Below are 41284 nucleotides of genomic sequence, written 5' to 3' on the forward strand. Positions count from 1 at the left end.
GCGCCGAACTCGCGCGCCGCCTGCACGATGTGCTTGACGATGACGGGTCGGCTGAGCGCCGAGACCAGCGGGTACTTGTCGTGGTAGAGCGCGTTCGCCTTGAGCGCCGGCATGCAGTACTCTTCCGCGAACTCGTCGCGAGCGTCGGCCACATACGCCTCCACGGCGCCGCAGTCGAGAGCGCGCTGGCGAATCACCTCGAGGTCCTCGCCTCCCTGGCCCACGTCCACCGCGACGGCCACCACCTCTGCGCCGGTCGCGTCTGCGATCCAGCCGATCGCGACGGAGGTGTCAAGGCCGCCTGAGTATGCCAGGACGATGCGTTCGGTCATGTGTGTTTCTCCTGAGGTTTAGTCGGGGGCCACGCCGGAAGCGCGGTCGAGGAACGTTCGGGCAAGGGTCGGGCCGCCGAGGGCGTCCCTGGAAATCACGAAGACGGTGTCGTCTCCCGCGACGGTTCCGACCACGTCTGGGTCGTCGTGACCGTCAATGCCTGAGGCGAGGTATTGCGCCGCGCCGGGAGGGGTGCGCAGGATCGCGATGTTCGCCGAGCCATCCGCGGAGAACAGCAGTTCGGCGCACAGCCGGTTGAGGCGACCGCCGGTGTCGCCCGAGGCCTCGAGCGAGGACTGCGTGGTGTAGACCATGTGGCCCGACGCTCCCCGCACCTTCAGCGCGCCGATGTCGAGCAGGTCGCGCGACAGGGTCGCCTGCGTGACCGAGATGCCCTGCACGGCGAGCCGCATCGCCAGGTCGCCTTGAGAGCGGATCTCTTCCGACTCGATCAGGCGCGCGATGAGCGCCTGACGGGCCGACTTGGTGCCGGGAATCGTGGGGCTCATGACGCGCCCTCACCCGCATGCGCGGCCAGCCAGGTCAGCAGGGCCTTCTGGGCGTGCAGACGGTATTCGGCCTCCAGCCAGACGATGCTCTGCGGGCCGTCGATGACGTCGGCCGTGATCTCCTTGCCGCGGTAAGCGGGCAGGCAGTGCAGGACCTGTGCGCCGGGAGCCGCGATCTCGAGGCTGCGGGCATTGACCTGGTACGCGTCGAAATGGCCGGTGCGCTCGCCCGATTCGGCCTCGTCGCCCATCGACACCCACGTGTCGGTGGCGATGACGTCCGCGCCGCGCACAGCGTCGTCGTGATCCGTCGTCACCGTCACGGAGCCACCCTGCTGCGCAGCAAGCCGCTTCGCGTCCAGCACGATCGCCTCGGAAGGCATGTAGTCCGCGGGAGCGCCAACTCGCACGTGCATTCCCGCGAGCGCGCCGCCCAGCAGGTAACTGTGCGCCATGTTGTTGGCGCCGTCGCCCACGTAGGCAAGCGTCAGACCCGCGAGCGCGTCCACTCCACCACGCGCGTCGGCGACGGCCGCGAGATCGGCAAGAATCTGGCACGGGTGGAAGTCGTCGGTGAGCGCGTTGACCACGGGCACGCCCGCGTACCGAGCCATCTCCTCGACGCGGTCCTGGCCGAAGGTGCGCCACACGATCGCGCTCACCTGGCGTCCCAGGACGCGCGCGGTGTCGGCCACGGACTCGCCGCGGCCCATCTGCGACGAGCTGGCGTCGAGCACCAGCGGGTATCCGCCCAGCTCTGCGATTCCGGCGGAGAACGACACCCGCGTGCGCGTGGACGGCTTGTCGAACAGCACGGCCACGGCCTGGGGCCCATCAAATGGCCGATGCAGGTAGCGGTGTGTGCGGAAGGCCAGGGCCAGTTCGAGGACCTCTCGCTGCTCGGAGGCCGTGAGGTCATCGTCCCGCAGGAAGTGGCGCACCATCAGGCCTCCTTGGCATCGGCCGTGTGGGAGACGAGGTAGTCCGCAAGCCACTGGACGAACGGCTCCGCCTCGGCCTGCGTGAGCGTGAGCGAGGGGGCCAGCCGGATCGTGTCGGGGCTGGGCGGGTTGACGATGAAGCCGTCCTCAATCGCGGCGGCGGCGACGGCAGCGGATATCTCCGCCTCGAGCCTGATGCCCAGCAACAGGCCTTCTCCGCGCACCTCGACGACGCCGGGCAGTGCACCGACCGTGGCCTTGATCCACTCCCCCATGACCTTGACGTGGGCGAGCAGACCACGCGATTCAATGGCGTCGATGGTGGCCAATGCGGCGGCCGAGGCGAGCGGGTTCCCGCCAAACGTGGTGCCGTGCTGTCCCGCGGTGAGCAAGGTGGCGGCCCTCGTGCCGAACGCGACCACCGCTGCGACAGGGAAGCCGCCGCCGAGGCCCTTGGCCAGGGTGACCACGTCGGGCGTGATGCCATGCGCCTGCATCGCGAGCCACGTTCCCGTGCGGCCGATGCCCGTCTGGACCTCATCCGCGACCAGCAGCGAGCCGTGCGTGTCACATAGGCGGCGCGCGGTCTCCAAATACTCGTGGCTGAGCGGCTTGACGCCCGCCTCGCCCTGGATGGGTTCGATGAAGATCGCCGCGACGTCGTCCCCCATGGCCTCTTCGAGCGCCGCGACGTCGTTCGCAGCGATGAAGTCGACGCCGGGCGCGAGCGGCGCAAAGGGCGCGCGGTACGCCTCCTTGTGCGTCAACGTGAGCGCGCCCGTCGACCTGCCGTGGAACGACTCGGTGAGCGCGAGGATTCGGGTGCGCCCGGTCCGGCGCGACATCTTGAACGCGGCCTCGTTGGCCTCCGTGCCGGAGTTGGCCAGGAATACGCGCGAGCCCTCGGGGGCCCCGCAGATGTCGAGTAGGCGCTCCGCCAAGGCGATCTGCGGCTCGGTCGCGAAGAAATTGGAGACGTGAGACAGCGTGGCGGCCTGGGCGGAGATCGCGGCGACCCATGCGGGGTCCGCGTGGCCCAAGGCGTTGACGGCAATGCCACCCAGGAGGTCGAGGTAGCGGTTGCCGTCGGCGTCCCACACGTAGGAGCCTTCGCCCTTGGTGAGGACTCGCAGCGGGCGCCCGAAGGTGCCCATCAACGCGGACTGGTAGCGGTCGAGACCCTGCTCGCTGAGTGCCCGAACACCGCGTGCCCCGGTCATCCCCACAGCTCCACGTCGTCGGGTCGCACCATCGTGCCCACACCGGACGAGGTGAAGATCTCGGTGAGGATCGAGTGCGGTTCACGGCCGTCAATGATGTGCGCCTGGCTCACGCCGCCACGCACGGCCCGCAGGCAAGCCTCCATCTTGGGAACCATGCCGGACATGAGGCTGGGAAGCAGCTTCTCCACGTCGGTGGCGTGGATGCGGCGTACCAGTGAGGAGCGGTCGGGCCAGTTGGCGTACAGGCCCTCCACGTCGGTCAGGACGATGAGTTTGCGTGCGCGTAGCGCCACGGCGATCGACGCTGCAGCGGTGTCCGCGTTGACGTTGAGCACCGTGGTGGGGTCGTCCATGTCGGGCGCCACCGTGCTGACCACGGGAATGCGTCCGGCGGCGATGATGTCCTGAATGGCTGCGGGGTTGACCTTGACCACGTCACCCACCTGGCCCACGTCGACCTTCTTGCCGTCGACCATGGCGTGCCGGCGCTTGGCCTGGAGCAGGCCCGCGTCCTCACCCGAGAGGCCCACGCCGAGCGGCCCGTGGTCGTTGATGAGCCCCACGAGTTCGCGCGACACCTGGCCGGTGAGCACCATGCGCACCACGTCCATCGCCTCGGGGGTGGTCACCCGCAGGCCGCCCTTGAACTCGGACTCGATGCCCAGCCGACCCAGCATGTCGGTGATCTGAGGCCCGCCGCCGTGCACCACCACGGGCTTGAGGCCTAACAGCCGCAAGTGCACGATATCCTGCGCGAAGGCGCGCTTCAGCACGTCGTCCACCATGGCGTTGCCGCCGTACTTGATGACGACGATGGCGCCCTTGAACTGCTCAATCCAGGGCATCGCGTCGATGAGGACGCTGACCTTCTGCTGAGGGTTGAGGTCGGGTGTATCGATGAGATCGCTCATGAGCTGTACGCACTGTTCTCGTGGACGTAGTCGTGGGTGAGGTCGTTCGTCCAGACGGTGGCAGTCGCGTCTCCGGCGTGGAGGTCGATGACCACGTCCACCGCCCGCGGGGCCAGGTCGACGAGATCGCGTGATTCGCCCACTCCCGCCGCCTTGCACACCTGCACGCCGTTGAAGTAGACATCCAGCAGGTTCGCATCGAACGGCGCGACGGCTTCCGGCACCGTGCCCGCGGCCGAGATAATGCGGCCCCAGTTGGGGTCACGGCCGAAGACCGCGGCCTTGAAAAGGTTGGACCGGGCCACAGCACGGGCGACGGCCTCGGCCGCGTCCTCCGTGGTGGCGTTGATGACCTTGATCGCGACGTCGTGCTCCGCGCCCTCTGCGTCCGTCAGCAACTGCTGGGCGAGATCATGACACACAGCGGTGAGCGCCTCCTGGAATGCGGCCGGTTCCGGGCTCACGCCCGACGCGCCGGAGGCCATCAGCACCACGGTGTCGTTGGTAGACATGCACCCGTCGGCGTCGAGGCGATTCAGGGTGGTCCGCACCGCTTCCTTGAGGGCGGCGTCGGCAAGCGCCGGGTCGATGTCGGCGTCGGTGGTGATGACGCACAGCATCGTGGCCATTCCGGGCGCGAGCATGCCCGCGCCCTTCGCCATCGAGCCGATCGACCAGCCATCGCGTTCCGCGACCGCGGTCTTGCGCACCGAGTCGGTGGTCATGATGGCGTGCGCGGCCGCGTCGCCGCCGTCGGCTGCCAGCTCTCCGACGGCCGCATCGACGCCGCCGAGCAACTTGTCCATCGGCAACCGCACGCCGATGAGTCCGGTCGAGCAGACGGCCACATCCCCCGCAGAGATGTCCCTACCGGTGGCCTGCAGCGCCGACGCCACACGCTCGGCGGTGGTGTGAGTGTCCGCGAAGCCCTCGGGGCCGGTGGCGGCGTTTGCCCCGCCGGAGTTGAGGATCACGGCGTCCACCCGACCGTCGGCCACCACCTGGCGGCACCACGCGATGGGCGCCGCGAACACGCGGTTGGAGGTGAAGACGCCCGCGGCGACGAACGACGGACCTTCGTTGACCACGAGCGCGACGTCGCTCTTGCCCGTGGACTTGAGCCCGGCCACTACTCCCGAGGCGAGAAACCCCTGAGGGTGTGTGACGGTCACGGGGCCACCCCAATCTGGTTGAGGCCGGTGGTTTCCGGCAGTCCAAGCGCGATATTCATCGACTGCAGCGCGGCGCCCGCGGTGCCCTTCACGAGATTGTCAATCGCGCACACGGCGACGACCTTGCGGGCCTTCGTGTCGACGGTGACCTGCAGGAGGGCCGTGTTGGCGCCGATCACCCCGGCGGTCGAGGGCCATTGGCCTTCGGGCAGCACGTGCATGAACGGCTCGTCCGCGTAGGCCCCGACCCAGGCGGCGCGCACTGCCTCGGGGCTCACTCCGGAAATAAGAGGTGCGGTGACGGTCGCGAGAATCCCGCGCGACATCGGAACCAACACGGGCGTGAAGCTGATCCGCACGTCGTCCGCACCCGCGCTCAGGAGGTTTTGAATGATCTCAGGGATGTGACGATGCGTTCCCCCCACGGCGTAGGGAACGGCGGCCCCGAGGCCCTCGGAAGCGAGCAAGTTGGTGGCCAACTTCTTTCCGGCGCCCGAATAGCCCACGGCGAGGGTCGCGACGATGTCGGTGGCGTCGACCACGCCCGCCGCGACGCCCGGCTGCATTGCCAGCGTGACGGCGGTGACGTTGCAGCCGGGAACCGCAACCCTGCGGCTGCCCTTCAGCGTCTCGCGCTGGTGACCGGTCGCGGTGATGAGTTCAGGCATCCCGTAGGGCCACGTGCCGGCGTGTGTGCCCCCGTAGTATTCGGACCACGCCTCGGCCGATGCCAGTCGGTAGTCCGCCCCGCAGTCGAGCACCAAGGTGTCGGCGGGCAATTGGGCGGCGATCTCCCCCGACGCCCCGTGTGGCAGGGCCAACACGACGACGTCATGTCCCGCGAGCGCCTCGATGGTGGTCGGCACGATGACGCGGTCGCCCAGCGGCACGAGGTGTGGGTGGTGGATGCGAAGGGTGTCCCCTGCGGAGGAGTGCGCGGTGAGCGCCCCGAACTCGACATCCGGGTGTCCGCTGAAGACGCGCAACACCTCCCCGCCGACGTATCCGGACGCGCCTGCGACTGCCACAGAGAGAACCATGTGCATAACTATACACTATGGTGCATGGAAAGCGGACCCGTTGGGGGCCCGGAGAGTCCCCAACCGTGACGTTGGGGACCCACAAAGGAAACAAGGTCCGGGCACAATGGCACTATGCAGAACCTTCGCATGCGGGTGATGAGGAGCAGTGACATCCCCGCCGTCACTGCGCTCAACAACACCGCCTACCCGGCCGTCACCATGCTCACGGAGGAGCAGATGACGCAACTGTTCGACCTGTGCGACATCCGGCTGGTGGCCACGAACCGGGACCGTGAGGTGACGGCGTTCCTGCTGAGCCTCGGCATGGGCAAGGACTACGACTCCGAGAACTACCGATGGTTCGAGGAGCGCGGCGTGCGTCACCAGTACATCGATCGCGTCGTCGTCGGATCCTCCGCCAAGGGAACCGGAATCGGCCGGGCGCTGTACGAGTCGGTCTTTGAGCAGGCGCGTCAAGTCGGCGCCAACGAGGTCACCGCGGAGATCAACGTCCGCCCGCCCAATCCTGGTTCCATGGCGTTCCATGAGCACCTTGGGTTCCGGCGCCTGGCTGAGCAAGAAACCAAGGGCGGCTCGATCCGCGTGGCGCTGCTGGCACGGTCCGTCTACTAGCGGCTACTCGCCCACCCGTCGATCGCCGTACGATCACACCATGCGCATCCTCATCGTCGGCGGTACCGGGCTCATCTCTTCGGCCTTTGCGCATGCGTGTGCCGCGCGCGGCGACGACCTCACCCTCATCACGCGCGGTCGACCGGGGAGCCACCCCGCGCCGGCCGATGCCAAGGCCATCCACGTCGACGCGACCGACGCGGTCGCTCTCCGTTCGGCCGTGCGGGGCCCACGATTGAGGGGCGAACGCTGGGACGCCGTGGTGCAGTTCGTGGCCTTCACCCCCGATCAGGTGCGAGATGACGTCGAGACCTTCGCGCCGCTCGCCGATCGCTACGTGCTGATTGCCACGGCCGCCGCCTACGCGACGTTCGACCACTTCCACCCGCTCACCGAGGACACCCGCCTGAGCAATCGCTTCTGGGACTACGCGCAGCAGAAGATCGCGTGCGAAGAGGCCCTCGTCGCCCTTGCGCCTGCCGCCGGGCTCGACTACACGATCGTGCGGCCCGCCCACACCTACGGAGACTCCAAGATCCCTGCCTACACCGGCAACTCGCGTCACCCGTGGACGGTCGTGGACCGCATGAGGCGCGGCGCGGACATCGTCATCCCTGGGGACGGCACCGCCGTGTGGACACTCACGCACGCATCCGACGTCGCTGCAGGCATCCGGGGACTCCTCGAGTCGCCGCTCGCGGTCGGGCGCGCCGTGCATGTCACCTCGGACGAGGCGCTCACCTGGACGGGCTTGTATGCGACAATCGCCCGAGCGGCGGGCCTGACCGCGGAACAGTTCGCCGCTCAGGCCGTCTACGTCCCGACCGATGCCCTCGTGGCTGCCGCTCCCAGCCAGTTGGGCTCGCTGCGGGGCGACAAGATGCATTGCGCCGTCTTTGACACCTCACTCATCAAGGAACTCGTGCCCGGTTGGCAGGCGACGGTACCTTTTTCGCAAGGCGTGGGCCAGGCGATTGAGGCCTTCGAGAGCAACCCCGCCTGGTGCGCGGTAGACGAGGACGCGAACGCGATGTTCGATCGCCTCGGATCGATCTACCGGGCGGCGCTGCACGCCGCAGCAGCCGGCTAGCGGCGCGGTTACCGGCCGCACCGTGCGCACGGTCGACATGCGAGCGAACGCGCCGCTGTGCCACGCTAGGTCCATGCGCCGCACCAGCACCGTTGTATTCGCAGTAGCCGCAGCCCTCGCGCTCGGCGCCTGCTCGTCCGGCACCCCCGACCTCACGGCGACGACTCACAGCCCCTCGCCCACTCCCACCGCGACCGCTTCGCCGACTCCGAGCCCTTCGCCGTCGCCGAGCCCCTCTCCCGCAGACGCCACGCCTTCCGCGTCGGAACCCGCCGCCGGCAACCCCTGCAACACGCCCGGCGTCACCGCGCAGGGACTTCCCGCGATTGACTTCAACCGGTACGCCAACATCTGCCTGGGTATGTCGTTCGCGCAGGCCTCCAACGCGATGCCGGGCCCGACCGTCGCGGGGCAGCCCGAGTGCCCGTGGTACGCGGAGGTGTTGTCCGTCGACGATCCGGGCCTCTACGTTGCCGCGGTGACGTACCCCGACAACCCCGGCGGCGAGATCTTCCTGTTCCGGATGATCTGGATGGGCGACCCGGCGGCCGCGGCCGCCTTCGACGCCCCCGCCACCCAAGAGGGAATCTCGGTCGGCTCCACGAGGGCGGCGGTCACGGCCGCATACCCCTCGGCCACCGCGGTCACAGTCGACGACCCCTCGCGCGGGCCCCGTGACCAGCTCGTCGCCGCCGGCCCCGCCGGAAACTCCCTCGTCTTCGACGTCACGAGCGGACGCGTCGACACCGTGTACTGGGGCAAGCGGATCGCCACCGGCGCCGCCGGTGAACTGTGCGCGCTGTGACCCACCCACCACGGGCCGCGATGGGCGTCGTCGCGATCGGCGGAACCGGGCTGGTCCCCTAACGAGCGGACATCGCCCTGCTCACGTGGTCCAGCAGCTCGTTCCACGACGCGACAAACTTGTCGACGCCTTCGTCCTCGAGCTCGGCCGTCACCTCGGCCATCGAGACACCTGCCCCCTCGATCGCCGCCAGCGCCGAGCGCGCCGTGTCGTACGTGCCACGCACAGCGTCCCAACTCGTGGGATCCGAGGGCGTCTGGCCGTGATCGTTCACCGCCTCCAGCGTCGACATCGGCATGGTGTTGACCACGCCCTGCGTCACCAATTCGTCGACGTACATCGTGTCCGGAAAGGCGTCGTCCTTGACGGACGTCGACGCCCACAGCGGCCGCTGAGGGTGGGCGCCCTTGGCCGCGAGCACCTTGAATCGATCGGAAGCGAGAGTCTGCTCGTGAAACTCCATCGCCAATCGGGCGTTCGCGATCGCCGCCGTCCCGCGCGCGGGGTGGCCCGGCCCCATCGCGTCGAGCAGACCATCAACCTTCGAATCCACGCGACTGACAAAGAACGACGCAACCGACATGATCTTCGAGACATCGTGACCGGCAGCATCGGCCTGCTCCAGGCCCGACAGGAAGGCGTCGACAACCTCGCGGTACCTCTCGAGGGAGAAGATCAGGGTCACGTTGACGCTGATGCCCTCCGACAACGCGGTCGTAATGGCGGGCAGACCCTCGCGCGTCGCCGGAATCTTGATCATGACGTTGGGGCGATCGACGAGCCACCACAGGTAGCGGGCCTCAGCAATCGTGGCCCGCGTGTCGCGCGCAAGACGCGGGTCCACCTCGATCGACACCCGGCCGTCGATGCCGTCGGTGGCGTCGTACACGGGTCGCATGACGTCGCAGGCCTCGCGCACGTCCGTGGCCGTGATGGTGCGCACCGCCTCACCCACGTCGACGCCACGCGACGCGAGGTCCGCGATGTGCGGGTCGTACAGGCTTGATCCCGACACTGCAGACGCAAAGATGGACGGGTTGGTGGTCACTCCGACGACGGAGCTCTCGCGGATGTCTCGGGCAAGCTGCCCGTCCCTGATCCGGTCGCGGCTCAATTCATCGAGCCACACTGAGACGCCAGCGGCGCTGAGCGCGGCAAGCGCGGGGGAAGTGGGTCCTTCGGTGGCCATGTGGAGCTCCTTCGAAATCGCGGGGCCCTCGCCATGATCGGCGGAGGCCGACATCGGGTGAACGCCTCGCCGAGTCCCCTTGCTTCCCCGACCGGCAATGCGGGTCGCACGGCCCCCCGGTTCTCGCCACCAGCGAAAGTGTGGGGACCGGCCGGGCAGTCGACATAGAGTCGAAGGAAAGGCGGTCGTTCACTGAGACCACCCTATCCCCGCGCTCACGACCGCAAGGAGCACCATGGATGCCGCACCCACATCCGAAGTTCTCGCACCCACGTGTCGCGAGGCGGCGTGATGACCGCCGGCGCGTCGAACGCGTTTGTCTTCTTTGGCGCGACCGGCGATCTCGCGCGCAAGCAGATCTTCCCGGCACTGCATGCGATGGTGGCGGCGGGAGAGTTGGATGTCCCGGTGGTGGGCGTCGCGCACTCGGGGTGGAGCGTTGACGACCTCCGCAGCCGGGCGAGGGAATCGGTGCTCGAGAACGGGGGCGAAGACGACCAACACCTGGAGTCGCTGCTGGGCCTGCTGAGGTATGTCGACGGAGACTACCGAGACGCCACGACGTTCGATGCCCTGAAGGAGGCGTTGGATGGAGCGACGCGCCCCGCTCACTACCTCGCGATCCCGCCCTCGCTGTTCGGCACCGTCGTGGATGGCCTGCAGAGCGCCAATCTTCACGACGACGCCAGGGTCATCGTCGAGAAGCCGTTTGGACGCGACCTCGCCTCCGCCATCGAGCTTGACGCCGTCGTCGCGCGCGCCTTCACCGAAGATGAGATTTTCCGCATCGACCACTACCTGGGCAAAGACGAAATCATGAACCTGCTGTACTTCAGGTTCGCCAACTCGTTCTTGGAGCCGGTGTGGAACCGACACCACGTCGACCACGTGGAAATCACGTTGGCGGAGGACTTTGGCATCGAGGGCCGCGGCGCCTTCTACGAGTCCGCCGGTGCGCTGCGCGACGTGATCGAGAATCACGTCTTCCAGATCGTCGCGCTGCTCGCCATGGACCCCCCGGCGTATCAGGGTTACGACGCGGTGCAGCGCGCCAAGGAGTCGGTGTTCCGATCCATGCGTCCGCTGACCCGGGATGATCTTGTGCGTGGCCAGTTTGTGGGCTACCGAGACGAGCCCGGCGTCGCGTCGGATTCGGACGTGGAGACCTTCGCAGCCGTGCGACTGTTTATCGACTCGTGGCGGTGGTCTGGAGTGCCGTGGCTACTGCGCACGGGAAAGAATCTCGCGGCCAAGGCCGGCGAGGTGCGCGTGTACTTCAAGCGTCCGCCGCAAGTGCTCTTTGACGATGCCGAAGCGGACAGCGAGTCCAACTACTTTCGCTTCCGCCTGTCTCCCGTGTCGGAGATTGCGCTCGCGGCGCGCGTCAAGACGCCGGGCGAGGAGTTCCAGGGCACCCAGCGCGAACTGCTCATCCACACGGAAAGCACTCACGAGCGGGCCCCGTACGAACGCCTCCTCGCCGGCGCCATGGCGGGCGACCGGGCGCTGTTCACCGCGGGTGGCTCTGTCGAGGCCGCGTGGCGTGTCGTCGACGACGTCCTGACGGACCACGAGCCGGCCATCCCTTACGAGATCGGAACGTGGGGCCCGCCGGAGGCCGACCGTCTCGCCGCCGATTTCGGCGGCTGGCACCCTCTCGACCCCGACGCGAAGTCGTCCCCTACCGCGAGCCCCAAGGAGAACTGACCATGACCACAGAAGACCCGATGCGGATCGGCATGGTCGGACTGGGGCGGATGGGAGCCGGATTGAGCCGTCGGCTGATGGCGGACGGCCACGAGGTCGCCGTCAACGACGTCAACGCCGACGCGGTGAACGGCCTGGCGAGTGAAGGCGCCATCCCGGTGCACCAGGTCGCCGACTTTTTCACGGCGTTGGAGAGCCCCCGCACGGTCTGGGTGATGGTGCCGGCCGGCGAAGTGACCGACACGGTGATCTCCGACCTCGCGGACGTGCTGGAACCAGGTGACACGATCATCGACGGCGGGAACACGTACTACCGCGACGACGTGCGCCACGCGAAGGACCTGGCGAAACGCGACCTCACCCTCATCGATGTCGGCACGTCGGGCGGCGTGTGGGGTGTCGAACGCGGATTCAGCCTCATGGTCGGCGGCGACGCCGATGCCGTGAAACGGCTCACGCCGATCTTCCGCACGATTGCTCCCGGCATCGGGGCCGTGGAACGCACCCACGGCAAGACGGGGGCCGCCCTGCCCGGAGAGGAGGGATGGCTGCACTGCGGGCCCGTGGGCGCGGGCCACTTTGTGAAGATGGTCCACAATGGCATCGAATACGGCCTCATGGCCGCATACGCGGAGGGCTTCAACGTCCTCAAGGCGGCCAACGCCGGAACCCCCGGCACGGCCGCGTTCGAGGCTCAAACCGCCCCCATGTCGCACCCCGAGTACTACCAGTACGACTTCAACGTGGACGAGGTGGCCGAGGTGTGGCGCCGCGGCTCCGTCATCGGCTCCTGGCTGCTGGACCTCACGGCCGACGCCCTGCACGCCTCCCCCGACCTCGATCAGTTCTCGGGCAACGTCGCGGATTCCGGTGAGGGCCGTTGGACGTCCATCGCGGCGATCGACGAGGGAGTCCCCACCCCGGTACTCACGACCGCGCTGTACTCCCGCTTCTCCTCACGCGATCTGGACGCATACTCCGAGAAGGTTCTGAGCGCGATGCGCAAGGGATTCGGCGGTCACGCGGAGTCCAAGCCGACGGGCGAGTAGCCGCTCCCAGCTCCCTTCGGTTCTCCTCGGCCACGCCGATGCGCGCTCCTGACGAGACCAACGTCCCCCCTCATCCCCCTCACTGAACGGCAAACTTCAGGTAAAGAAAGGGTGCGATCTGCCCGTCGTGCTCGTGTCCCGAGGGAGTTTCTGTGCACACCCGAACCGAGCACGCCATTCCATCGACGGTCGACCTGGCGCCCGCATTGCGCACCGCCCTCGAGGCGAGCCCGCGCGTCGTCGTTCCTGCCACGCGTGCCGAGCTCTACGCACTGGCCCTGGGGCCCGAAGGCGACCCGGTGTTCTCCGTCGACTACGAGGCACTCGGCGAGACCGTGACGGAGGCGACCGTCACACGGTGCCGCAACGGCATCGCCGTGAATTACCCCGACGACTACATGCGCAGGCGCGACCCCCAGTGCATGCACATCGCCGACGACCGCCCCACGGACAAGACCCGCTACGCCGACGCCTTTGGCGAAAGCTTCAACCGGGTCAAGCAGGAGACACTCGACTGGCTGGGAACGCAGGAACTGGTGGCGGTGCCATTCAAGGCGGGCGCACTCAGTTTCGGCTCGCCGTCCCTCGCCGTCATGCCCCTCAACGCTGCGTTCTTCGCGCTCACGCTCATGGACCTGCAGGGGTGGACCACCTTCGACCAGATCGGCCCGTACTCGCCGCGCTCGATCCTGTACGTCGCTCCGCCGTTCCGGCAGACGCATTTTGATGGCAAACAGGTGGTGGTCCACGACCGCAGCGAGACGCTGCACGAGATCTTCGCGTACAACCTGTACCCGGGCCCGAGCGCCAAGAAGGGCGTGTTCTCGGTGCTGCTCGATGTGGGCGAACAGGAGGGATGGATCACGGCCCACGCCTCGTCGGTTCGCGTGACGACGCCGTACGACAACGAGACCATCATCATGCACGAGGGAGCCTCCGGCGGAGGCAAGTCCGAGATGTGCCAGGACCTGCGCCGCCAAGACGACGGCCGCATCCTGTTGGGCACCGACGTCGTGAACGGCGAGCCGTACTACATCACCCTCAGCGAGTCCTGCGAACTCGACCCCGTCACCGACGACATGACGTTGTGTCACCCATCGGTCCAGACCGGCGACGGCCGCATGGTGGTCGCCGACGCGGAGGACGGCTGGTTTGTGCGCGTCGACAACCTCAGACAGTACGGCGAAGACCTCTACTTGGAGCGTGCGGTCATCCACCCGGAGGAGCCGCTCGTCTTCTTCAACATCGACGGCACCCCCGACGCGACGGCGCTGCCCTGGGAACACACGCTCGACTCGACCGGCGCGCCGTGCCCCAACCCGCGCATCGTGATCCCCAGGTCGAACATCCACCGCATCGTCAACGAGCCCGAGGCCGTCGACGTTCGCACCTTCGGCGTGCGCATGCCGCCATGTACCAGGGACATCCCGACTTACGGCATCATGGGCATGACGCACTTTGTGCCGCCCTCGATCGCGTGGCTGTGGCGCCTGATCGCCCCGCGCGGGGACAAGAACCCGTCGATCGGGGAGGCCGCCGACGCGGTCGATACCTTCGAGCACGGCGGCATGGTGGCGGAGGGCGTCGGGTCCTATTGGCCGTTCTCAACGGGGACCAAGGTGGCTGCGGCGAACCTGTTGCTCAAGCAGCTGCTGGAGTTCAACCATACCCGCTACGTGCTCACACCCAACCAGCACATCGGCGCCTACGACGTGGGCTTCTCGGCCGAGTGGCTGACCCGCGAATGGCTCGCGCGTAAGGGCGCGGGTCGCATGCGAGCGACCCAACTCGAACCTGCGCGTTGCCCCCTGTTCGGCTACGCGCCCAAGGAGATCACCCTCGACGGCCAGCCCGTGCGGCGCACGCTGCTGCGCCCGGAGACGCAGTCCGGGGTGGGGATCGAGGCGTACGACAAGGGCTGCGCCATCCTCACGGGCTTCTTCAAGGCGGAGCTCCGCCAGTTCCTCACAGAGGACCTAGACCCGTTGGGCCGCCGGATCATTGAGGTGTGCATGGAGGACGGCACGATCGAGGACTACGAGGCGCTCACGCCGATGTACCTCTAACTGGCGGCCGTCAAGCCCCCTGCGGGGCTCTGGTGCACCGCCACACGCGGTCACGCCACCGTGCGCGGCTCTCACGCACCCGCGGGCCGTGCCGTGATGATGCCTGCGAAGGGGCCCGCGAAGGCATCGGGCTCGCCGTCGCCTGACACCCACAGGCGGGAGATCTGGCCGTCAAGGTACAACGCATCCTGACAACCGAGTTCGTCCCGGAAGAGGGTGGCGAAGTCGTGAAAGTTGGTGAGCGTCCACGACAACGCCAGGTACACGGTACGACCGTCGGGGCTGACGCCCACGCCGGAGCGGTAGGCCAGGTTGGTGGAATTCTCGCGGAACTCCGGGTGCACCTGTCCGTCGAGCACGAGGGCGGGGCCCGACTGGGTAGCGAATCGCACCCCGTCGGCGCCGTAGTCGGCAGAATCCACGACCGCCGCGGTGCCGTCGTCCAGAATCTCAAACACCCCGTTGGGTTTGAGGTGGAAGTTTCCGCCGCCGTCGGCAAGGTTCAGGTCGCGCAGGGTCGCCCCATCGCGGACCAGCAATCCCCCGGGCGCGAACTGCGGCGTGAAGATTCCCGCGTTGGTGGCGACCTTGATGCTGGGGTCCGCGTCAAGAACATCGGCGAGCATCTGTCCGTCGGCTTGGGGGTTCCAGTCGACGCGCACGTCCCACTGGTCGAGCGGCAAGGTCACCACCTTGTAGCGGTTGCCGGCATGTTCGACGACGCGCACGTCGACCGGCACCGTCACACCGGCGGCCGGGGAGCCCTCGGCGGCCGATGCCGTCGGCGCGGTCGCTGGTGAGGCCGTCACGGTCACGATCGCGGATCCGGGGCTGGGGGCGGGGGCTGGACCAGTGCAGCCGACAACCGCGGCTCCCGCCGCTACTGCGATGAGCGCAGACCGGGCGATCAGTCCCCTGCCTCTGCCTCGGCCCACTGTGGCGATCTCGCGCATCCGGCAAGCGTAATGCGGCGCAGCCCACGTCCCGCGCGCCTAGAATCACGCCATGGCCGTGTCGGAACTGTCCACGTCGACCCAGGACTACGTCAAGTGCGTCTGGACCCTCCAGGAGTGGTCCGGGGGGGCCGTGTCCGTCACCGCGTTGGCCGAGCGCCTCGGGGTGCGCACCTCCACCGCATCGGACGGCGTCAAGAAGCTCGCCGAACAGGGGCTCGTGGCGCACGAAACCTACGGCGGCATCACCCTCACCGACGAGGGCACCGCTCACGCGCTGGCGATGGTGCGCCGACACCGGCTGCTCGAGTCGTACCTGGTGCAAGAGCTGGGCTACTCCTGGGATGAGGTGCACGACGAGGCGGAGATCCTCGAGCACGCGGTCTCCGATCGACTCATGGCCGCGATTGACGCCCGGCTCGGTCACCCGACCCGCGATCCTCACGGCGATCCGATTCCGTCTTCGGACGGTTCCGCCCACCTTCCCCATGCCGTTCCCCTGTCCCACGCGGAACCCGGCCCTGCGGTCATCGTGCGACTGTCCGATTCCGACCCGGAACGGCTGAGGCGATTCGCGGGCGCCGGTCTCAAGCCGGAAACGAAAGTCCACGTGGGTGACGACGGCACAGTGGAAGTCGCGGACTCCGTGGTGGCGCTCGACCCCGACGACTCCGCGTCGATCTGGGTGACGGGGTCCCGAGACTGAGCGCTCGTTCCGCTAGCTCCCCATGAACGTGACCACGAGCAGTGCGATGTTGAGCGCCACGATGAGCGCAACCACGAGCCACGACAACGCCTTCAACGACGCCACCATGACGTGTTCGCCCATCACCCGCCGCGAACTCGTGAGCCGCACCAGCGGAATCAGCGCGAAGGGGATTCCGAGGCTCAGCACCACCTGACTCATCACGAGCGCGTACGTGGGGTCGGATCCGACCCCCAACACGATGAGTGCGGGGATCAGGGTGAGGAGCCTGCGCAGGACCAAAGGCACGCGCTTCTTGATGAGCCCTCCCATCACGACGGCGCCCGCATACGCACCCACGGAGGTGGCGGCGAGTCCCGAGGCGAGCAGCCCGATCGCGAAGATCACGCCGATCGCGGGGCCGAGCGCGTTGACGATCGCCTGGTGTGCCCCCGCGATGGTGTCCGTTCCGCCCACGCCCCGCAACGACGCGGCCGCGAGCAGCAGCATCGCAATATTGACGGAGCCCGCGATCACAAGTGACCACAGGACGTCCACCTTGGTCGCCTTCAGCAATCGAGGCAGTCGCGCGTTGTGCTCGTCCACCTCGCCCGACGTGGCGTGCGCGAGCGCCGAGGGCTTGAGGCTGCCTTCGGGCCGTGTTCCCTCGGGGCCGAAGTGCGGCAGGTGCCGGTCGCGCGACAGGGACGAGTGGAGGTAGATGGCGTGCGGCATCACGGTGGCGCCCAGCATCGACGCTGCCAGGACTACGGTTCCGGGGCCGTCGAAACGTGGCAACAGGCCCCCGGCCGCGCCGGCCCAGTCGACGGGACTGACAAAGAGTCCGGCGAGGAATCCCACCGCAATCACGGCCAACATGCCGATGATGACGAACTCGAAGGGCTGTTGACCCCGCCGCGACTGAATCGCGAGCAGCACCATCGACACGGCGCCCGTGATGACGCCTCCCCAGACCAGCGGGAGGTCAAACAGCAGACTCAGGGCGATGGCGCCGCCGACGACCTCGGCCACGTCGGTGGCGGCGGCGACCACCTCGGCCTGCACCCAGTACGACAGTCGCGGCCACTTGCCCAGACGGGCGCCAAGGATCTCCGGAAGCGAACGCCCGGTGACGAGGCCGAGTTTGGCGCTGAGGTACTGGACCAGCACCGCCATCGCGTTCGACGCCACCAGCACCCAGACAAGAAGGTAGCCGTGCTCGGCTCCGGCCGTGAGATTCGCGGCGACGTTACCCGGATCGACATAGGCGATTGACGCGACAAACGCGGGGCCGAGCAGCCTCCAGAGGCCGCGCTCGGGGCGCGCTACGCCCGGCTTTCGCGGCGCGGACACGGCATTGTTCGGCATCCCGAACAATCTAGCATCGCGGGCCCGGAGACAAGAACGCCGCACTCCTCCAGTGACAAGGCACTGGGTGAGCGCGGCGTTCTGGGAATACCGTGTGCTAGCGCGAACGCCTGCGCGACGAGCCGCTGGCGGAGAAGGCCGCGGCGCCGCCGTGGCCGTTGCGCTGTCCGCCCGCGGACCGGCCCTGTGCGGGTCGACCCTGGCCGGAGCGCGTCTCGGCCGGACGGTGCTGACCGTGCTCGCCCTCGGGGCGCGCGCGACCTTCCTGGGCGGGACGACCACTGGACTGGCCCTGGCGGGCACCTGAGCGGGCGCCACCGCGTCGTCCCCTGCCTTGGCCCTGACCCTGGCGCTGCGACTGCTCGGCCACGGGCACGGGCTTGACGTACGCGGCGACCTCGCCGACGAGCGTCGCAACCTGCGCCGACGACGCGCTCACAGCCTGAGGGTGCACCGAGATGTTGGCGCGGCGCAGCAGCTGATCGGTCTCGCGGCGCTGCTCGGGAAGCACCACGGTGACCACGTCGCCCGCGGAGCCTGCGCGCGCGGTGCGACCGGAACGGTGCAGGTATGCCTTGTGCTCGGCTGGCGGGTCAACGTGGACCACCAGTTCGACGTTGTCGACGTGGACGCCACGCGCGGCCACGTCCGTGGCGACCAGTACCCGGTGGGACATGCCCTGGAACAGCGCCAGGTTGCGGTCACGCTGCCCCTGCGAGAGGTTGCCGTGGAGATCCACCGACGGAATACCCGCCGCGTTGAGCGTCTTGGCAAGCTTCTTGGCCTGGTGCTTGGTGCGCATGAAAAGGATGCGGCGGCCGGTGCCGGACGCGAGCATCTGCACGAGTTCACGCTTGGCGTCGGCGCCGTTCACGTGGAACACGTGGTGAGTCATCGCATCGACGTGACTGTCCTCGCTGTCCACCGAGTGGGTGACGGGCTTGTCGAGGAACCGGCGCACCAGCTTGTCGACGCCGTTGTCCAGCGTGGCGGAGAACAGCAGTCGCTGTCCGCGTTCGGGCGTCGCCGTCATGATGCGCGTGACGCCGGGCAGAAAGCCGAGGTCGGCCATGTGGTCGGCCTCGTCCAGCACGGTGATCTCGACATTGTCGAGCGTGACATGACGCTGCTTCATGAGGTCCTCGAGGCGACCGGGGCAGGCCACCACGATGTCGACGCCGGCGCGCAGGGCACGCTCTTGGCGCTGCTGGCTCACGCCGCCGAAGATCGTGGCGGTGGTGAGGCCGTAGGCCTTGGCGAGCGGCGCGATGACCGCGTCGATCTGGGTGGCGAGCTCGCGGGTGGGCGCCAGGACGAGCGCCCTGGGGTGCCCGGGGCGCGACTTGCCGCCCGCGCGGCCCAGACGTGCGACCATCGGCAAGGCGAAGGCGAGCGTCTTGCCCGAGCCGGTCTTGCCGCGGCCGAGCACGTCACGGCCCGCGAGGGTGTCGGGAAGCGTGTCCTCTTGGATGGGGAACGCCTTGGTTTTCCCTTCGCGTTCGAGCACGTCGGTGAGTTGAGTGGGGACGCCGAGTTCGGCGAAAGTGCTAGACAAAGTAGTGGTGCCTTTCGGGCATGGTGCCGGACGCGCAGGTGCGCATCGCCGTGACTGGCACGGCACCGGCATTGGTGGCGAATCGCGGAGGTGTCCGCGCTCGTTCGCCGGAGAGAAGTTCTACGAGCCGCGCGGGCACAAGGCCCTATGCGCTGGCGAGAAGGAGAAGCAATCTGCGACGCAGGAGGGCTTGTCAGGCCCTGCAAGTGTTCCCAGCCTAGCAGGCGCGCTACCCGCGACCCGTCGCGGGGGTTTGCCGGGGTGACTGCGGCCCCACTCGGGCCCCACTCGCCCTACCGCGCGGCGGCAAGAAACGCGGCGACCTCGTCGGCCGCGGGCACCCGGCCGCTGACCACTACCACGCCGTCGACGACGAGCCCGGGCGTCGACATGATGCCGTGCGCGGCGATCTCGGCGTAGTCCGTGACCTTCTCGACCGTGGCATCGGCGATGCCCGTGGCCGCGAGAGCCTCCTTGACGTTGGCCTCGAGACGCACGCAGTTGGCGCAGCCGGAACCGAGAACCTTGATGTTCATGATCTTCTCCTTCGATCAGGGTGGCGTTACGTGAGGATGGCGTTGAAGAGGTAGCCGACGGCGACGATGCCCACCGCGACCACGCCCGCGAAGGCGCCCAGCAGCGGCAGCTTGAGCACGCGCTTGAGCAGGACCATCTCGGGCAGCGACAGGGCGACGACGCTCATCATGAACGCGAGCAGTGTGCCCATGGGCACACCCTTGTCCGCGAGCGCCTCGACCAAGGGCAGCGCCCCGGCGGCGTTCGAGTAGAGCGGCACACCAAGGACGACGGCCACGAGGACTCCGAACGGGTTGTCCGGGCCCGCGTGCGCGGCGAAGAAGTCGGAGGGCACCCAACCGTGGATCACGGCGCCCAGGCCCACGCCGATGAGCAGGTAGGGCCACACCTTGGTCAGAATCTCGCGTACCTCTTGAAGGCCGATGCGGACGCGCAATTGCGGCGACGGGCGTGGGTTCGCTCCCGCGCCGGCGCTTGCGCCGGCGTTCGCGGTGGCAAGCAGGTTCTGCGACGCCGTGAGGGGGCGCAACACGAACGGCTCGACCCAGCGCTGAACCCCCATGCGCCCGAGCACCCAGCCGGCGACGATCGCGATCGTCAGCCCCGCCGCGACGTACAACAGCGCGATGTCCCAGCCGAACGTGGTCCACAGCAGGCCGATCGCGATTTCGTTGACCAGAGGGGACGCGATCAGGAAGCTGAGCGTCACCCCGATGGGCACGCCCGCACCGACGAAGCCGATGAACGCGGGAACGGCGGAGCACGAACAGAATGGCGTGGCCACGCCAAGACCCGCCGCCATGACGTTGCCGATGCCCTCGCGGCGGCCGCCCAGCAGGGCGCGTGTGCGCTCGATCGTGATGAACGTGCGCAGCACGCCCACGGCGAAGATGATGCCGGTCAGCAGCAACGCGATCTTGGCGGTGTCGTACAGGAAGAAGTGCAGCGCCGACGCCGGGCGGGTCGCGGCATCCAGGCCGATGCGGCCGTAGAGGAACCAGTCCCATATGTGCTCGTTGAGCTGGTAGGCGCCCACCCACGCGGCAATGGCGCCCACGCCCGCAAGGCCGATGCCCCGCTTGGTCTCGGGGAGGTGCTCGACGATCGTCATCGCGTCGCCTGCGGCATGCCCGGCAGCGCGGTGGGAAGGGCCCTGGCCAGCCGCGCCGGCGCATCGCCGGCGATCGTGTAGTCGATCCACTTGCCGCGCCGTGCCGACGTGACGAGCCCCGCCTCACGCAGCACCTTGAGGTGGTAGCTGAGAACGTTGGGGGCCACGTTCGCGACTGGCTCGATTTCGCACGCGCAACGGGTACCGGCGGAGGCGAGGGTCGCGAGGATGCGCCACCGAGTGGGCTCTGTGGCGGCAGCAAGGAGGTCGACGGCCTCGGATTCTTTTTCTGGCGCCCAGTGCGGCATGGTCATTTCGATCACCATCGAAGTGTCACTCTGTCCAGGGGCGCCGATCGGGGCCTAAGGTCCTGCGCCGCGGGCGCCACGCGATTCCTTGACCTTCCAGTGCGCTGGACGGTTTAGCCTGGTCGCCATGACGAAAGGCGACTTCATGGATCACGCAGACCACGGCGCCCACGAGGACCACAAGGCGCACGCGGACCACAGCGGTCACGCGGAGATGTTCCGCCACCTGTTTTGGATCAACCTCGCGCTCGCGATCCCCGTGGTGCTGTTCTCCGCGATGGTGCAGGACTGGCTGGGCTTCAGTCTGAGTGTCCCAGGATCGTCGTGGATCCCGCCCGTGGTCGGCACCGTCATCTTCGTCTGGGGCGGGCGGCCCTTCTTCACCATGGCAGTGCCCGAGCTTCGCAACCGACAGCCGGGCATGATGCTGCTCATCTCACTCGCCATCAGCGTCGCCTTCCTCGCGTCGCTCGCGAGCACGTTTGGCATCGGCAGTCTCGACTTCTGGTGGGAGCTTGCCACGTTGATCGTGGTGATGCTGCTGGGTCACTGGCAGGAGATGAAGGCCGTGGGGCAGGCCAGCAGCGCGCTCGCCGCGTTGGCCGAACTGCTTCCTGACGAGGCGGAGCGCGTGGTGGGCGATGACGTCGAGACGGTGCGCATCGCGGAGTTGGTCACCGGCGACGTGGTCGTGGTCCGACCGGGAGCCCGCGTCCCCGCAGACGGCACCATCGCACAAGGATCCGCAAGCATGGACGAGTCGACGATCACGGGAGAGTCGGCTCCCGTCAGACGCGGGGAGGGCGAACGCGTGGTCGCCGGCACCGTAGCCACCGACGGCTCGCTGCGAGTCGAGATCACTGCGGTGGGTGATGACACCGCCTTGGCTGGAATCCAGCGCATGGTGACCCAGGCGCAGGAATCGCGGTCCGGGGCCCGCAAACTCGCGGACCGCGCCGCACAGGCGTTGTTCTACATCGCGCTCGGTTCCGCGATGGTGACGTTCACGGTCTACACCGCGCAGGGAGACCTCTCGACCGGCGTCGTGCGTGCCGTGACCGTGCTGGTGATCGCTTGCCCGCATGCGCTGGGGCTCGCGATTCCCTTGGTCATCGCCATCTCCACGGCGAAGTCTGCCAAGGCGGGTGTGCTCGTCAAGGACGTGCTCGCGCTCGAGGCGATGCGCTCCATCTCGTCCGTGCTCTTCGACAAGACCGGCACGCTCACCGAGGGCAGCCACACGGTGGCCGAGGTGGAGCCGCTCGACGACTGGGACGAGGCGCGCGTGCTCGCCGTCGCCGCCGCGGTCGAGCGCGACAGCGAGCACCCCATCGGGCGTGCAATCGTCGCAGCCGCCGCAGATCGAGACATCTCCGTCGCCGATGCGTCGGACGTCGACACGCATCCCGGAAAGGGCGTCGTCGGCATCGTCGACGGCGATCGCGTGAGCGTCGGCGGCCGGTCGATGCTCGCCGAACTGAATATCGAGGCCCCTGAGGCCGCAGTCGGAACCCGCGAACGCTGGGAACGCGAGGGTAGCCCCACGTTGTATGTCACCGTCGGCGACGTCGTCGTGGGGCTCTTCACGACGCGGGACCCCGTGCGGGACGCGTCGCGGGCCACCGTCGACGCGCTGCACCGCCAAGGAGTGTCGGTTGCCCTGATCACCGGGGATTCACAGGCGGTCGCGGATCGCGTCGCCCGTGAACTCGGCATCGACGAGGTATTTGCCGAGGTATTGCCGCAGGACAAGGACTCCGCCGTGGAGAAGCTGCAGGCGGGCGGGGGGAAGGTCGCGATGGTGGGCGACGGCGTCAACGACGCCCCCGCGCTCGCCCGCGCCGACGTGGGCATCGCCATTGGCGCCGGCACCGACGTGGCGATCGAGGCCGCGGGCGTGGTGCTCGCATCCAGCGACCCGCGCGGCGTGCTCGCCATCGTCGCGCTGTCCCGCGCCTCGCACCGCAAGATGATTCAGAACTTGGTGTGGGCGACGGGGTACAACGCCCTCGCGATTCCGGTGGCCGCCGGCGCGTTCACCGGCATTGGCTTCGCCCTCAACCCGGCGGCGGCCGCGGTCGCCATGAGCCTGTCCACCATCGTGGTGGCGCTCAATGCCCAGTTGCTGCGCCGCGTCGACCTGTCCTACGACGCTCTCGCCCCGGCGGACGCCGCCGCGCAGCCCCAGACCGAGCATCAAGCCCGCCCCCAAGAGGAAGTATCGCCCGTCTAGCGCGACAGGATTTACCGTCCGGGCGTCGCCCTGCCTCGGATGCGACGGCGCGGTGATGATATTGTCTCAACTGTGATTGAGGCATCAAGGGTCCGCGCGCACGCCGCGCTGGCCGAGCCACGCCGGCTCGCCATCGTCGACGCCCTGGCCCTCGGCGACCTATCGCCTGGCGAGCTCGGCGAGCGCACGGGCCTGCCGTCCAATTTGCTGGCCCATCACTTGGGAGTCCTCAAAGCCGCCGGACTGGTGCGCAGGCGACGGTCGGACGGCGACGGTCGGCGCTCGTACCTGACCTTGGCGTGGGAAGACCCGATCGTGGCGGCGACCGCGGCCCACGGGGTCGCGCCGCCCGGCACCCGCGTCGTCTTCGTGTGCTCGGCCAACTCGGCACGGTCCCAGATGGCCGCGAGCCTGCTCGTGCGTGCTTCCGACTCCCCCGTCGCCTCGGCTGGCACGGCGCCAGCGGATGCCCTCCACCCGCTCGCCCTCGCCGAGCTCGCGCGCCACGGCCTCACGCCGCTCGCACCCACGCCCGCATCGGCCGCCGACGTGGTCACGGATAGCGACATCGTGGTGGCCGTGTGCGACAACGCCTACGAAGACCTGGGAGCCCCCAACGTGGCGCTCCACTGGTCGGTCCCCGACCCCGCCCTGGGCCATGCCGACGCCTTTGGCAAGGCCTTCGACGACCTCACCCCCCGCGTCGCGCGCCTCGCCGACGCCCTCACCCACGGATAGGATCCATGACCGACGACGCCTCCCAAGCACCCATCCCCGCAGCGGACGACCCCCGACCCGCCGTGCTGTTCCTGTGTGTCAAGAACGGCGGCAAGTCCCAGATGGCTCTGGGCTGGTTCACGGCGCTCGCGGGCGACCGTGCCGTCGCGTGGTCGGGAGGGTCCGAGCCAGGCACGGCGCTCAGCGGCACGGCCGTGGAGGCGATGAGCGAAAAGGGCATCGACATCACGGGCGAGTACCCCAAGCCGTGGACCGACGAACGCATCAAGGCGGCCGACGTGGTGATCACGATGGGCTGCGGCGACACGTGTCCCTACTACCCGGGACGACGCTACGAGGACTGGTCCTTCGACGTCCCCGCGGGACTCGAAGGCCTGGACGCCACCCGCGCCGTGCGCGACGCGATCGAGCTCAAGGTGCGCGCCCTGTTGGGCGAACTGGGCGTGGATGTGCAGGAGGGCGAGCGCACACCACACGAGTAACACCGGACCGCGTCCCGCCAGCGGAGCTCCCCGCTCGCCCCGGACGCAGGTCCCCTGCGGAACGCTCAGTCCACGGCGACGATAGATTATGGCCCACCTGACTGCAGACCTGGACGCCTCCTTGCAGACCGCGCAGGAGGTGGAGCGCCTGGCACGCGCCAACGCGACCTCCGGACTCACCTCCGAGGAGGCGGCCGCTCGACTTGCCGCCGACGGTTCCAACTCGCTTACCGCCCGCAAGCGCGTGTCGTGGCAACGACGTCTGCTGCTCCAATTCGCCGACCCTCTGGTCTATCTGCTGCTCGCCGCCTTCGCGGTGACGCTCACGGCATGGCTGGTCGAAGGCGGGCCGGGAGTGCCGTACGACTCCATCGTGATCGCGATCGTGGTGCTCGCGAACGCCGTCCTGGGACTCGTGCAGGAGCGTCGGTCCGAATCCGCGGTCGCCGCACTGCAACGTATGAGCGCCGCCACCGCGCTCGTGATGCGTGACGGTCGGGCCCAGCGCATCCCCGCGGCCGACGTGGTGGTGGGCGACCTCCTGATGCTCTCCGAGGGTGACGCGGTGGCGGCCGACGCCCGTCTCGTCGCCTCGGAACTGCGCGTGGCGGAGGCGGTGCTGACCGGAGAGAGCGTGCCGGTCCACAAGGGCATCGAACCTCTTGAGTCGCCAGCCGACGTCGCCGACCGCGCCTGCATGGTGTTCGCGAGCACGGCCGTGACGCGCGGTACGGGACGCGCCATCGTCACCGCGACCGGCATGGATACCCAGACGGGCCGCATCGCCCGCATGCTTGGCGAAACGGAGTCCGACCCCACTCCCCTGCAACGCGAGATCGCGCACCTGAGCCGCACGCTGGGGATCGCTGTCCTGGTGATCGCCACCGTCGTCATCGGAGCGGTGTGGCTGACGTCGGATGTCACCACGCTGTCGCAAGCGGTAGAGATCCTGCTGTTGGGCGTCGCCTTGGCCGTCGCGGCCATTCCGGAAGGGCTGCCGGCGATCCTGTCTGTGGTGCTCGCCCTCGGAGTGAGGCGGATGGCGGATCACCATGCGATCGTGCGAGACCTGTCCTCCGTCGAGACCTTGGGATCGGCGTCGATCATCTGCACCGACAAGACCGGCACCCTGACGCTCAATCGGATGACACTCGCGGCGGTGGCGACCACCCACGGCACGACTCGCACGGACGCTACCGCCGGCTTTCGCGGTGCGGTCGATTTCGACGGCGCCGTCCCGTCGGACCCGGCCGCGGCGGCGGAACTCAGCGCCCTCATCACGTCCGCCTGCCGTGCGAACGATGCGGTCGCCAGCGCCGACCAGGACCGCATCGAGGGCGACCCCACGGATGTGGCGTTCCTCGAGGCAGAACGGCTGATGGGCATGCGCGCGACGGGCAGTGCGACGGCACACCGGGTCGCGGCGGTGCCGTTCAGTGCACAGCGGGCGCGCATGTCGGTGGTGACCGAAGATGCCGACGGCGCGCGCACACTTCACGTCAAGGGCAGCCCCGAGATGGTCCTCAGCCTGTGCACGCGGGTGCTGTCGGGCGACACCGCTAACACGCTCGACGACGCCGGCAGGCAGCAGGCGCTCGCGGACACCGCCGCCTTTGCCCGTCGCGGCATGCGCACCCTCGCGGTCGCGTCTCGGCGCATGGATGACCGCGAGAGTGCGAACGAGGACGCGGAGCATGGCCTCACGCTCATCGGCGTGGCGGGTCTGGTGGATCCTTCGCGTCCCGAGGCGCGCGACGCGGTCGCGGACGCTCAGGGCGCGGGCATCCGCGTCGTCATGATCACGGGCGACCACCCCGCCACCGCATCCGCGATTGCTCAGGACCTGGGTATCGCCAGGGACGACACGGTGCTCACGGGCTCGGAACTTGCCGCCATGGACGAACCGTCGTTGCAGGCGGCGGTCGCCGACTGTGCGGTGTTCGCGCGCGTGGCGCCCGCGCACAAGCTGCGGATCATCGACGCGCTGCAGGCGCACGGCGCTGTGGTCGCCATGACGGGTGACGGCGTCAACGACGCCCCGGCGCTACGCAGCGCCGACATCGGAGTGGCCATGGGCCTGGGCGGCACCGAGGTGGCGCGGGAGGCCTCTAGCATGATCCTGGCGGACGACAACTTCGCGACAATCGTGACCGCCGTGCGCGAGGGCCGCGGCATTCTCGACAACATCAAGCGGTTCCTGCGCTACCTGCTGGCGTCCAACGTCGGCGAGGTGCTTGCGGTGTTCCTGGGCGTGATCGGCGCAGGCGTGCTGGGCCTGTCCGGCCACGGCCAGGTCATTGCGGTGCCGATCCTGGCCACACAGATCCTCTGGATCAACCTGCTAACGGACCTGGGGCCGGCGCTGGCCATCGGGGCGGAGCCGTACGCGGACGACCTGATGTCGCGCAAGCCACGCAAGATGACGGACCGACTGATCGACGCTCGAATGTGGTGGGGCGTGGCGTTCACGGGCATTGTCATGGCCGCGGTCACGCTCGTGACGCTGGACGCATTGCTGCCGGGCGGGATGATCGAGGGCTCACAGTCGCTCGCGACCGCGCGGACCGGGGCGTTCACGGTGCTGGTGCTCGCGCACCTGACCAATGCGTTCAGCGCTCGGTCTGAGACCGTCAGCGTGGTGAAGGGGCTCACCGCGAATCCGTGGCTGTGGGCTACCGTGGCGCTGTCCTTGCTCTTGCAGGTCGCGGTGGTCAACGTGCCGCTGCTGAACGATGCGTTCTCCACGGCGCCGCTGAGTCTCAGCCAGTGGGCCATGTGTGTCGCCTTGGCCTCGGTGGTCCCGTTGGCGATCGAACTGAGGAAGTGGGTACTGAGGCGGCGCGACTCTTAGAACAGCGCTGGTTGAAGCTGCTGCGCCGGGTGGCGTGCCGGGTCCGCCTTAGTCCGCCATTCGCCGTCGAGGTCGCGCGCCTCGGCGCGCGTGGTCGCACTCCCGGTGCCCGGATCCTCGGGAGCCTTGGTGAGTCCGTGGGCCGCGATCAGCGGCTTGATGGTGTCGGCCAGCCGCCGCCGGTAGTGCTTGGGAGCGTACGCCCCGTCCCCGTACAGGGCGCGGTACGTCGGCACGAGGTCGGGACGGTGCCGATGCAGCCACGCCGCGTACCACTCCTTCACGCCGGGGCGCAGGTGCAGACCCGCGTAACTGACCTGGGTCGCGCCCGCCTTCTGGATGCGTGCGAGAGCATCGTCAAGATGCTCCGCGGTATCGGTGAGGAACGGCAGGATCGGCATCATGAACACGGCCACGTCAAAGCCCGCGTCGGCGGCCGCCGACACCGTGGCCAGCCGCGCGGCCGTGGTGGGCGTGCCGGGTTCCATGGTGGTCTGAAGTTCGTCGTCGAAGATCGCGATCGACATCGCGAGCTGGACCTCGACGGACTGTGACGCCTCCACCAGCAACGGCAGGTCGCGCCTGATGAGCGTTCCCTTGGTGAGAATCGAAAAGGGGGTGCGCGCCTCGGCGAGTGCCGTGATGATTCCCGGCATCAGCCGATACTTGCCCTCGGCGCGCTGGTACGGGTCCGTGTTGGTGCCAAGCGCCACATGCTCGCGGTTCCAGGTGGGGCGCGCGAGGTCGCGCCGGAGCGCCTCGGCCACGTTCACCTTCACGATCACTTGAGAATCAAAGTCCGTGCCCGCATCGAGGTCCAAGTACCGGTGGCTGGGCCGGGCAAAGCAGTACACGCACGCGTGCGAGCAGCCGCGGTACGGGTTGATGGTCCAGGCAAACGGCACCGCGCTGCCGGGGCCCACGCGGTTGAGCGCGCTCTTCGCGGCCACCTCGTGGAACGTCACCCCCGCGAATTCGGGGGTCTGGACGGAGCGAATCAGGTTGCTGATCTTCGCGAGGCCGGGCAACGCGTCAGGGGCGTCCGACTCGAGCTTCTGTCCCTGCCAACGCATGACGCCATTCGAACACGTGTTCGATGCGGGGTCAAGTGCGCCACGCGGGCTGCCCGGCCCGCCGCCGACGAGTCTCGCTGGCTCCTAGATCCACTTGGCGCGCCTGAAGATCACAAAGAGCACCGATCCGAGCACCACCATGCCGCCGAGCGCGAGCGGATAGCCGTAACGCCAGCTCAGCTCGGGCATGTAGCGAAAGTTCATTCCATAGATGGTGCCCACGAGCGACGGGGCGAAAAGGATGGCGGCCCATGCGGAGATCTTCTTGGTCTGCTCGTTTTGTGCATAGCTTGCCTCGGTCTCGCGCTGCGCCACGAGCGACATGTGGGTGTTGAGCGCGTTGTCGAGTAACGAACGAAAGTTGTCGATGCGATCGGACGTCCGAATCACGTGGTCGTGCACGTCGCGAAACAGTCGCCGCAGTTCGATATCCGTTTCGTCCTCGGCCGCAAGCGAGCGGACCTCCGCGAGCATCCCGACTAGGGGCTGCACGGCGCGCTGAAACGCGATGACCTCGCGGTGCAGCTCGTAGATGCGACGCGACACCGCGATACCCGCATGCTGATCGAAGATCTGGTCCTCGATCTCGTCGATGTCGTTTTCCAGGCCCACCATGACCGGGCCGTACGAGTCGACCACCTCGTCCAGGATGGCGTAGAGCACCGCGTTCGGCCCCAGAGCGAGGAGCTTGGGGTCACCCTCGAGCCGCGAGCGCACCTCGGCAAGGTCGGGCTCCTCGGCCAGACGCACGGCCACAATCGCCTTGTGGCCGACGAAGAGGTGGATCTCACCGAAGTCGACGGTCTCCGTCGATTCGATGTAGCGCGCCGCGCGCACCACCACGGCAAGGTTGTCGCCGTAACGCTCGAGCTTGGAGCGCTGATGCCCCTTCATGGCGTCCTCGACGGCGAGCGAGTGCACCCCGAAGGCTCCCGCCACCTCGGCCAGTTCCTCGTCGCTCGGCCGCAGCAGTCCCACCCACGCGAAACCCTTCTGGGTCACGCGCGCCGCGGCTTCGACCACCGTGGACGCATCGTCCTGCCGGGCACCCCCGACGTACACGGCGGCGTCGATGACGGTCATGACTCTCCCTGGGCGTGCGGGGCGGCGCTTCGCGTCAGCGTAGGACGTGCGGGGTCGGAAGCGATCATCCTCAGTCCTTGGGCCGCTCGTCCTTGTCGATCTCGGCGATCGGCTCGTCGGCGTCGCCGTGGCCCTCCTCCACGTGCGGGGCCTCATCGGACGCCTTGGCGTCGCGACCGGCGCGGCCGGTGCCGAAGAGTTGCCAGCCGAAGTATCCGACCGCGAGCACCGCCGCGAAGAACAGAAACAACCCGGAGGGCGTGAGATCGATCGTGCCGAGGATGGGAAGGTCCATGACTTCAGTATGTCAGCGCGGCGCCGGTCGACGGCCGCGGCTCGATCGACTAACATCTGAATAGTTGCTCATATATTCAGGGATGGACATGACGGAGCCCCACCTCCACTCGCCGTTGCCTCGCGGCATCGATGCCGACGACGCCGCTCGCCTGTCCGCGCCGTTCTCTCTCTTGGCGGACCCGTCCCGCCTGCGCATCGTCTACGCGCTGGTCGAGGGCGGCCCTATGTGCGTCTCCGACGTCGCGGCCACAGCAGGAACTGGGGAGTCCGCCACCAGCCACCAGTTGGCAAAGTTGCGGGCGGCAGGGGTGGTGCGTTCCGAGCGCCGCGGCCGGGAGATCTGGTACCAAGTAGCCGACGCCCACATCCGTCTGCTCCTCGGCGTGGCGGCCGAGCACTACTTGGCGGAGAACACCCCGGGAGCAGCCTCGTGAGTGCGGGACACTCGCAGTCCTCCGTGTCCGCCGGCGGCAAGCACCGGCGCGCCCTCGCCGGGGTGCTTGCGCTCGTGCTGACCTTTGTGGGCGTCGAGGTAGCCGCGGGACTCCTCACCGGTTCGCTCACGCTCATGGCCGACGCGGGCCACATGGCCACCGACGCGCTCGGCGTGGGGATGGCCCTCGCAGCGGTCACCGCCGCCCGGCGTGCGGCCCGCAACCCCAAGCAGACCTTCGGACACTACCGCTGGGAGGTGCTCGCCGCGCTCGCGAATGCGGCCCTACTGCTGGGTGTAGCCGCCTACGTAGCCGTCGAGGGCATCGGCCGCCTGCGCGACCCGGTCGAGGTGGACGCGGTTCCGATGCTCGTAGTCGCGATCGTGGGCCTCGCCGTCAATCTGGTGAGCTTTCGGCTGCTGCACGCGGGCGCCAAGGAAAGCCTCAACGTGCACGGCGCGTACCTGGAGGTGATGGCCGACGCGATGGGCTCCGTGGGCGTGATCGTGTCCGCGATCGTGATCCTCACCACCGGTTGGCCCTACACCGACGCCGTGGTGGCCCTCGCGCTCGCCGCGTTCATCGTGCCGCGCGCTCTTCGCCTGGCTGGCGAGGCGATTCGCATCGTGGTGCAGGCCGCTCCCCCCTCGGTGGACGTCGAGACCCTCACCTCCGAGCTGGGCGGACTGCCCTCCGTGACCGACGTGCACGACGTGCACGTCTGGACGCTCACCTCGGGCATGGACGTGGCGAGCGTGCACCTGGTAAGCGAGGCCGCTCACACGGCCGACGTGGTGCGCGCGGCGCAACGCGTATTACGCGAGCACGGCCTGGCCCACGCCACCGTGCAGGTCGAGGACGACGCAGGGGGCGAGTGTGGCTCGGAGTTCTAGCCGCCACTACATGGCCGAAGCGGCCAACTGCTCCAAAGCGGCCATCGCGTCGGCCGCACGCTCCACCGGCACAAAGATGTGGTCGTGGTGGTATCCGGCGACAACGTTCGCGCTGATCCCGGCCTCACTCAGGGCCGCGGCGAAGGCGGCGGTCAGGCCCACTGCTTCGAGCGAGGAGTGCACCGTCAGGGTGATCCGCGCGCACGGAAACGTGTGGCCGAGCCCCGCCGCATCGGCATCGTCCCGGGAACACACCACGGTCAGGCCCTCTGCTTCGCGCATCGTCGCCAAGGGCACGATGCCGCTCGGAATTGTCTCGACACTCGCCCACACGTACGTCACGGGATCACGGTGCGGACGCATCGACGCGATCAAGGTGGCGAGGTCAGTTTCTCCCGACATGCGGCAAGGCTATCCGCGCGGGCGCCCGGGACCTGCGGTGCGGTGGCGAGTGTCGGCATCGGGGAAGATGGGGGGCTGAGACCGTGAGGGAGTGTTACCCATGACCGACGCCATCTGGCGCGAACGCAAGAACGAGCGACCGCAACACGATTCCACCCGCACCGAGCTGGAGAAGATGCGCGCCGACGACTGGTTCAGATACCGCGCCGGGCCGGAACTTCCCGAGCTGCAGCGCGAGACTCTCAACGTGTGCCGCGATGTCAACGCCCGGTACGCCGAGGATCCGGCCGGGATGACCGCAGCATTCGCCGCCGCGGTCGACGCGTGTGGCCCGGGTCTCGACATCCGCCCACCCATCTTGATCGAGTATGGCGAGCGCGTCTCGATCGGTGCGAACGTGTTCATCAACAACGACTTCATGGTGTTGGGCTCGGGGCGTGTCACCATCGGCGACCACGTGCTCATCGGCCCCAGCGCGCGCCTGTACACCCCCAACCACTCGCTGGACGTGGGTTTGCGCCGGGAAAGCTGGGAGATCGGCCTGCCCATCACGATCGAGGACGATGTCTGGCTGGGCGGCTCCGTGGTGATCTGCCCCGGCGTCACGATCGGTGCGCGGTCAGTGGTGGGCGCGGGCTCCGTGGTGACCAAGGACGTTCCGCCGGACGTGGTGGTGGCGGGCAACCCCGCACGGATAGTGAGGGAACTCTAGGGTCGCTCGGCGTCGGATCGCAGGGGTTCCGGGTACCAGACCGTCGGCGGAGCGACTTCTGGCACGCGCTGCGCCACGGGCGCCGCCGAGGGCGTGCTCGCGTCGCCAAGGCGCCGGGTCCCGCTCCACGCGGCGACAAAGACGCCAAGCACAATGAGGATGTCGCCGACGGAGAAGGTGTTGGCGAGCGGCATCGGCGCCGGCCAGGCGAAGATGTCGCCCAGCCACGGCAACACGGGGTTATCAAGAACGGCCGAGTTCGCGAAGTCGCCGCTTTGCTCGATTCCTGCCGCCTCGGCCGCCGATGCACTGGCGGGCAAGGTTCCGCCGTTGAGTGCAATGGTGATGCCGTTGGAGAAGGCGCCGGCCGCCACGATCCACACCCCGGCGGCGCGCCGATTCACCCACGCAAATCCGAGGGCGGCGACGTAGGTCAGCACGTGCGTCGCGGGCGCGAGCACGCCCGGCAGGGTCACGTTGAGGACGACCGACTGCACGATGAGCGCCACCCAGATCAGCGACTTCCACCGCCACTGGTGGAGGAGCAGACCAGCGGGCCACCGCCCGACCAGGAGGGGCGAGACCACGGCGATGAGGCCCAAAGCCAAGACCAGCACGGTTAGACGCCCATCGTCTTTCCCTGCGCAGCGGCCTCTCGCTCGCGTTCGAGCCTGTCTTCGATCGTTTCCGGCGGGGCTGGGCGGCCGAGGTGATAGCCCTGGCCAATCACGCCGCCGAGCGCCCGCAACGCCGCAGATGTCGACTCATCCTCGATGCCCTCCGCGACCACACGCAGCCCGAGCGCGAGCGCGAGCTCGATGGTCGACCGCACGATGATCAGGTCATGGTCGTCGTTGTCGATGTTGCTGACGAAGCTCCTGTCGATCTTCAGTTCGTCGATCTCGAGTCGCTTCAGGTAGTTCAGTGAGGCGTTGCCGGTGCCGTAGTCGTCGATCGAGACCTCGACGCCCAGTGCCCGCAGGGCGCGGATCACGATGTCGGCGCGCATGGGGTCCGAGAGAATTCCAGTCTCCGTGACCTCCAGCACCAAGGACGTTAGCGGGACTCCGTGGCGGGCCGCGGCTTCCACGACCTGATCCGGCAGTCCGAGGTCGGACAGGTGACGGGCGGAGAGATTGACGGCCATCCGGAGGTCATAGCCCGCCGCTGTCCACTGGGCGAGCTGACCGAGGGCCGTGTCGAGCACGAAGGCGGTGAGGCGGAAGATCAATCCGGAGTTCTCCGCAAGGGGAATGAAGTCGTCAGCGGCCACCGGTCCCCGTTCCGGGTGAGTCCACCGGACGAGGGCTTCTGCTCCGACCGTGCGCCCATCGGAAAGGTCTACCTGAGGCTGGTAGACCACGCGTAGCGCGCCGGCGTCGAGGGCGGTGCGCAGATCAGCCAGAAGCTGGAGTCGCTCCACGCTGTTGACGTCAAACTCCGGCGAGTAGGTGCTGATCTGATCGCGTTCAAGTTTCGCGTGATAGAGCGCGATGTCGGCGTTCTTCATCAGCGTCGCGTCATCCTCGCCGTGCAGCGGCGCGACTGCGACTCCAACGCTGGCTCTCACCAGCAGTTCTAGGTTGTCGACGGGGATTGCGGCATCGAAGGACGCGAGCAAATCGCTGGCGATGGCGCGACAGTAAGGGGCGTCGCCGTGAAGCACCACAGCGAATTCGTCACCGCCGAGGCGGTGCACTGACGCGTCATCCGGGGCAGCCGCCACTAATTGATCGGCAACGCGTCGGAGGATCTGATCGCCCACAGGGTGGCCGAGCGTGTCATTGATGTCCTTGAAGTGGTCGAGGTCAAAGAGCACTAGGCCGGGGCCAAGGTCGCCCGAATGGCGTGTGGATTCGAGCGCGCGCGTCAGTTGAAAATGAAGCTGTCCGCGATTGCCCAATCCAGTCAACGAGTCGTGTGTCGCATCGTGCGCATGGCGGGCGGCTGCAGCCGCGAACAGATGCGCGGCGACAACGGGCGCCCCCAACAGGAAGAGCGCGATGATGCCGTCCCGCGACACGAGCGCCGCAATACCGCCGACACTGAGGAGCACGACATTGGTGATCGAATACTCGCGGAGATCCTTATACAGCACGGTCGCCAGCGACTGCTCGGTAACCATTGCCACAACCCCCGAGACGATGATCCAGTTCGTAGCAATCATGGCAACGCCGGCAATCAGCAACGGAACAATTTGTTGTGCTTCCACCGGCAACGGCTCGGAGAAGAACGGGATCCCGGTCAGCCAGGTGTAGATGGCACGGCCCGCGATGACACTCAGCGCGTATTGCGCAGTGTTGAAGAGCGACTTCGAGAGCGCCCTGCGGTGGAGGATGTCATCCGCAACGCTGGCCACGGCCTGAACAAGCACGGCGGCACCGAGCGACGACACCGCAATTAGCGCGAGGACAAAAGGTGCGGATGCCGACAAGGTTCTATCCTCGGCGTCGACACGCGGCAGACGAACTGGCCGCACTTCTCCCAAGATTGCGGCCACGCCCAAGAAGACGGTCGGCCACAGGACCGCGCTACCAAGAACGGAAGGCCAAGGGGTATGCAAAACGGCAAGCGCAACTCCCGCGATCCCCAGTGCGACGACGACCGCGACGTAAGTGGAGAGACGCGGAGACGGCGCCGAGAGACTTCTCTTGGCGCCGCCCCCGCGGTTGTGAGGAATTAGCCCCACTTAAGCCCAGCTGCCACAAGCGTGGCGACGGCGACCATGGTGCCGGCGCTCACGCTGATCTGGGTGAGCTTGCTGTCCTTGATGATCTTCCACTTGTCCATGACAACTCCTAGGAGTTTGGGGACGAGAAAGACCTCCGAGTGCGGCCCTGGCGCGCTGAGAGCGTCAGGACAATCCGTCTCTCGGGGGTTCGAATTCGTCCCGGTGACGCGACCGCCGGATGGCGCCCGCAATTCATACTGTCGCAGTTTCGGTAACGATGCACGTATTGAATCGCGACTTTTGTCTGGATTTACGAATTTAGGCCCCTGGTAGAGGGGCGAAATTGGGCATCTGCGCTAACTATGCCCGATAGCAGGGCATCTGGGTCTGCCATTCACTCTGGGGGCACCATTTCTGGGGTGCGTGCTGTTCAAGGCGGCGCAAAATGGCGCACTCAGTGGCCGGAGGCCGCTCCGCTATGTGACCTCGACGAGTCGCATCTGAGCGCGTCGAGTGATGGGCCATCCGACCAGCGCAACCAGTACTATCGGCGCCACCAGGATGAGCCCATGCCACGCGGGCGCCGAGACCCTGTCAGACACCCCGCATACCATGAAGGGTGGATCGAGAAGCCCGACCACAAGCCCTCCGGCTGGTCGGCTGGCAACCGCGTTCCGACACGGTGCCCCTGGGGGAAGATCCGCCCTGCGTCACGCCGTCGAGCGCCAACTGATCACGATCCGACGACGGCGGGGTCGAGCACACCGTGTGGACTCACCCGCCGGCCGCACGCGCGCTGTCCACGGCGCTCGCGGCGGGAATCGACCAAGTTTCGCGCTTCGGAGACGACCCATTCATCGTGCAACGCTTTGCCTGCTCCCTCGTAGACCCGTCACAGGCGAGCCTCTGTGCGAATCCCTCGGAGTGCAGCCACGGGCGCCTCATCTCGGTACGCACCGGCGAGCCCTGGGACATCGGCGACACCCCTGACAGGCAGCGCACGGCGGGAGGGACGACGCTCGGGCCTGGCTAAGCGCCCAACGCACCCCGGTACACCTCGAGGTCCTCCTCGCTGAAGCACGCAAAGGTCACCTGGGTCACCGAGCTCCCGGCCGCGAGCACCTCGCGCACGGTCTTCACCGCCACCCCCGCGGCCAACGGAATCGGGTAGCCGTAGATGCCCGTGCTGATGCTGGGGAACGCGATCGAGGCGAACCCTTGCGCGTCGGCGATCTCCAGGCATCGGCGATAGCAGGAGGCGAGCAGTTCCGGCTCCCCCTCGTGGCCGCCGCGCCACACCGGACCCACAGTGTGGATGACATGCCCGGCCGGAAGTCGGTAGCCCTGCGTGAGCCTGGCGTTACCCGTGTTGCAGCCGCCAAGGCGAGTGCACGCCTCGAGCAGCTCGGGCCCCGCCGCGCGGTGAATCGCGCCGTCAACGCCACCCCCACCCCGCAGCGACGAGTTCGCGGCGTTGACGATGGCATCGACGGCCAGGGTGGTGATGTCGACGCGGACGGCGCGGAGCGTCGGCGCTGTCATGGTTCGAGCCTAAGCGGCGTTGGCAATCTCTTGCGGCGTTTCCTCGAGTGGGGCCGAAGGCCATCACCGGGCACGAGGTCGACGCGCTCCCCCAGCAATGCAACGAGTTCGCTTTCCAGAGCGCCGATGTCGAACAGCAACGCTCCGCTTGCTCGCGGGGAAGAACCGCAGCAGGCGGGCGACCCCTGGCTGGCTGCGGGGTTGACGGCACGCGCGATCTCGCGCGCTCGTCACCAGCCACCGAGGCGTCACTTTCGACGGACAGTCTTCGCCGTCAACCCTCGGTGTGGCGGTCGCGCAATGCGACGATGCGCTCTCGGCGGCGTGCGACGAGCAGGTCCGGCGTGCCCAGCGGCAGGGAGCCCCAATAGGTGTCCTGCGGGGCGTCGATGGCACGTAGCATGGGCTCGGCCCGCTGCGAGACGGCGCCGTTCGTACCGAACCATCCTGTCAGCTCCTTGACGGTGAACTTGGCGCCACTGCCTCCCGCGGTGTCGTTTGCCCGGCACACAGCCCAGGCAACCGCCGCAGCACCGCGGCTTGCCGACGACCGGCGCCGGAAGATGGCAGGATCAGCCACGGCGACGCGCGCCAGGAACCGCCGCATCGCGGTCCTGTGCTCGACATCGAGGAGCTCATCTGCGACGCGATCCAGCTGCTCGAGGTACTCAGAAACGTTGTCGCGGATGTCCGCTGGCAGGCCCTCCCATGCAAAAGGCTCGTCCGGGAGCGGCTCGGTGTCGAGCGTCGTGAGGGCTTCAGTGCCACCCACCTCCGTGGCAAGAGACTTCAGGATGTCCGCCGTGAGATCGAATTCGTCGTCAAACTCGTCCCACAGTGGATGGCCTCCGGCCATCGCGTCACCGAATGCCTCGACTGATGAGCCGACGGCCCGCAGAACCTCGCGCGTGAGCTCAGGGTCTATCCCTTCCCGGCGATGCACAAACTCGACGAAGTCCGCCAGCACCGTCGGCAGCATCGCAACGTCCACATAGGGCACCATGACCTTGGAAGGCATCCAGTCCAGCAGGAAGCGCGCGACGACGATGGGGCTCCACCGCAAAGGGCCGCCGACGTTGTAGTCGGCGCCAAAGTGGAGGATCATGTCGAGAGCGAAGTCCGCGTCATCGCTGTCGATGCTGCGGCCCTGGGGCGAGGCAAGGAAGTCCGCCTTCAGGCTCGCCACGTCATGGTCGCTCCACTCGTGGGTGGCATCGGCGGCACCCCCGTCAGGCAACAGGGAAAGCAGCCATTCGACGGCGGGCCGGGTCGCGGGCCAGTCTTCCTGTTCGGGCATGCCGATGGTGCGTCGGCCCTGGTCGATGGCGGCGGCGACCGTGGCCCGCGCCGTCGCACCGTCCCACGGGCCGATGTAGTCGGGGCCGGGGCCCTCGAACTCGCCGTCCTGCACGCGGCCCATCACCTCGTCTAGGGGAGCGGCAATAAGGAAAGCATCCTTGACTGCCGAGCCCAGGTTGTGGTCTGTGAAGATGATCGCGGTGAATGCGGCACCTGACGCGAAGCGTGCCCCCATGACGCAATTCTCACCGTCACCCAGGGACTCCGTCATGCGCATCACCTGGACGTGCACGCGGTCGTTGGCCAGGTCACGGACCCACAGCGGCATGGGGTGGTGCCTCGCGGGCAGTTCTGCCTCGATGACGTCGCGAGCCGGATCGTCGGCCGGGAGCATCCGCGCCATGATGGTCAGGAGCGCCGTGGTCTCCGCGAACGAGACATCGACGAGCGACTCCACTAGGTCAGACCGTGAGACATTCGGAGCGGCATTGTCGAGCGGGTTGCGGCCGCGCGGGTCCGACAACTCGACCATGGTGCTGACCAAACCCAGGAGAGCGATGGGCGTGTCCGCACGCATCGCCTCTCGCACCCCGTCCATCAATGCGAGTTCTTCCGGAACCCGTTCAGGCACGTGATCAGGCACCGCGTGAAGGTGGCGCCGCTGCTGGGCCGTGCGGTGCGCGGGGCGCTTGCTGTGGCGTCGGTTCTTAGACATGCATCGAGGCTATCGGACGGCCACGACATTGCGTAAGCGCGCGTCAAGGTCCGCCCGCCTCGACGTAGACCTCGGGGTCGCGTAGCAGTTCCACCAGCGCGATCTCCCTGAACGTGAGATCGACGCGATCGAGGTTGCTGCGGATCGTGAGCTTGATACCGGGCAGGTCCTTTGCGGGCTTCAGCGCCGCAAGGTGGAGCGCCGCCGGGAGCTGAGTGGTCAGTGACCATTCACGTGCGGCCGAGAACCCTGCCGGCCCCACGCCCTTGCGGCCAAGTGCCTCAAACGCCACTTCAACCGCCGACGGCCGCGTCATGCCGTAGCGAGTCTTGGCACCTCGGTATTAGAGCCCGTGGCGCACTTTGATCAGTTCACCTTCCGCCACCGCCCCGCGAGGCGGCCTTGCGACGTGCCGCAGCCGGGTGCACACAGTGCTCACGGGTGCTGGACGTCGATCACCACGCGAGTCGGATCCTCCAGACGGAACACCCTGAAGGGCTCGTCGGAGGTTAGGCCCACCCAAATCTCGACCTGACCCTCAAACATCGCACCGTAGCGCACCTCCTTGACCACTCCGCCAGACTGGGGAACGATGCGGCGCGGGCCCTCGAAGGGCTGTGCGCCGTCTTCCGTGGGATACACCACTCCGTTCACGAGGATCAGCAGGTAGTCGTCGCCCAACAGATACACGGGTTCCCCCTGTGCCACCCCGGTGGGGTCCTCGACGTACCGGCCGAGCCATCCAGGAGTGCCCGCACCGGCCAGGTCGAGGACGATGCGGTCGAAGTCGTCGTGTACCCCAAAGCGGAGGTCGACGGGGCTGAGGCGTGCGTCGACGCTTGCGGTGGCGGTGTCCGGCTCACGATCCGCGACAAACGGGGCGGTGTCGGCGGGCGGGCCGTCGTCTGGCAGCGGCGCCTCCGACGCTGGCGTAGAGGGCTCGGTCGTGGGCGTGGCGGCGGGCTCTGCGGTGGATGTGGCGGCGGGCGAAAACACCGTCGCAGTGGCCGTCGGTTGCTGATCGTCGTTCGTGCACCCGGCCATCACCACGGCACCAGCCATGGCGACGGCGAGTGCTCGAACCAGGTGTGGCCGTCGCATCGTGTCGCTCCCTTGCAGGCCAGCCGACGTCACGGCGCCGATGCAGGCGTGCACATCTATTGTCTTCCCTGGCTGGCAGGACGTGCAAGAGATCCGCGCGTGCCGTGTGCGCCTCACGCACACTTCACCGCCTGACGTTGTTGGCGAGGGTTCGGAACGCCGTCTCAAAGTCGTCGAGGTCGTGTTCGACAGTCGACTCGATCACCTGTCGAGGCGGCGCGGGCGCGAAGCACGGCGATGTGCTCAAGGACTGCGGTAGCGTGACCTGCGTCATCCTTGGTCACAGCGGCACAGCCTCCGCGAGAATCTCTTCGCGCGAGTGAGGACGGAGGCCGCTATCCGGTACAAGGTCCACGCGCTGCCCCAGCGAGGCGGCGAGTTCACTCTCCAGGGCGCCGATGTCGAACAGTGAGGCGCCATCAGGAAGGGTCACCAAGAGATCGATGTCTGAATCGGGACCATCCTCCCCACGCGCCACGGATCCGAACACGCGCACGTTGCGAAAACCGTGCCGTGCGGCGAGGTCGATGACATCGCGCCGACGCTTGGCGAGCGCGCTCCCCCGCTCGCTCGCGGGGAAGAAGCGCAGCAGGCGCGCCACTTCAGGCTGACTGCGATTCACCGCGCGGACAATCTCCCGTTGGCTCATGCCTGCGGCGACACCTCGCCTGACCGCGCCTACCAGTTTGGCGCGCGCCTCGACGCGCAGGCGCTCGGCCTCGAGCGCGTCCGCGAACATCTGCTCCACGAGCGAATCCGACACGGCGCCACCTCCTGATAGGTGATGCTATCGCCGACACGGAACGCCAACCTGGGCCCCGTGGAAAAGTCCGCAACCCTCCCCCAATCAGCCAAGGAAGCAGAGGCATCGCGCCCGGTAGCGAGCAAGCGCCTCATTCGGGTGGGGACGGACACCGTCAGCCGGTGAGCACGACCTCACGCGTTGACGAGCCACCGCTCGCGGCGCCGTTCAGGCGATTTACGTACTCGTCGGCCGTCAAGGCCGAGTCCTCTGGCCCTGGCGATTGGACGCCCCTCGCGATCAGCGACGTGTCCCGCGCGACGACGACGGCGAACGGCTCTCCCTCACGTTCAGCCTGGGCGAGGTCCCCGATGCGGTCGCGTCCGAGCGCGACAATCAGCACCGAGTCGCCGAGCGTGTTGAGCAACCAACCGCTGCGAGCGTCGGCGCTCGTCATCAATTCGCGCTCCAGCACCTCGGCGACGCGCGCGCGCTCGTTGATGGCGAAGTCTTGGCGGCATCGAATGGCGATGACGCGACCATCGGCCTCTACCAGGCGCTCGACGAACACCACAAAACCGTCCACCTCGGCTCCGCTGTCACGAGCCAGCCCGAGCAAGTGGGTGGGCGTGGCCTCATCGAAACTTGCGACACCCGCAACGAGCCCCGGCAGTTGTGGGCTGGAGATGCCGACGCCATGCTCGCCGTGGTCGGTCAGGATAAACACCACCTCACGCACGCTTCACCACCGCCTTTGCCTCGTCCAACGTCAACCCGACGCCTTTGACCAGGATATTACGGACCTCGATGGGCGCGAGGTCACGTTTGGACAACGCCCAGGTGAGCTGC

At 67.9% G+C, this 41284-nt stretch carries 41 protein-coding genes and 1 riboswitch; of the genes, 14 read left to right on the forward strand and 27 right to left on the reverse strand.

All coding sequences use genetic code 11. The annotated features are described in order from the left end of the window. The 7 genes from QZZ29_RS03360 to argC all read right to left on the reverse strand — a co-directional run. The coding region (locus tag QZZ29_RS03360) for an argininosuccinate synthase domain-containing protein (protein WP_291381373.1) at nt 1-332 on the reverse strand (332 nt) is incomplete at its 3' end. 18 nt (nt 333-350) lie between these two features. Continuing rightward, nucleotides 351-842, reverse strand: coding sequence for an arginine repressor (gene argR / locus QZZ29_RS03365; RefSeq protein WP_291381374.1), 492 nt, complete (start codon nt 840-842; stop codon nt 351-353). Beyond that, nucleotides 839-1786: an ornithine carbamoyltransferase gene (argF, locus tag QZZ29_RS03370; protein ID WP_291381375.1), complete on the reverse strand. Its 948-nt coding sequence runs from the start codon at nt 1784-1786 to the stop codon at nt 839-841. Before argF ends, argR begins: the two co-directional genes overlap by 4 nt. Beyond that, nucleotides 1786-3003 carry an acetylornithine transaminase gene (locus QZZ29_RS03375; RefSeq protein ID WP_291381376.1) on the reverse strand — a complete coding sequence of 406 codons (1218 nt, stop codon included), beginning with the start codon at nt 3001-3003 and terminating at the stop codon, nt 1786-1788. The genes argF and QZZ29_RS03375 overlap by 1 nt, the downstream gene beginning before the upstream one ends. Then, complete coding sequence (gene argB / locus QZZ29_RS03380) at nt 3000-3917, reverse strand: acetylglutamate kinase (protein ID WP_291381377.1); 918 nt, start codon at nt 3915-3917, stop codon at nt 3000-3002. The genes QZZ29_RS03375 and argB overlap by 4 nt, the downstream gene beginning before the upstream one ends. Beyond that, a complete protein-coding gene (gene argJ, locus QZZ29_RS03385; RefSeq protein ID WP_291381378.1) occupies nt 3914-5089 on the reverse strand; it encodes a bifunctional glutamate N-acetyltransferase/amino-acid acetyltransferase ArgJ in 1176 nt (391 codons plus the stop codon). Before argJ ends, argB begins: the two co-directional genes overlap by 4 nt. Continuing rightward, entirely contained in the window at nt 5086-6135 is a 1050-nt protein-coding gene (gene argC, locus QZZ29_RS03390; RefSeq protein ID WP_291381379.1) for an N-acetyl-gamma-glutamyl-phosphate reductase, read from the reverse strand. The genes argJ and argC overlap by 4 nt, the downstream gene beginning before the upstream one ends. A 108-nt stretch (nt 6136-6243) precedes the next feature. Between argC and QZZ29_RS03395 the strand changes: the two genes are divergently transcribed. The 3 genes from QZZ29_RS03395 (at nt 6244) to QZZ29_RS03405 (ending at nt 8639) form a co-directional block, all read left to right on the forward strand. Further along, nucleotides 6244-6744: a GNAT family N-acetyltransferase gene (locus tag QZZ29_RS03395; RefSeq protein ID WP_291381380.1), complete on the forward strand. Its 501-nt coding sequence runs from the start codon at nt 6244-6246 to the stop codon at nt 6742-6744. 40 nt (nt 6745-6784) lie between these two features. Continuing rightward, nucleotides 6785-7834, forward strand: a complete 1050-nt coding sequence (locus QZZ29_RS03400; RefSeq protein ID WP_291381381.1) for an NAD-dependent epimerase/dehydratase family protein — start codon at nt 6785-6787, stop codon at nt 7832-7834. A gap of 73 nt (nt 7835-7907) precedes the next feature. After that, entirely contained in the window at nt 7908-8639 is a 732-nt protein-coding gene (locus QZZ29_RS03405) for a hypothetical protein (protein ID WP_291381382.1), read from the forward strand. Nucleotides 8640-8697: 58 nt separating this feature from the next. On the opposite strand, the gene tal is transcribed toward QZZ29_RS03405, so the two are convergent. Then, nucleotides 8698-9828, reverse strand: a complete 1131-nt coding sequence (tal, locus tag QZZ29_RS03410) for a transaldolase (protein WP_291381383.1) — start codon at nt 9826-9828, stop codon at nt 8698-8700. Between the two features lie 291 nt (nt 9829-10119). Here tal and zwf point away from each other — a divergent pair, with 291 nt between their 5' ends. From zwf to QZZ29_RS03425, 3 genes are all read left to right on the forward strand, one after another. Continuing rightward, a complete protein-coding gene (gene zwf, locus QZZ29_RS03415) occupies nt 10120-11535 on the forward strand; it encodes a glucose-6-phosphate dehydrogenase (RefSeq protein ID WP_291381384.1) in 1416 nt (471 codons plus the stop codon). Between the two features lie 2 nt (nt 11536-11537). Further along, entirely contained in the window at nt 11538-12584 is a 1047-nt protein-coding gene (gene gnd, locus QZZ29_RS03420) for a phosphogluconate dehydrogenase (NAD(+)-dependent, decarboxylating) (RefSeq protein ID WP_291381385.1), read from the forward strand. Between the two features lie 152 nt (nt 12585-12736). Further along, entirely contained in the window at nt 12737-14650 is a 1914-nt protein-coding gene (locus tag QZZ29_RS03425; RefSeq protein ID WP_291381386.1) for a DUF4914 family protein, read from the forward strand. Nucleotides 14651-14721: 71 nt separating this feature from the next. On the opposite strand, the gene QZZ29_RS03430 is transcribed toward QZZ29_RS03425, so the two are convergent. Continuing rightward, nucleotides 14722-15603: a phosphodiester glycosidase family protein gene (locus tag QZZ29_RS03430; RefSeq protein ID WP_291381388.1), complete on the reverse strand. Its 882-nt coding sequence runs from the start codon at nt 15601-15603 to the stop codon at nt 14722-14724. A gap of 52 nt (nt 15604-15655) precedes the next feature. Between QZZ29_RS03430 and QZZ29_RS03435 the strand changes: the two genes are divergently transcribed. Continuing rightward, entirely contained in the window at nt 15656-16309 is a 654-nt protein-coding gene (locus QZZ29_RS03435; RefSeq protein WP_291381389.1) for a metal-dependent transcriptional regulator, read from the forward strand. 12 nt (nt 16310-16321) lie between these two features. Here QZZ29_RS03435 and QZZ29_RS03440 read toward each other — a convergent pair whose 3' ends face one another. The 5 genes from QZZ29_RS03440 to QZZ29_RS03460 form a co-directional block, all read right to left on the reverse strand. Further along, nucleotides 16322-17656: an Nramp family divalent metal transporter gene (locus tag QZZ29_RS03440; protein WP_291381390.1), complete on the reverse strand. Its 1335-nt coding sequence runs from the start codon at nt 17654-17656 to the stop codon at nt 16322-16324. Between the two features lie 97 nt (nt 17657-17753). Next, nucleotides 17754-19211 carry a DEAD/DEAH box helicase gene (locus tag QZZ29_RS03445; protein ID WP_366478964.1) on the reverse strand — a complete coding sequence of 486 codons (1458 nt, stop codon included), beginning with the start codon at nt 19209-19211 and terminating at the stop codon, nt 17754-17756. A 293-nt stretch (nt 19212-19504) separates the two neighbouring features. After that, on the reverse strand, nt 19505-19747 hold the full coding sequence (locus QZZ29_RS03450; RefSeq protein WP_291381392.1) for a thioredoxin family protein: 243 nt from the start codon (nt 19745-19747) through the stop codon (nt 19505-19507). Nucleotides 19748-19773: 26 nt separating this feature from the next. Continuing rightward, nucleotides 19774-20859 (reverse strand): permease, encoded by a 1086-nt coding sequence (locus QZZ29_RS03455; RefSeq protein WP_291381394.1) that lies wholly within the window; start codon nt 20857-20859, stop codon nt 19774-19776. After that, nucleotides 20856-21173, reverse strand: a complete 318-nt coding sequence (locus QZZ29_RS03460; RefSeq protein ID WP_291381396.1) for a metalloregulator ArsR/SmtB family transcription factor — start codon at nt 21171-21173, stop codon at nt 20856-20858. The genes QZZ29_RS03455 and QZZ29_RS03460 overlap by 4 nt, the downstream gene beginning before the upstream one ends. A gap of 121 nt (nt 21174-21294) precedes the next feature. Between QZZ29_RS03460 and QZZ29_RS03465 the strand changes: the two genes are divergently transcribed. The 4 genes from QZZ29_RS03465 to QZZ29_RS03480 all read left to right on the forward strand — a co-directional run bounded on the left by QZZ29_RS03465 (nt 21295) and on the right by QZZ29_RS03480 (nt 27471). Then, on the forward strand, nt 21295-23400 hold the full coding sequence (locus QZZ29_RS03465) for a heavy metal translocating P-type ATPase (protein ID WP_291381397.1): 2106 nt from the start codon (nt 21295-21297) through the stop codon (nt 23398-23400). Nucleotides 23401-23472: 72 nt separating this feature from the next. After that, the gene (locus tag QZZ29_RS03470) at nt 23473-24138 is read left to right on the forward strand and encodes a MarR family transcriptional regulator (RefSeq protein ID WP_291381398.1); all 666 of its coding nucleotides are present in this window, start codon (nt 23473-23475) and stop codon (nt 24136-24138) included. Between the two features lie 5 nt (nt 24139-24143). Continuing rightward, on the forward strand, nt 24144-24620 hold the full coding sequence (locus tag QZZ29_RS03475; protein WP_291381400.1) for an arsenate reductase ArsC: 477 nt from the start codon (nt 24144-24146) through the stop codon (nt 24618-24620). Between the two features lie 88 nt (nt 24621-24708). Next, nucleotides 24709-27471 carry an HAD-IC family P-type ATPase gene (locus tag QZZ29_RS03480; RefSeq protein WP_291381402.1) on the forward strand — a complete coding sequence of 921 codons (2763 nt, stop codon included), beginning with the start codon at nt 24709-24711 and terminating at the stop codon, nt 27469-27471. On the opposite strand, the gene QZZ29_RS03485 is transcribed toward QZZ29_RS03480, so the two are convergent. The 3 genes from QZZ29_RS03485 to QZZ29_RS03495 all read right to left on the reverse strand — a co-directional run bounded on the left by QZZ29_RS03485 (nt 27468) and on the right by QZZ29_RS03495 (nt 29922). Next, nucleotides 27468-28544 carry an Rv2578c family radical SAM protein gene (locus tag QZZ29_RS03485; protein ID WP_291381403.1) on the reverse strand — a complete coding sequence of 359 codons (1077 nt, stop codon included), beginning with the start codon at nt 28542-28544 and terminating at the stop codon, nt 27468-27470. The two genes, QZZ29_RS03480 and QZZ29_RS03485, sit on opposite strands and share 4 nt — an antisense overlap. Before the next feature lie 84 nt (nt 28545-28628). Continuing rightward, a complete protein-coding gene (locus QZZ29_RS03490) occupies nt 28629-29627 on the reverse strand; it encodes a magnesium and cobalt transport protein CorA (protein ID WP_291381405.1) in 999 nt (332 codons plus the stop codon). A 70-nt stretch (nt 29628-29697) separates the two neighbouring features. Further along, nucleotides 29698-29922, reverse strand: a complete 225-nt coding sequence (locus QZZ29_RS03495; protein WP_291381406.1) for a hypothetical protein — start codon at nt 29920-29922, stop codon at nt 29698-29700. An 88-nt stretch (nt 29923-30010) separates the two neighbouring features. Here QZZ29_RS03495 and QZZ29_RS03500 point away from each other — a divergent pair, with 88 nt between their 5' ends. Further along, the gene (locus QZZ29_RS03500; protein WP_291381408.1) at nt 30011-30358 is read left to right on the forward strand and encodes a metalloregulator ArsR/SmtB family transcription factor; all 348 of its coding nucleotides are present in this window, start codon (nt 30011-30013) and stop codon (nt 30356-30358) included. Then, complete coding sequence (locus QZZ29_RS03505) at nt 30355-31251, forward strand: cation diffusion facilitator family transporter (RefSeq protein ID WP_291381409.1); 897 nt, start codon at nt 30355-30357, stop codon at nt 31249-31251. The genes QZZ29_RS03500 and QZZ29_RS03505 overlap by 4 nt, the downstream gene beginning before the upstream one ends. Before the next feature lie 6 nt (nt 31252-31257). Here QZZ29_RS03505 and QZZ29_RS03510 read toward each other — a convergent pair whose 3' ends face one another. Continuing rightward, the gene (locus tag QZZ29_RS03510; protein WP_291381410.1) at nt 31258-31653 is read right to left on the reverse strand and encodes an ACT domain-containing protein; all 396 of its coding nucleotides are present in this window, start codon (nt 31651-31653) and stop codon (nt 31258-31260) included. A gap of 100 nt (nt 31654-31753) precedes the next feature. Here QZZ29_RS03510 and QZZ29_RS03515 point away from each other — a divergent pair, with 100 nt between their 5' ends. Continuing rightward, nucleotides 31754-32365, forward strand: coding sequence for a sugar O-acetyltransferase (locus tag QZZ29_RS03515; RefSeq protein ID WP_291381411.1), 612 nt, complete (start codon nt 31754-31756; stop codon nt 32363-32365). Here QZZ29_RS03515 and QZZ29_RS03520 read toward each other — a convergent pair. The 9 genes from QZZ29_RS03520 to QZZ29_RS03560 all read right to left on the reverse strand — a co-directional run bounded on the left by QZZ29_RS03520 (nt 32362) and on the right by QZZ29_RS03560 (nt 41174). Further along, nucleotides 32362-32982, reverse strand: coding sequence for a DUF5317 domain-containing protein (locus tag QZZ29_RS03520; protein WP_291381412.1), 621 nt, complete (start codon nt 32980-32982; stop codon nt 32362-32364). The two genes, QZZ29_RS03515 and QZZ29_RS03520, sit on opposite strands and share 4 nt — an antisense overlap. A 2-nt stretch (nt 32983-32984) precedes the next feature. Then, nucleotides 32985-34799 (reverse strand): bifunctional diguanylate cyclase/phosphodiesterase, encoded by a 1815-nt coding sequence (locus tag QZZ29_RS03525; protein ID WP_291381413.1) that lies wholly within the window; start codon nt 34797-34799, stop codon nt 32985-32987. Nucleotides 34800-35512: 713 nt separating this feature from the next. Further along, nucleotides 35513-35638, reverse strand: a complete 126-nt coding sequence (locus QZZ29_RS03530; RefSeq protein WP_291381414.1) for a hypothetical protein — start codon at nt 35636-35638, stop codon at nt 35513-35515. A 20-nt stretch (nt 35639-35658) separates the two neighbouring features. Beyond that, nucleotides 35659-35767: riboswitch (SAM riboswitch) on the forward strand. Nucleotides 35768-36065: 298 nt separating this feature from the next. Continuing rightward, nucleotides 36066-36578, reverse strand: coding sequence for an O-acetyl-ADP-ribose deacetylase (locus tag QZZ29_RS03535; RefSeq protein WP_291381415.1), 513 nt, complete (start codon nt 36576-36578; stop codon nt 36066-36068). 274 nt (nt 36579-36852) lie between these two features. Next, nucleotides 36853-38592 (reverse strand): hypothetical protein, encoded by a 1740-nt coding sequence (locus tag QZZ29_RS03540; RefSeq protein WP_291381416.1) that lies wholly within the window; start codon nt 38590-38592, stop codon nt 36853-36855. 43 nt (nt 38593-38635) lie between these two features. Then, complete coding sequence (locus QZZ29_RS03545) at nt 38636-38908, reverse strand: hypothetical protein (protein WP_291381417.1); 273 nt, start codon at nt 38906-38908, stop codon at nt 38636-38638. Nucleotides 38909-39027: 119 nt separating this feature from the next. Continuing rightward, nucleotides 39028-39693 carry a hypothetical protein gene (locus QZZ29_RS03550; protein ID WP_291381418.1) on the reverse strand — a complete coding sequence of 222 codons (666 nt, stop codon included), beginning with the start codon at nt 39691-39693 and terminating at the stop codon, nt 39028-39030. 280 nt (nt 39694-39973) lie between these two features. Next, nucleotides 39974-40456 (reverse strand): nucleotidyltransferase family protein, encoded by a 483-nt coding sequence (locus QZZ29_RS03555; RefSeq protein WP_291381419.1) that lies wholly within the window; start codon nt 40454-40456, stop codon nt 39974-39976. Between the two features lie 154 nt (nt 40457-40610). Next, nucleotides 40611-41174 (reverse strand): hypothetical protein, encoded by a 564-nt coding sequence (locus QZZ29_RS03560; protein ID WP_291381420.1) that lies wholly within the window; start codon nt 41172-41174, stop codon nt 40611-40613. Nucleotides 41175-41284 lie beyond the last annotated feature (110 nt).

This window comes from Demequina sp. (assembly GCF_016278765.1).
Taxonomy (GTDB): Bacteria; Actinomycetota; Actinomycetes; order Actinomycetales; family Demequinaceae; genus Demequina.

Coding starts and splice junctions, on each gene's coding strand:
- argR (WP_291381374.1), bottom strand. CDS start 842: ATGAGCCCCACGATTCCCGGCACCAAGTCGGCCCGTCAGGCGCTCATC.
- argF (WP_291381375.1), bottom strand. CDS start 1,786: ATGGTGCGCCACTTCCTGCGGGACGATGACCTCACGGCCTCCGAGCAG.
- QZZ29_RS03375 (WP_291381376.1), bottom strand. CDS start 3,003: ATGACCGGGGCACGCGGTGTTCGGGCACTCAGCGAGCAGGGTCTCGAC.
- argB (WP_291381377.1), bottom strand. CDS start 3,917: ATGAGCGATCTCATCGATACACCCGACCTCAACCCTCAGCAGAAGGTC.
- argC (WP_291381379.1), bottom strand. CDS start 6,135: ATGCACATGGTTCTCTCTGTGGCAGTCGCAGGCGCGTCCGGATACGTC.
- QZZ29_RS03395 (WP_291381380.1), top strand. CDS start 6,244: ATGCAGAACCTTCGCATGCGGGTGATGAGGAGCAGTGACATCCCCGCC.
- QZZ29_RS03400 (WP_291381381.1), top strand. CDS start 6,785: ATGCGCATCCTCATCGTCGGCGGTACCGGGCTCATCTCTTCGGCCTTT.
- QZZ29_RS03405 (WP_291381382.1), top strand. CDS start 7,908: ATGCGCCGCACCAGCACCGTTGTATTCGCAGTAGCCGCAGCCCTCGCG.
- tal (WP_291381383.1), bottom strand. CDS start 9,828: ATGGCCACCGAAGGACCCACTTCCCCCGCGCTTGCCGCGCTCAGCGCC.
- zwf (WP_291381384.1), top strand. CDS start 10,120: ATGACCGCCGGCGCGTCGAACGCGTTTGTCTTCTTTGGCGCGACCGGC.
- gnd (WP_291381385.1), top strand. CDS start 11,538: ATGACCACAGAAGACCCGATGCGGATCGGCATGGTCGGACTGGGGCGG.
- QZZ29_RS03430 (WP_291381388.1), bottom strand. CDS start 15,603: ATGCGCGAGATCGCCACAGTGGGCCGAGGCAGAGGCAGGGGACTGATC.
- QZZ29_RS03435 (WP_291381389.1), top strand. CDS start 15,656: ATGGCCGTGTCGGAACTGTCCACGTCGACCCAGGACTACGTCAAGTGC.
- QZZ29_RS03440 (WP_291381390.1), bottom strand. CDS start 17,656: ATGCCGAACAATGCCGTGTCCGCGCCGCGAAAGCCGGGCGTAGCGCGC.
- QZZ29_RS03450 (WP_291381392.1), bottom strand. CDS start 19,747: ATGAACATCAAGGTTCTCGGTTCCGGCTGCGCCAACTGCGTGCGTCTC.
- QZZ29_RS03455 (WP_291381394.1), bottom strand. CDS start 20,859: ATGACGATCGTCGAGCACCTCCCCGAGACCAAGCGGGGCATCGGCCTT.
- QZZ29_RS03460 (WP_291381396.1), bottom strand. CDS start 21,173: ATGACCATGCCGCACTGGGCGCCAGAAAAAGAATCCGAGGCCGTCGAC.
- QZZ29_RS03465 (WP_291381397.1), top strand. CDS start 21,295: ATGACGAAAGGCGACTTCATGGATCACGCAGACCACGGCGCCCACGAG.
- QZZ29_RS03475 (WP_291381400.1), top strand. CDS start 24,144: ATGACCGACGACGCCTCCCAAGCACCCATCCCCGCAGCGGACGACCCC.
- QZZ29_RS03480 (WP_291381402.1), top strand. CDS start 24,709: ATGGCCCACCTGACTGCAGACCTGGACGCCTCCTTGCAGACCGCGCAG.
- QZZ29_RS03485 (WP_291381403.1), bottom strand. CDS start 28,544: ATGCGTTGGCAGGGACAGAAGCTCGAGTCGGACGCCCCTGACGCGTTG.
- QZZ29_RS03490 (WP_291381405.1), bottom strand. CDS start 29,627: ATGACCGTCATCGACGCCGCCGTGTACGTCGGGGGTGCCCGGCAGGAC.
- QZZ29_RS03495 (WP_291381406.1), bottom strand. CDS start 29,922: ATGGACCTTCCCATCCTCGGCACGATCGATCTCACGCCCTCCGGGTTG.
- QZZ29_RS03500 (WP_291381408.1), top strand. CDS start 30,011: ATGACGGAGCCCCACCTCCACTCGCCGTTGCCTCGCGGCATCGATGCC.
- QZZ29_RS03510 (WP_291381410.1), bottom strand. CDS start 31,653: ATGTCGGGAGAAACTGACCTCGCCACCTTGATCGCGTCGATGCGTCCG.
- QZZ29_RS03515 (WP_291381411.1), top strand. CDS start 31,754: ATGACCGACGCCATCTGGCGCGAACGCAAGAACGAGCGACCGCAACAC.
- QZZ29_RS03535 (WP_291381415.1), bottom strand. CDS start 36,578: ATGACAGCGCCGACGCTCCGCGCCGTCCGCGTCGACATCACCACCCTG.
- QZZ29_RS03540 (WP_291381416.1), bottom strand. CDS start 38,592: ATGTCTAAGAACCGACGCCACAGCAAGCGCCCCGCGCACCGCACGGCC.
- QZZ29_RS03545 (WP_291381417.1), bottom strand. CDS start 38,908: ATGACGCGGCCGTCGGCGGTTGAAGTGGCGTTTGAGGCACTTGGCCGC.
- QZZ29_RS03550 (WP_291381418.1), bottom strand. CDS start 39,693: ATGCGACGGCCACACCTGGTTCGAGCACTCGCCGTCGCCATGGCTGGT.